We start from the raw sequence: 52,498 nt of genomic DNA, 5'->3' as shown, positions 1-52,498 counted from the left end.
TGATCTGACTGCCCCAATAAGCCCGAGGCCGAACGCAGGTATTGCGGAGCGGGTAAACCGGCAGGACGCCGGTTTAGCCGCGCCGGGCCATGGATGGCCCGTCGCGGCGGCCCGCGGAGTAATGCCGGAGTGAGGGAACGCCGAGCCACAGCGAGGCGCCGACAGGCGGGGCAGAGCGCTTTGGTTACTTTGCCGCTTTTGCAAAGTGACTCGCTGTAAGAGCGAAACCATAGGCCGCCGTTACCTAAATAACGGATATGTACTCTCAACTCACGCCGGAAACCGCAACGGCAAAGCAGCCTGAAGCAACGCCGCCGGATCCCGATAACGCGCCCCAAAGTGGTCCCCCGGCAACCGCGCCCGCCCAGCCCCAAACAACCGCTCCCGCAACGTCTCCCCCTCGTTGTACCGCTCACGAAACCGCCCCCGACGACGCAACTCCGGCACCACCAATTCAATAAAGTCCCGCGCCGTCTCAAACGACAAATACTGCCTCAGGTTAATCCCGTCGATCCCATCCTCATCCAGCCATTTCTCAATCGCGTCCGCCACCACCGTCGGCGTACCCGCGACAAAAAACCGCTCGCGATTAAACCCGCCCAACTGCGCCAATACCGCCCCAACAGTGGAGTCCGCCTTGTACCGGCTCAAACTCTCCCACCCCTTGACCTGCCGACTCACCAGATCACTGATCAACGTATCCCGCGGATACGCCGTCAAATCAATCGCCGACTGCCCGTGAGCCAGCGACGCCTCGACACTCACCAACTTGCGATAACTGTCGAGCTTGGCACTCACCTCCTCATCCGTCCGCCCAACGATCACCCCCGCCATCACAATAAACTTCAACCCCGCCGGATCGCGATCATGCTCAACCGCCTTCTGCCGCATCGCCTGGATATTCGCCCGCACCGCCGGCGCATCATTACCACCGGTAAACACCACTTCGGCATGCCGCCCGGCAAACTCGATCCCGGCCGGTGACCCCGTAGCCTGAAACAACACCGGCGTACGCTGCCGCGAAGGCTGGCACAAGTGTGGGCCGGCAACCTTGAAGTGCTCCCCCACGTGGTTGATATAGCGCACCTTGTCCGGATCGGTGTAGATCCGACGCTCACGGTCGACAATCACCGCGTCATCGTCCCAGGAACCTTCCCAAAGCTTGTACAGCACGTCGAGGTATTCATCGGCGATCTCGTAGCGGTGATCGTGAACCACCTCAGTGTCGTGCCCGAAGTTGCGCGCCGCATTCGGCAAATACGAGGTGACGATGTTCCAGCCCACCCGCCCCTTGGTCAGGTGATCGAGGGTACTCATGCGCCGCGCAAAGGCGAACGGCGGTTCGTAGGTGGTGGAAAAGGTCGCGCCGAAACCCAGGTTCTTGGTCACCCCGGCCATCGCCGGAATCACCAGCAGCGGGTCGTTGCTGGGAATCTGCATGCCCTCACGCAGCGAGGTCTCGGGGCCGTCGCGAAAGCGGTCATAGGTGCCAATCACATCGGCCAGGAACACGCCGTCAAAGGTGCCGTATTCCAGCAGCTGCGCCAGCTCGGTCCAATAGTCCAGGTCGTTGAAACGGTGCCGGTTGTTGTCCGGGTGCACCCACAAACCATGGACGATGTGGCTGACGCAGTTCATCTCAAACAAATTCACGTGCAGTTGCTTGGGCACCAGGAGCACTCCTTTCGTAGATACGTTTTCCAATACGTCAGATCGCGACATTCAGGTAGAACGGGATCGGCGTGTAGTCGGTTTCAAGGGTCGGAATCGCATCGATCAGCGCGCGGGTATAGGCATGGGCCGGACGGTCGAACACCGCGCGTGCCGAGCCGGACTCCACCACTTCACCGGCCTTCATCACCAGCACGCGCTCACTGACGTGGTTGATCACGCCGAGGTCATGGGAAATGAACAGGCAGGCCAGGCCGAGGCGGCGCTTAAGGTCGTCGAGCAGTTCGAGAATCTGTGCCTGTACCGACACGTCGAGCGCCGACACCGGTTCATCGCAGATCAGGATCTGCGGCTCGGACGCCAACGCTCGGGCAATCGCGATGCGCTGGCGCTGGCCACCGGAAAGTTCGATCGGCCGGCGCGACAAGGCGCTGGCATCAAGGCGTACCAGTTCCAGCAGTTCCAGGGCACGGTCGCGCCGGGCATGACGCGGTACGCCAGCCACCACCAGCGCTTCGAACAGCACACGCTGCACGGTGTAGCGTGGGTCGAAGGAGCTGAGCGGGTCCTGGAACACCACTTGCACCGCACGCCGGGCTTCGCGTTTTTGCCTGGCGTCGAGGTCGGACCAGCGCTGGCCCTTGATCCACACCTCGCCGGCATCGGCGGTTTCCAGGCCGAGTATCAGCCGGGTCAAGGTGGTCTTGCCGCAACCCGATTCGCCCACCACCCCCAGCGTCTCGCCGCGACGCAGCTGTAGCGACACCTGGTTCAGCACCGTGCGGGTTTTGCCGTCGGGGCCGATAAAGGTTTTGGACAGCTCGCGTGCTTCAAGCAGTATTTCGCCCTGGGGCGCCGGCTCGGGCTCCACCGCCGTGAGCAACCGGCGCGTAGGCTGGAAGTGCACGGCCTTGGCGGCCCGCAGCAGCAGTTGGGTATACGGATGACGCGGGTCTTGCAGGACCTGTTCGGTGCTGCCCTCCTCCACGATCACCCCGTGGCGCATCACGGCCACGCGATCGGCCAGGCGCGAGACCACCGACAGGTCGTGGCTGACCATCAGCAGTGCATTGTCTTCACCGCGCAGGCTCTCCAGCAGGGCGATGACCTGGGCCTGCACCGTGGCATCCAGTGCGGTGGTGGGTTCATCGGCAATGATCAGCCGCGGATTGCAGGCAATCGCCGAGGCGATCAGCGCCCGCTGGCGCAAGCCGCCGGAAAGTTGCCAGGGGTATTGGCTGGCGCGCAGTTCCGGTTCCGGCACACCGACATCCCGCAGCAGTTCCAGCACCCGCAGGCGGCGCGCTTCCAGGCCCAATGCGGTGTGCAGGTGCAACGGTTCTTCGATCTCGGCACCGACGCGGCGCAGCGGGTCCAGCGCGCCCAACGCGTCCTGCATCACAAAGCCGATGCTCGCGCCGCGCAGTTGCTGCCAGGCCCGCTCGTTGAGCTGGCGCAGGTCGACGCCCTGGAAGGCCAGCTTGGCAGCCTGGACATGGGCGTCCTTGCCGGTGAGGCCAGCCAGGGTGCGGGCGGTGACGCTTTTGCCGGACCCCGACTCCCCCACCAGCGCCAGGCATTCGCCCCGGTTCAACTGCAGACTGACACCGTGCAACACCGGCTCGGCCTGGCCGAAACGTACTGTCAGGTCGCGGATATCGACCAGCGGGCCGAGGGTATGGATGTTCATCGTCATAGAGGCTTTCCTTCGCTGCGGCGCAAGAGTTCGCGGCCGATGGCACTGATGGAAACAACGGTCAGGGTGATGATCAGGGCGGGCCAGGCCACCAGCCACGGCGCATTGGCCAGGAAGCTGCGCCCGATGGACATCATCCCGCCCCACTCCGGCGCAGGCGGCGGTGCGCCGAAGCCGAGGAAACTCAAGGCGGCACCGGCAGTGATCGCGCCGCCGATGCCGATGGTGGCGAGGATCAACACGGGCTTGAACGCATTGGGCAGGATGTGCCGCAGCACCACCGCCAGCTGCGATTGGCCGAGGGTGACGGCGGATTCGACGTAGCCGGCATTGCGTACGCTGAGGGTTTGCGCCCGCACCAGGCGCGCATAACGCGGCACGCCAGCGATGCCTATCGCGAGAATCAGATTGGCCGTGCCCTGGCCGAAAAACGTGATGATCACCAGCGCCAGCAACAGGTCGGGAAAGGACAGCAGCACGTCGATCCCGCGCATCAAGGCGCCGTCCAGCCAGCGCGGCCCAAGGCCTGCGATCAAGCCGAGCAAGGTGCCCCAGGCCAGTCCCAGCGCAGTGGCGGCGAGGCCCATGAACAGCGACGAACGCACGCCATAAATCAATCGGCTGAGCACATCGCGCCCGTTCTCATCAGTGCCCAGCCAATGCACATTGCTCGGCGCCTGGAACGCCATGCGCGCCGACGCCTCCAACGGGTCATACGGGGCCAGCCATTGCGGAACAACGGCGGCCAACAGCAACAGCCCGACAAATACCCCGGCGAGCAACAGACCCGGCCGCAGTTGGGTAAACCCGACAAGACGCAACGGGCGATTGCCGATCAACGTTTCAATGGTTTGCGTCATGCCAGGCTCCTGGTGCTAGGGCGCGGGGTTGGGGATGCGCTGGTGGATGGCCTGGATCTGCGCCTTGATCTCATCGCCAAGAGTCACGTCCAGCGCGCCGAGGTTGTCGCGCAATTGCGCCAGGCTGGTTTGCCCGGTCAGTGCGCTGGTGACGAAGGGTTTGTCGATGATGAAGGCCAGGGCCAGTTGGGCCGGGGTGAGGCCATGTTGCCGGGCAATCTCCACGTAGCCGGTGATGGCCTCCTGGGCCGAGGCACTGTCGTAGCGATTGAAAGTGCGGTACACCGCCGACAGCCGCGAGCCCTCGGGCCGTGCGCCGCCGAGGTACTTGCCGGTGAGCGTACCGAAGGCCAGCGGCGAGTACGCCAGCAGCCCGACGCCTTCGCGATGGGTGAACTCCGAGAGGCCGCCTTCGTACAGGCGGTTAAGCAGGCTGTAGGGGTTTTGCACGCTGGCAATGCGCGGCAGGCCGAGGCGTTCGCTTTGCTTGAGAAACTCGGCGACGCCCCACGGGGTTTCATTGGAAACCCCGATGTGGCGCACCTTGCCGGCCTTGACCTGATCGGCCAGCACCGCCAGGGTTTCCTCGATGGCGACGCTCTGGGTGTCTGCCTGATACGGGTATTCGCGCTGGCCGAAGATGTTGGTGGTGCGGTCGGGCCAGTGCAGTTGGTACAGGTCGAGGTAGTCGGTGTTCAGGCGTTTGAGGCTGCCGTCGAGGGCTTGGACGATGTTGCGCCGGTCGTGGCGGCTGAGGCCGTCGCGGATGTGCTGCTGGCTACTGGGGTCACGGGCCGGGCCGGCGATTTTGCTGGCCAGGATCACCTCGTCACGTCGACCACTGGCCGCCAGCCAGCTGCCGATGTAACGCTCGGTGGTGCGCCAGGTTTCAGCCTTGGTGGGCGTGGGGTACATCTCGGCGGTGTCGATGAAATTGATACCTTCGGCCAGTGCCAGGTCGATCTGTTGATGGGCATCGTTTTCGGTGTTCTGGTGGCCCCAGGTCATGGTGCCGAGGCCCAGCACGCTGACTTGGATGTCGCTGTTGCCCAGTTGGCGGTAACGCATGGGTGATCCTTTTTTCTTCAAGGGTTGATGGCTCATACCGCACTCGCTTCGTCGCGGGCGGCCTGCTGCTCGGCATCGGCGGCTTGCAGGCTGCGCCAGGCGGCGTTCGGGGTGACGTCATTGAGGTAGTAGTTGCCCAGTGCCCGTTCGCGAAAGATCGCCGGGTTGTGGGAGGCCAGGGTTCGCGCGTTGCGCCAATGCCGGTCGAAGCGACGCGACTCGCTGGTGGCGGAGGCGCCGCCGACTTCGAACAGCAGCGTGGTGGCTTCCAGTACCTGTTCCAGCACGATCTGTTGCGCCTGAAAAGCGCGAATCTCGGCCTCGGTGTAATGCTGTTCGGTTGCGTGCCCGCCCTGCTCCGCTTCGTGCACGTCCTGCAGCACCTCGGCGACGGCCAGCACCTGGGTGCGTGCGGCATAGGCCAGGCTCGACAAGCGGCCAATCACCCGCTGCACCAGCGGGTCATCCTTGGGGCTCGATTGCCCCGGCACACCAAACGCGCGGGTGCGGCCCTTGACGAATTCGGTGGCGTCACGCAGCACGGCGTTGGCGATGCCGGCCAGGGTCGCCAGGTGGAACAACTGGTAGAAAGCGCTCAGGTAGGACTCGGCGCGCAGTTCGTCTTTCTTGAAGCGCCGCACAATGTGCTGCTCCGGTACGTTCACCGCCTTGAAGCGGGTAGTGCCGCTACCGGTGAGTCGCTGGCCAAAGCCGTCCCAGTCATCTTCGACGGTGACACCCGGCGCGTCGGTGCGTACCGCCAGGCTGACAAAATCTTCGCCATCCAGGGCCACGGCGGCGATCCAGTTGGCGTACAGCGTGCCGGTGCAGTAGTACTTCTCGCCGTCCAGCTGCCAGCCGGAGTCGACCGCGCTGAGGGTCACCGAGTTGCGGGTGGTGTCGGTGCGCTCGGCCATCGCGGCGCCCCACAACTCGCCGTCGACGACTTTGGCGAACCAGTAATCCTGGGAAGCGCTGTCGCGACTGGAAAGCCGGCCTTCGACGAAACCGAAATGCGCGCGCACGATCTGCGGCAAGTTTGAATCGGCCTCTCCCAGTTCAATCAACAGGCGAAACAACTGCGGCAGGCTTGCACCCAGGCCGCCCAAGGCCTGCGGCACACGCAGTGCGCCAAAGCCGGCCTCGCGCAGCCATGCCACCGCGTCATGGGCCAGCTCGCGTTGCTGCTCGCGGGCGACGGCGGTGTCGGCTATCCGGGCAAATACGTCAGCGAAACGCTGGTGCAAGTCGGCATAACTCACTTCAGCGGGGATCGAAGCACTCATGGTTTTTCCTTCTTCAAAGGCACTCACGCTTGGTTGGTCCGAGGGTCAATCCAGCGGTTGATCAAATCGACGGCCAGGTTCACCAGCACATAGACGGTGGCGGCCAGCAAGGTCACGCCCAGCACCACCGGCACGTCTTTGTTGCTGGTGGCATCGAGCATCAAGCGCCCGATGCCCTGGCGTGCAAACAGCAATTCCACCACCACCGCGCCGCCCAGCAGGCTGGCGAACACGAACCCGGCCAGGGTCACCAACGACACCAGCGCATGGCGCAAGGCATGACGCAGGCGCACAGCGGTTTCGGACAAGCCACGGGCACGGGCCATGGCAATAAAGGGTTGTTCGAGGGTGTCTTCCAGGGACTGGCGCAGCAGCTGGGTCAGCACTGCCGCCACCGGCAACGACAGCGCGATCGAGGGCAGGATCAATGAGCGCCAGCCAACGGAACCGGAGGGCGGCAACCAGTGCCAATGAAACGAAAACACCAGCAACAACAGCATGCCGATCACAAACGAAGGTGCTGAAGACAGCACCAGCTCGCTGCCTGAAACGGCTGAACGCACCCAACGCGAACGGTTGGCGGTGAGGATCGCGCACACCAGGGCCAATACCACCGCCAGCAACGCCGCGCTCAGGGACAGTTGAATGGTTGCACCGATCTGCTCGGCAATCGCCTGCTGCACCGGGATGCGCAAGCGATAGGACTCGCCCAGGTCGCCATGGGCCAGGCGCACCAGGTAATTGCCGTATTGCACTATCAGGGGTTGGTCCAGGCCGTACTCGGCACGTACCCGGGCCAGCAGCTCCGGGGTGGGCATCGAATCCGGCCCGCCGAGGATTGCCAGCGCCGTGTCACCGCCGCTGAAATTGACCGCGAGGAACGTCAGCGTCGCCGCGCCCCACAGCACGCCAATGCCCGCCAGCAGGCGCCAGGCGATGGATTTGAACAGGCTCATGGTTGCCCCCGGTCCAGCCAGATGCTGGTGAAGAACGGTACGTTGTGGGAGGTATCGAAAATCACGCCCTGGACTTGTCGACCATAGGCGGTGAGTACCTGGGCTTCCACCGAAGGCACCGACGGCACGGTTTCGGTCAGGCGCTTTTGTGCCTCGCCATAGAGCGCCTGCAACTCAACCGGATCGCGGGATTGGCGAGCGGCGCTGAGCACGCGATCCAGTTCGGCATCACGGAAGCGTCCAACGTTCTGGCCGATCCTTTTATCGGTGCTGATGGACTCGCTGTGATAAAGCACGAACATGCCGTCGGGTGTGTTGGTGTGCCAGTAACCGTCCGCCATCGCCTGGAACTTACCGGCATAGCGCCTCTCGATCACCCGGGTCAGCGGCAGCATCTCGACGGTCATCTCAAAGCCGACTTTTTTCAGGTCGGCCTGGATGGCCACCGAAACGCTGCCGGGAAAGGCCGGGCTGCTATAGGCCAACAAGGTCGCCTTCAGGCGCTGCCCGGCCTTGGTCCGATAGCCCTGGGCGTCGCGCCCTGTCCAACCGGCATCATCGAGCAAGGTATTGGCCGCCTTGACGTCGTAGGCCAGGGCCTCTTTGTTGGGTTGATAAAACCGGGTATTCGCCGCCAGGAAATCGGCTTTGGCGATGTATTCGCCGAAGCCGGAAATCCACGCCAATCCTTCGCGGTCGACGGCTTTGGCCACGGCGCGACGTACTCGCACGTCGTCGAATGGCGCCTGCTCGACGTTGAACACGATGCCACGGCTCGGGTTGCCCTTGCGAATCCGGCTGCGCATCACCAGGTCGGGGTTGGCGCGGATGGCGGCGGCATTCTGGGCCGGTGCATCAAGCGCGAAATCCGACTGGCCGGACTCTAGCGCCGTGAAGCGGATCATGGCTTCGGGGACGTAGCTCAGTTCGATACGGTCCAGGTAGGCCTCGCCCGCGTGGCGCGTCACCGGTGGCGCCCAGTTATAGCCGGGGCGCTTGATGAACACCGCGCCCTGGTCACGGGTGTAGCTCTGCAACGTAAACGGCCCGCTGCCGATGGGGTGCTCGGCGATGGTCTTGGGCGCCTCGCGAATCTGCCTGGGGGAGATCATGCTCAGCCAGGACTGCGCCAGCACATCCAGGAAAGGCGTATAGGGTTCGCGCAAATGGGCTTCGAAGGTGTAGTCGTCGATGACCTTGCCATCCAGGTACGGCGCGATATAGGCCGCGGCCAGTGGGGACTTGGTCGCCGGGTCGCGCATGTGTTCCAGGTTGGTTTGCAGCGCCTGGGCATTGAATTTCTCGCCGTCGCTGAAGGTCACGTCGTCGCGCAGGTGAAAGGTGTAGGTCTTGCCGTCGTCGGAGATGTCCCAGGAGCGGGCCAGCCACGGGCTGATATTGCCCTGCTCGTCCTGGTACACCAGGCAATCGAAGAGAATCCGGCCCATCCACTGGATGTTGCCGTTAGACAGTGCATGAACATCGAAACTGCCGGCGTCGGAGGCGGCTGAGACGCGCAAAGTTCCGCCACTGCGCCCCGGTGACGACTCATGAAAGTCCGTCGCCGAATAAGTCACTACACCGTTGGTGACCGTGCCATCAGCCGCAGACGTTTCATGTTTCGGTGCCGCAGCCGGTGAGCAGGCATTGACTGCCAGGCACAGTGAAATAACCGCCGAAAGTTTCAGGATGGTTGTCAATGACACTTCCTTAGAGGAACTCGATGAACACTGAAAGTTTGCAATTACGGGATGTAATGCAGTGAGCATGCCAGTCTTCAAGAAACGCCATATTGACCATGAAACCGGCGCAAAACCCTTGTAAAACGCTGCGAACACTGCCAAACACTTATATGGTTATACCCGTTATACACCCCGGGATTGTTGGTAGCCTTACACACTGCTTATCAACTGTTGCGTTCGCGACAGCTGCGGTAATCCCAGGCATTAAAGTTGACTGTTGAGAATCAAACACCGATTCAAAACAAAGTATCCCGCAGAACACTTAACCTTAACTAAGCGCCCGTAATCCTTGGCCAATAGTCTTGGCATAGAAACTGCTCAGAGCGAAACAGGCATGACTATTCGAATAGAAAGCTGGGACTCTTTTATCTATTCACAAGGAACACGCTTAATGGATCCAATCTTTCGGGGAGAGTTGCAAAAGTTGACACTTGCCGTGCGGCAAGCAACTTGGCTGGCGATGGTGGGGCTGGGCTCAGCCCTGGTTTTTTCCGCCAGTGTGCAGGCAGATGATGAGGTCACACCGACGACCGGAACACGGCTAAAGACGGTGACAGTAGAGGCACAAAAAATCACGCCCGTTGAGGCAGCCAAAAGTCAGCTGTCCGAAGTGCCAGGCGGCACCAGCGTGGTCGACAGCGAACAGGTGGCCAAGGGACGCACCGCCACCTTGCAGGACACCCTCGCCTATCAGCCGGGGGTGTTCGTGCAGTCCACCGGCGGCAACGACGCGGCCAAGATCTCCATCCGTGGCTCGGGCGCCAACACCTCGCCGGGGTATTTCCGTGAGGGCATCAAGTTCCTGTTCGACGGCCTGCCGATCACCGGCCCGGGCGGCACACCCTATGAATTCCTCAACGGCTCGGGGGTGAACTACACCGAAATCCTGCGGGGTGCCAACGCCTTCCAGTACGGCGCACTGAGTCTTGGCGGCGCCATCAACTTCGTCAACCAGACCGGCTACACCGCACCCGGGCTGCGGGTGCGGGCGGAAACCGGGAGCTACGGCTACAACAAGCAAAGCCTGAGCGTCGGCGGCGTCGAGGGTGCGTTCGATTACTACCTGAATGCCGACAACTACCGCAGCGACGGTTACCGCGACTACAGCCTGTCGAAAAGCCAGGGCGTAGTGGCCAACTTTGGCTACCGCTTCAGCCCGCAACTCGAAACCCGGGTGATGCTGCGTTACCGCGACGAGTTCCACAACGACCCGAGCGCCACCACCCTGGATGCGGTCAAGCACCATTCCGACCGTGCCAGTGCCACCGCCGAAAGCAGTGGCGCCGGCAGCCGTCGCCCCGGCAGCGTATGGCTGGGCAGCAAGACCACCTACACCTTTGAGGACGACGCCACCCTGTCGGTGGGTTTCGTCTACTACCAGTACGCCCACAACAACAGCCCGAACAGCCCGAGCAACCCCAGCTACTGGGACTGGCATGACCTGAGCGCGGTGATCAACTACGACCGCCGCGACACCCTGTTCGGCCACGAAAGCCGCTCCAGCCTGGCCTTCACCTCCACCGAGCACCTCAAGGGCCAGGTCGACTCCACCTTCGCCAACAAACAGACGCGCAAGTTCGTCGACTACAGCTCCTCGTTCGATCACGTGTTCTCCGTGGGCAACGACCTGGAACTGGTGGACGGCTTGTGGCTGACCAGCGGCGTCTCGGCGATCAACGTGCGCCGCCATGCCGACGTCAAGGAAGCCCTGGTGGCCAACACCACCACCTACCCGAGCGATGTGACCTACGACAACTGGAGCCTGGCACCGCGAGTGGGCGTGCGTTACGAGTTCAACCCACAACTGCAAGTGTTTGCCAACGTCAGCCGCTCCGTCGATCCACCGGCGTCCTGGGAATACTCCGGCTCCGGGCCGACCACGCCGTACGTACGGCCGCTGGTGGAACAGAAAGCCAATACCGTGGAAGTCGGGATCAAGGGTTCATCGGGCATCTTCGACGGCAGCCTGGCGCTCTACCGCTCGTGGGTGAAAAATGAATTGCTCAACGTACAGATCATCCCGGCCACCTCCACGGCTGCTGCGGTCACCGGTGCATTCAACGCCACGCCGACGATCCACCAAGGGATCGAGGCCGGCTTGAATACACGCCTGTGGGAAAACACCTCGGGTGAAAAAATCACCCTGCGCCAGGTGTATACCTATAACGACTTCTACTACCGCCACGACCCGACCTTCGGCGACAACCAACTGCCGGGGATTCCGAAGCATATCTATCAGGGCGAAGTGCAGTATCAGCACCCGGCGGGCTTCTATACCGGGGTGAATGTGCAATCGGCTTCGCGTACGGCGGTGGACTATGCGAACAGCTTCTATGCGCCCTCCTACACAATCTTCGGGGCGAACGTGGGGTATGAAACGCCGAGCAAGGACTGGAAGGTGTCGCTGGATTTGAAGAACCTGACCAATCAGAAATACGTGACGGCGGTGCAGCCGTTGTATGACGCGAAGGGGCAGGATACGGCGTCGTTGTATCCAGGGGATGGGATTGGGGCTTATGTGGCGGTGGAAATGCGCTATTGAGTCAGCGCATAACCTTAGCTGTCGATGTTCTTATTCCTCACGCCCGGCGATGGGTAAATTGTTAGCCACGTATCTCATTGAGGAAGTGGCTAATGTCTGAGTCTCGATCCGAGCCTGTGGTGTGGATTGCCGGTGTAGGTGCCGTGGCCGGCCTGGGAGCGGCGCTGGCGCGACGCTTCGCGCGGGAGGGTTTGCAGGTGGCCGTCAGCGGCAGGAGCCCGGACAAGTTGCAGGCTGTGGTCGAGGGCATCCGTGCGCTCGGCGGGGAAGCGGTGGCTATCGTGGCGGACTCGGGAATCGAGTCCGAGGTGATCGCCGCCAGCCAGCAGATCAGCCAGTTGGGCCCCCTCAAGGCCGCGATCTTCAATGTCGGCAACTCCGTCGCAGCGCCGACCCTGGAGTTGAGCGCGCAGTTGTTCGAGCAGACCTGGCGGGCATCGACCCTGGGTGGCTTCCTGTTTGCCCGCGAGGCCACCCGCTTGCTGCTCGCCAGTGGTGGCGGCAGCCTATTGTTCACCGGGGCTACCGCTTCATTGCGAGGCAAGCCACCGTTCGCCGCCTTTGCTGCCGCGAAGGCGGGACTGCGCTCACTGAGCCAGTCATTTGCCCGCGAGTTCGGGCCACAAAACGTGCACGTCGCCCATGTGGTCATCGATGGCGCCATCGACGGTGAGCGCGTGCAAAGCCGTGCCCCGGATTACCTGGCGCGACTGGGGGAAGACGGTGCGCTGAAACTCGAAGACATCGCCGACGCCTATTGGTACCTGCACACCCAACCGCGCAGCGCCTGGACCCAGGAACTGGACCTGCGGCCCTTCAAGGAACCCTTCTGAAAACCGCCTCACGCCTGGAGGATTGTTCATGGGAACTCATCAGACTCATCTCGCCCCGCCATCGGTCATCGGCGAACTCAACTACCTGCTGGACACCGGCGAGCGACCGGTGAACTACACCTTCCCGCAGCCAGACGGCACACCCAAGCGCAGCGGCGTGCTGGACCCGACTCAGGTGAGTATTCATAACGCACGGTTGCTCGACGAACCGGCTTATCTGGATCGCAACGGTTTCGAAAGGATCGACCACACCAGCTCGGTGCCTGGCCTGGAAAACGATGATCAGGTCCGTGAACACTACTATCCGGAAACCGAAGCCTTGCTCAAGCAACAGACCGGTGCGGTGAAAGTGGTGATCTTCGACCACACCATCCGGGTAGACGAGCACGGACGCGAGGACCGCGGGCTGCGTGAGCCGGTGCGGTACGTGCATAACGACCAGACCGAGCGCTCGGCGATTCGCAGGGTACGTGATCATTTGCCTGCGGATGAGGCTGAACAGCGGCTGCTGGAACGGTTTGCGATTATTAACGTCTGGCGGCCGATTGGTGCGCCGGTCCTGAGTACCCCACTCGCCCTGTGCGATGCGCAAAGCATGGCCGAGAGCGACTTGCTGCCCAGCGACCTGGTGTATCGGGACAAGGTTGGCGAGACTTTTTCGGTCAAGGCCAATCCCGCACATCGCTGGTATTACTACCCGCAGTTGCGGCCGGATGAGGTGCTGCTGTTGAAGATCCATGACTCGCGTAGCGATGTTGCAAGGCGCAGCGCACATACGGCGTTTGATGACCCGACTACGCCGCTGGATGCACCGCCAAGGAGGAGTATCGAGGTGCGGGCGTTGGTGTTTTTTGGGAATGCAGGCAAATAAAAAGGCCGCGAGATAAATCTCGCGGCCTTTTTAAATTATATGGTCGGGACGGAGTGATTCGAACACTCGACCCCTAGCACCCCATGCTAGTGCGCTACCGGACTGCGCTACGCCCCGACTAGGCGTGTTACTGGGTTCGCTTCGCAACGAAGCGATCAGGAATATACCGCAAGCTTTTGAAATGTGGAAGTATTTTAAAAGCCGGAATTACTTCTTCAAAACCACCAGCACATCTTCGAGTTCGGAGATCATCTGGCGGATCATTTGCTTGTATTGGGTGGTGTCGTCTTTGGCTTCATCACCGGACATACGCTGGCGCGCGCCGCTGATGGTGAACCCCTGGTCGTACAGCAACGCACGGATCTGTCGGATCATCAGCACATCCTGGCGCTGATAATACCGACGGTTCCCGGTGCGTTTGACGGGGTTGAGTTGAGGAAACTCCTGCTCCCAATAGCGCAGCACGTGCGGCTTTACCGCACAGAGCTCGCTGACTTCACCAATGGTGAAGTAGCGTTTGCCTGGGATGACGGGCAGTTCGTCGTTATGACTTGGTTCCAGCATAAGCCTCAACTCGGGCCTTCAACTTCTGCCCTGGACGAAAGGTGACCACACGGCGAGCCGTGATCGGGATTTCTTCTCCCGTTTTTGGATTGCGGCCAGGCCGCTGGCGTTTGTCCCGCAGGTCAAAATTGCCGAAACCGGACAATTTGACCTGTTCGTTGTCTTCAAGTGCGTGCCTGATTTCTTCAAAGAACAGCTCGACCAATTCCTTGGCCTCGCGCTTGTTCAGGCCCAGCTCTTCATACAGACGTTCCGCCATCTCAGCTTTCGTCAAAGCCCCCATACGTCACTTCCTTAACGTGGCGTTCAACCTTTGTTCGAGCGAGGTGAGGATATTTTGCGTCGTCGTATTCACCTCATCGTCATTAAGAGTGCGCGATGGATGCTGCCAGGTCAAGCCAACTGCAAGGCTTTTTCTATGCGGATCAATGCCTTTACCCTGATAGACGTCAAATAGCCTGAGGTCTGTCAGCCATTCCCCTGCATTTTCACGGATTACGTCCAGAACAGCACTGGCCGCAACACCTTGATCGGCAATCAGCGCCAGATCACGTCGTACTTCAGGGAAACGCGACAACTCGCTGAATTTAGGCATTTTGCCCGAGGCCACTTCAGCCAAGACTAGCTCAAAAACGAAGACTGGACGGTCCAGCCCCAAGGTTTTCGACAGTTCCGGGTGAATCGCGCCAACGAAGCCCACCAGGCGACCTTCACGTTCGATACGGGCGGTCTGGCCCGGGTGCAACGCCGGGTGTTTGCCAGGGGTGAAAGTGAAGGCATCCAGCGCACCGGCAAAGCCCAGCACCGCTTCCACATCGGCCTTGACGTCGAAGAAGTCGACGGTGTCGCGACCTTGTGCCCAGCCTTCCGGCAGACGGCTGCCGCAAACCACACCAGCCAGCATCGGCTCTTGCTTCAGGCCATCCAGCTGACCGACGAAACGCAGGCCGCTTTCGAACATGCGCACGCGGTCTTGCTGACGGTTCAGGTTGTGGGACAGCGCCTTAACCAGCCCCGGCCACAGCGACGAGCGCATGGCGGCCATGTCGTTGGAGATCGGGTTAGCCAGCAACAGCGGCTCGACACCCGGGTTGAACAGTTCGAATTGCTTTGGATCGATGAAGCTGTAGGTCACCGCTTCCTGATAACCACGGGCAACCAGCAGGCGACGCAGTTCCGGCAGGTGTGCACGGGCTTCGGCTTTCGGCTGCGGCGCCAGGCGCGCTTGCGGGTAACGAACCGGCAGGCGGTTGTAGCCGTACAGGCGGGCCAGTTCTTCGATCAGGTCGACTTCCAGGCTGATATCGAAGCGATGGCTTGGCACTTCTACGTGCCACTGCCCTGCTTCACCGGCCGAGATGCCGAGGCCGAGTGCCGACAGCAGGCGCTCGATTTCAACCGGCTCGATCACCAGGCCGAGCATTTGCTCAACGGCCTTGGCGCGCAGGATGATCGGTGCAACCGACGGCAGGTGCTGTTCGCTGACGGTTTCGATGATCGGGCCGGCTTCGCCGCCAGTAATTTCCAGCAGCAGGCCAGTGGCGCGCTCCATGGCTTCACGGGCCAGCTGCCAGTCCACGCCACGCTCGTAGCGGTGCGAGGCGTCGGTGTGCAGGCCGTAGGAACGGGCCTTGCCAGCGATGGCGATCTGATCGAAGAAAGCGCTTTCGAGAAAGATGTCGCGAGTGGTTGCGGACACGCCGCTGTGCTCCCCCCCCATCACGCCGGCAATCGCCAGGGCGCGGGAATGGTCAGCGATCACCAGGGTGTCGGCACGCAGGCTGACTTCCTGGCCGTCGAGCAGTACCAGCTTCTCGCCTTCCTCGGCCATGCGCACGCGGATGCCGCCGTTGATTTCGGCGAGATCGAAGGCGTGCAGCGGTTGGCCCAGTTCCAGCATCACGTAGTTGGTGATGTCGACGGCAGCGTCGATGCTGCGCACTTCTGAACGGCGCAGGCGCTCAACCATCCACAGCGGGGTTGGCTTGGACAGGTCAACGTTACGGATCACGCGACCCAGGTAACGTGGGCAGGCGTTGGGGGCCAGCACTTCGATCGAACGCACTTCGTCGTGCACGGCAGGTACCGCTACAACCACCGGGCGGGCCACGGTCGCGGCGTACAGTGCGCCGACTTCACGCGCCAGGCCCGCCAGCGACAGGCAGTCGCCGCGGTTCGGGGTCAGGTCGACCTCGATGCTGGCGTCTTCCAGTTCCAGGTAGACACGGATGTCCTGGCCCACTGGCGCATCGGCCGGCAGTTCCATCAGGCCATCGTTGCCTTCACCGACCTGCAGTTCCGCCTGGGAGCACAGCATGCCGTTGGACTCAACGCCACGCAGCTTGGCCTTCTTGATCTTGAAGTCGCCTGGCAGCTCGGCACCGATCATGGCGAACGGGATTTTCAGGCCCGGGCGCACGTTTGGCGCTCCGCACACGACCTGGAAGGTTTCCGCGCCGTTGCTGACCTGGCACACACGCAACTTGTCAGCGTCCGGGTGTTGCTCGGTGCTCAGCACCTCACCCACAACCACACCACTGAAAACACCGGCGGCCGGCGTAACGCTATCGACCTCAAGGCCGGCCATCGACAGACGAGCAACCAGCTCGTCGCGACTTACCTGCGGGCTTACCCAGCCACGCAGCCATTGTTCACTGAATTTCATCCTGCTCTCCTAAAGATCCGTTACGACTAGCGAAATTGCGCGAGGAACCGCAAGTCGTTGTCGAAGAACAGACGCAAGTCGTTCACGCCGTAACGCAGCATGGCCAGACGTTCAACGCCCATGCCGAAGGCAAAGCCCGAGAATTCTTCCGGGTCGATCCCGGACATGCGCAGCACGTTGGGGTGAACCATGCCGCAACCCATCACTTCCAGCCAGCCGGTCTGTTTGCAGACGCGGCAGCCTTTACCGCTGCACATCACGCATTCCATATCGACTTCAGCGGATGGCTCGGTGAACGGGAAGAATGAAGGACGGAAACGTACCGCCAGCTCCTTCTCGAAGAACACCCGCAGGAATTCTTCGATGGTGCCTTTGAGGTCGGCGAAGTTGATGTCGCGATCAACCAGCAGGCCTTCGACCTGGTGGAACATCGGCGAGTGGGTGATATCGGAGTCGCTGCGATACACACGGCCTGGGCAGACGATGCGGATCGGCGGCTTCTGCGATTCCATGGTGCGGACCTGTACCGGCGAGGTATGGGTGCGCAGCAGCATGTTCGCGTTGAAATAGAAGGTGTCATGCATCGACCGGGCCGGGTGGTGGCCTGGGATGTTGAGCGCCTCGAAGTTGTGATAGTCGTCTTCGACCTCAGGGCCTTCGGCAATGCCGTAGCCGATGTGGGTGAAGAACTGCTCGATACGTTCCAGAGTCCGGGTAATCGGATGCAGGCCGCCCGAGGTCTGGCCACGGCCAGGCAGGGTCACGTCAATGGATTCGGCGGCGAGCTTGGCCGCAAGATCAGCCTCCTCGAGCGACGCCTTGCGCGCATTGAGAACCTCTGTAACACGCTCCTTGGCCACGTTGATCAGCGCACCGACTTGCGGACGCTCTTCAGCCGGCAAATTCCCCAGGGTCTTCATCACCTGAGTCAATTCACCCTTTTTGCCAAGGTAGTGAACCCGGATTTGCTCCAGGGCATTGATATCTTCTGCGCTTTGCACAGCCTCTAGTGCTTGAGAGACCAGCGCATCCAGGTTTTCCATGTACAGACTCCAGATACAAAATAGGGGAAGAGCTTGAAGGCTCTTCCCCTATTTAAGACGTTTAACACCGTGGGCCGCGGAAGCGACCCAGGGTGACTGTCGGGGGTACTTAAGCCAAGGTGGCTTTAGCTTTCTCGACAATCGCAGCAAACGCCGCTTTTTCGTTCACTGCCAGATCAGCCAGAACCTTACGGTCGATCTCGATGGACGCTTTTTTCAGGCCAGCGATGAAACGGCTGTAGGACAGACCGTTAACACGTGCACCAGCGTTGATACGAGCGATCCACAGAGCGCGGAACTGACGTTTTTTCTGACGACGGTCACGGTAGGCGTATTGGCCAGCCTTGATAACCGCTTGCTTGGCAACACGGAATACGCGTGAACGCGCGCCGTAGTAGCCTTTAGCAAGTTTCAGAATTTTCTTGTGGCGCTTACGCGCCATGACGCCACGCTTTACACGAGCCATGAGTTACTTCCTCTATTCTTGACTAAAATTAACGAAGGCGCAGCATGCGCTCGACTTTTGCCACGTCAGACGGATGCAGCAAGCTGCTACCGCGCAGTTGACGCTTACGCTTGGTCGACATTTTAGTCAGGATGTGGCTCTTGAAAGCGTGCTTGTGCTTGATACCGTTAGCAGTTTTCAGAAACCGCTTAGCAGCACCACTTTTAGTTTTCATCTTTGGCATGTTCGGTACTCCGCATTCAGTTGATAAACATAATCAGAAGGCCTGCCGTGCCCTATTGATTACTTCTTCTTTTTCGGGGCGATGACCATAATAAGCTGGCGTCCTTCCATCTTAGGATGCTGTTCGACCGAACCGTACTCGAGCAGGTCAGCTTCAACCCGCTTGAGGAGTTCCATCCCCAGCTCCTGGTGGGCCATCTCACGGCCGCGGAATCGCAAGGATACCTTGGCCCTGTCCCCATCACTCAGGAAACGTACCAGGTTGCGCAGTTTTACCTGGTAATCCCCTTCCTCCGTCCCTGGACGAAACTTGATTTCTTTTACTTGAATCTGCTTCTGGTTCTTCTTCGCCGCGGCAATCTGCTTCTTCTTCTCGAAGATCGACTTGCCGTAGTCCATCACCCGGCAAACGGGTGGGATTGCGTCGGCGGAGATTTCCACCAGGTCCAATTTGGACTCTTCAGCAATACGAAGCGCTTCATCAATCGAGACGATGCCAATCTGCTCGCCGTCAGCGCCAATTAACCGAACCTCGCGTGCCGAGATATTCTCGTTGATCGGGGCTTTCGGTGCAGCTCGTTTATCTTGTCTCATTTCACGCTTAATAATAATTACTCCGAATCTGGGCGACCACGCCGGGAAACCGCTTGCGCGAGGAACTCAGCGAACTGGGCGACGGGCATCGAGCCCAGGTCAGCACCTTCACGAGTACGCACAGCGACAGTCTGCATCTCGACTTCCCGATCTCCGATAACCAAAAGATAGGGAACCTTGAGCAAAGTATGCTCGCGGATTTTAAAGCCGATCTTTTCATTTCTCAAGTCGGACTTGGCACGAAATCCGCTTTCATTGAGAGTTTTTTCAACTTCAGCGGCAAAATCTGCCTGTTTATCAGTGATATTCATGATCACTGCCTGGGTCGGAGCCAGCCACGCAGGGAATGCACCCTCGTAGTGCTCGATCAGGATCCCGACGAACCGTTCGAACGAGCCGAGGATCGCCCGGTGCAGCATAACCGGGTGTTTACGGCTGTTGTCTTCGGAGACGTATTCGGCTCCCAGACGGATCGGCAGGTTAAAATCGAGCTGCAGGGTACCACACTGCCAGACGCGACCAAGGCAATCTTTCAGCGAGAACTCGATCTTCGGACCGTAGAACGCGCCCTCGCCCGGCTGCAAGTCGTATGCAAGCCCCGCACTGTCCAGCGCTGCGGCCAGTGCAGCTTCGGCGCGATCCCACAGTTCGTCGGAACCGACGCGCTTTTCCGGACGAGTGGACAGCTTCATCTCGACTTCGGTGAAACCGAAATCGCGGTACACGTCCATGGTCAGCTTGATGAATGCAGCGGATTCGGCCTGCATCTGCTCTTCGGTGCAGAAGATGTGGGCGTCATCCTGAGTGAAGCCCCGTACGCGCATGATGCCGTGCAGTGCACCCGATGGCTCGTTACGGTGGCAGGCACCGAACTCGGCCAGGCGCATCGGCAACTCGCGGTAGCTCTTCAGGCCCTGGTTGAACACCTGTACGTGGCACGGGCAGTTCATCGGCTTGATGGCGTAGTCGCGGTTTTCCGACTGGGTGGTGAACATGTTGTCGGCGTAGTTGGCCCAGTGCCCGGATTTCTCCCACAGGCTGCGGTCAACGACTTGCGGCGTCTTGATCTCCAGGTAGCCGTTGTCGCGCTGAACCTTGCGCATGTACTGCTCGAGCACCTGGTACAGGGTCCAGCCGTTCGGGTGCCAGAACACCATGCCCGGCGCTTCTTCCTGGAGGTGGAACAGGTTCAGGCGCTTGCCGATCTTGCGATGGTCGCGTTTTTCGGCTTCTTCGATGCGCTGGATGTAGGCCGCCAGCTGCTTCTTGTCAGCCCAGGCAGTGCCGTAGATCCGCTGTAGTTGTTCGTTCTTCGCGTCACCGCGCCAGTAGGCACCGGACAGCTTGGTCAGCTTGAATGACTTGAGGAAGCGTGTGTTCGGCACGTGCGGGCCACGGCACATGTCGACATATTCTTCGTGGTAATACAGGCCCATGGCCTGCTCGTCCGGCATGTCTTCCACCAGGCGCAGCTTGTAGTCTTCGCCGCGGGCGGTGAACACGTCGATCACTTCGGCACGCGGAGTGACTTTCTTAATGACGTCGTAATCTTTTTCGATCAGCGCGTGCATGCGCTGTTCGATAGCCGCCAGGTCGTCCGGGGTGAAAGGACGCTCGTAGGCGATGTCGTAATAGAAGCCTTCGTCGATGACCGGGCCGATGACCATCTTCGCGGTTGGATACAGCTGCTTGACCGCATGGCCAATCAGGTGCGCGCAAGAGTGGCGAATGATCTCCAGCCCCTCTTGATCCTTGGGCGTGATGATTTGCAGGCTGGCATCGCCGGTGATCAGGTCGCTGGCGTCGACCAGCTTGCCGTCGACCTTGCCGGCCACGGTGGCCTTGGCCAGGCCGGCACCAATGGATGCGGCGACCTCGGCTACGGAAACCGAATGATCGAATGAACGTTGACTGCCGTCGGGAAGAGTAATAGTTGGCATGGCGCCTCCTCTCCTAGTGGTGACCCCTACCAAAGGTCACGTGGGTTGGGATGAGCCAGTACAAGATCCAATACCAGGCCGTTCAGTGATGAACGCCTGCCTTACAGCGGCAGGAGCCTTTCGGCCAACCGATAATCGAACCAGAGTGACTGGAGTTAAACAAAAAAGACCTTGGCAAGGCGGCATAGGGCGCGCCGGAAAATAGCCAAGCGGAAGATGCTAGCACAGATGAACGGTCATGGCGCCGAAGCCGCTTCACGAAACGAAAATTCCCGACTTTTAAGGGCAAAAGTGAACTTGAACTGTACGGCAGCCCTCAAACACACCGAGAATCGCCGTTCGTCCACGACTCCAGGAGCATTTGATTATGCGTTTTACCTCGACTTTCGCCCTTGCTGCATCCCTGACCCTCATGTCCCTGGGTGCGCACGCCGCAGCCCCGTCGAACTGGCCTGCCGGTGCGCGGGACAGCTTCATCAAGGATTGCAGCGCAGCCGCCCAGCAAAGTGTTGATGCCAAAACCGCCAAAGACCACTGTGAATGTGGCGCGGACAAAATCAATGCCGAATTGAGCAGTGCCGAAATCAAGGAACTCATGACCAACCAGAACGCAGATCCCGCGCTCAAGACCAAAGCTGTGACGGCTATTTCGTCCTGCAAAGTCGTGAAGAAAAAGTAATTTTTACACCCTGCCAGACCGGCTGAAGGACCAGAAATCGCCATGAAAACTGCCATTTCTCACAAATTACGCAGCTTTTACGGCTTTTTTTAACAGCTGATATTTCGCCTGAAAGCCCCGTAGATCGGGGCTTTCAGCCAACCAAGGCATGAAACACAACGCGATTGATTAGCAAACAATGCCTTGGGGGGGCTCCCAAGCCGAACATTTCGACTATGATAGCTCGGTGTGCCCAGTTGGCCTGAGCAGCACAGCACTACTGAAAATATATGTTTCTTGGAGATACACCATGTCTAATCGCCAAACCGGCACCGTTAAATGGTTCAACGATGAAAAAGGCTTCGGCTTCATCACTCCTCAAGGTGGCGGTGACGACCTGTTCGTACACTTCAAAGCTATCGAAAGCGACGGTTTCAAAAGCCTGAAAGAAGGCCAAACCGTTTCCTTCGTGGCTGAGAAAGGCCAAAAGGGTATGCAAGCTGCACAGGTTCGCCCAGAGTAATTCTGCGCCGAACTAAAAAAACCCCGTCCATGTGACGGGGTTTTTTATGGCCTGGAGAAAAGCGCTGGAGCAATCAGCCGCAATTGACCCGATTGATCACAAGGTTGTCATCGGTATTGAGGTTCAGGCGATCGGAGCGGTATTCCAGCGTGACCATGTCATCTGGCTTGAGAATGCGTGCGTTCTGCGCTCCGGCGCGGCTACGGGCCTGTTCCAGCAATTGTGGCGAAGCTTTCTGGCCGATTGCGAACTCGGCAGCCTTCGCCTCACAGCGGCTATGACCAGCATCGGTCACGGCAGTGTCTTTGGCTGGCTCAGAGGTACCCGGGGTGCTGCAACCCGACAAGGCGAGCGCAGCCAACAAAGTACCGAATGATGCGAGCTTCCAAGGCATGAAGCCTCCTTTGAGAAAAAATGGACAGAGATCGTGCGACCGTGGTTTGGCCGATTGGTTTCAGAATTGTCACAATTGGCTGTGGGCCAGTCTGCCTGAGTCGACACCGGGCGCTGGCGAATCAATCGTCACCAGATATGAACGCACTCAGTAGATGTCGATGTAATCAAACGGCGGCGTTGGCCAGTTCTGCTTGAGCGCGTTGAAAATCTGCATCACCCACACCTCGTCGCTGGCTGCGACGTTGCCGACATAACCCGAACCCGCCGCCCAGGTCTCCAGGCGGAACAGAAGGCCGTCGATATCGACGCCACCCACCACGCCCGAAGAAATGTAGGCAATACCGGCCTTGGTAACGCGCAATTGGGTGTGAACGTTGTCACTGGCGGACGCAAGCAGCTGCCGCACAGCATCCAGCGTCAGGTTGTCGGGGTTGTTCAAGTCGATCTGCACGCGGTTTGCCCTGGCAATTAAACAGGCGGACAGTGTCGCACAGCCCTCCCCTCATGCCTAAGTAGCAGTGCCAAACACGGCGCAAAATGGTTAACTCCACACGCAGAACGCACTAACCGCCTTTCAGCCTCGCGAGACACCCATGACCATCGTCACGATCCACGCCGACATCAAAGCCAAGTGGCCCCACGGGCAAAGCTCCTACAGCCCGGGCAGCCCAGAGGAGTTGGCAATCATCGGTATCGACCTGCTGGTCAAGGAACTGGGCACACAGGCCGCGCAGGCATTCATCGGCCAGGTATTCGAGAAATACCCGGCCGATCACATGGGGGCGCCAGACCCCGAGCGCGAATAAGACCCGGCCGACGAACGTCGACCGGCAGGCTGTTTACTTCAGGCGACCAAGGCGTTCGGTCAGCAGATCGAAGAAGCCCTGGGCATCGCCATTTTCAACCCAGAACGCGTTCTTCGGTTGTTTCAGGCCATCGTACCAGTCGACGATGGTCTGGCCGAAGGTCGGGCCTTCACGGCTGTCCACCACCACGTTGACCTCACGGCCGCTGAACAGCGCAGGCTTGAGCAGGTAGGCAATGACGGTAGCGTCATGCACCGGGCCGCCCGGGATGCCGTAGTGCTCCATGTCGCCCTTGACGTATTCATTGAGAATATCGCCCACCACCTTGCTCGCGTTGTTGTTCAGCGCAGCGATTTGCTTCAGGCGTGCGTCGCTGGTCAGGACCTTGTGGGTCACGTCCAACGGCAGGTAGGTCAGCTTGACGCCGCTCTTGAGCACGATCTCGGCCGCGATCGGGTCGGCGAACAGGTTGAACTCGGCCACCGGCGTGATATTGCCGCCGTTGAAGTGCGCGCCGCCCATCACCACCACTTCCTTGATGCCTTGAGTGATCTCCGGCGCCTGGGTCAATGCCAGCGCCAGGTTGGTCTGCGGACCGAGCATGGCGATGGTGATGCTGTGGGGCTTGGCGGTGCTGAGGGTCTTGATCAGGTAATCAACGGCATTGCCTTCGGCCAGGCCTTTTTTCGGCTCATGCACGGTGACGCCGGAGATGCCTTCCTTGCCATGGATGTTTTCAGCGTAGATCGGCGTGCGCAGCATCGGTTTCGGTGCACCGGCATATACCGGGATGTCCTCGCGCCCTGCCCATTCGCGGGCCAGGCGTGCGTTGCGGGAGGTCTTGTCGAGGCGCACGTTACCGGCAACGGTGGTCAGCGCGCGGATCTGCAGTTCATCGGGCGAAGCCATGGCGAACAGCAAGGCAACCACGTCGTCGGCACCGGGGTCGGTGTCGATGATCAGGTCGATTTTTTCCGCCGCGTGGGCGCTTGCAGCAGTTAGCACGGACAAAAGCAGCACACTCCGGAACAGGTGTCGCAGGGTTTGGGTACCACGTTGCATGACGCACTCCTTGTCGTTGGGGAATTCTAGAACGTTACGCCGGAAACCAGCGCGATATTGCAGTAGGGCTGGCACTCGCCGGTGCGCACCACCGCCCTCGCCTTGCGGCTGAGCTGCTTGAACTCTTCATGGCTGACCAGGCGGCGCTCGCCGAGGGCGGCCTGTTCGGTCAGGGTATTGAGATCCGCCAGGGCCGGCGGTTGCTTGAGCAGGATTTCTTCCGCGAGCACGTGGCTTTCCACCTGCATCTCGCTGAGGACGATGCGCAAGGTACTGACGAAATCCGGAATGCCTTTGGTCAGCGCCAGGTCGATCAGCTCGACACCCGGCGGCACCGGCAAGCCGGCATCACCGATCACCAGAATGTCGCCATGGCCAAGGGATGCGATCACCCGCGACAGCGCGATATTGAGCAAGGGAGTCTTTTTCATGAGGGCACAAAACCTTGGACGTCATGCAATGTGGGAATAGAGGGTTGCGCACCCGCGCGGGTCACGGACAGCGCGGCGGCTACCTGGCCGAAACGAATGGCCTCGGCCTCGCTCCTGCCGTTGGCCAGCGCGGCTGCGAAACCGCCGACGAAGGTGTCACCGGCAGCCGTGGTATCGACCGCCTTGACCTTGGGCGCGACCAGGTGCTCGAAGCCTTGGCCATCGACAAACAACGCGCCTTCGGAGCCGAGGGTAATGATCACTTTGCCAGCACCGGCCTTGATCAGGCGTGTCGCGGCGGCCTTGGCGCTGTCCAGCGAGTCGACCACCACGCCGCTCAAGGCCGAGGCTTCGCTTTCATTGGGAATCAGGTAGTCGATGGCGGCGTACCAATCCTCGGGCAGCGGACCACTGGCCGGCGCCGGGTTCAGGATTACCGTCTTGCCCAGCTCGCGACCGCGCTTGAGGGCATGGCCGACAGTCTCCATCGGCGTTTCCAGCTGGCAGACAATCACGTCGGCAGCCTGCAGCACACTGTCAAATGCCTGTAATTTGGCTGGGGTCAGCTCGCCATTGCTACCGGCGACAATAACGATCGCATTCTGGCTGCTGTCATCCACCACGATCAGCGCCACGCCGCTGGAACCGTCGACGGTGCTGACGGCCTGGCAATCAATGCCCTCCACCAGCAACGCGTCGCGCAATTGCGCGCCATAGGCATCGGTGCCCACGCAGCCGACCATGGCGACCTCAGCCCCGAGGCGCGCCGAAGCGACCGCCTGGTTCGCGCCCTTGCCGCCGGGAACGGTGGAAAACGATTGGCCGATCAGGGTTTCACCGGCGCGGGGCAGCCGACTGGCCCGGGTGACCAGGTCCATGTTCAGGCTGCCTATTACCACTACTTTTGCTGGCATACATCAGTACTCATCAATTCGGTTCAGCGGTATTGGGCAAACACACCGGCCAACGGCGCCGTCGACTCGCGCAGGACAATACTCGGCGTCACGATGCGTTGATCGATCGGCAATTGGGGTGTCGCAATTCGTCGCAGTAAAAGCTCGGCCGCCATCTCTCCCAACTGCAGGATCGACTGGCCCACGGTGGTCAGCGCCGGGTACACGTACTGGCTCATCTGGATATCATCAAACCCGATCACCGACAGCTCACCGGGCACCCGGATATTACGTTCGGCAGCGGCGCGCAAGACGCCGAAGCCAATCATGTCGTTGCCGGCAAAAATCGCGCTGGGGGGATTATCCGCCAGCAATTGCGCCGCGGCCGCGTAACCACCGGTACTGGTGAAATCACTTTCCAGCACACGGCCGGCCGGCACTTCGAGCCCCGCCTCGGCCAGGGCGCGGTAGTAGCCCGCCATCCGCATTTGCGCCACGCGGGTATGACTCGGGCCACCAATGCAGGCAATGTCGCGATGACCCAGATCGAGCAAGTGCCGGGTCGCCAGGTAAGCGCCCTGTTCATGGTCGATGCGCACCAGGTCGACATCGATCCCGTCCAATGCACGGTCGACGATGACCATCGGCGTGCGCACCGCCTTGAGGCCTGTCGCCAGGCCGCTGTCGTCGCCGCCCACCGAGGTCACGATCAAGCCGTCGATGCGTTTTTCCAGCAGCACCCTCAGGTAGCTGCGCTGCTTTTCAGCATTATCGTCGGAGTTGCAGAGGATCACGCAATAGCCGTTACGCTCGCAGTAATCCTCGATGCCCCGGGCCAGTTCCGCAAAATACGGGTTGAGGCTGTTGGGCACCAACAGGCCGATGGTGGCTGTGGTCTTGGCCTTCAGCGAGCGCGCGACCGCACTGGGCACATAGTCGAGCTGCTTGATGGCCGCCTCGACCTTGATCCGTACCGGCTCGCTGACCGGGCGCGTCTTGTTCACCACATGAGACACCGTGGTGTAGGAAATCCCCGCCAGCGCGGCCACATCCTTGATCGTTGCCATGGCTCAGGCTCGCCGACTGGCGCGCTGGCTGCGGTAAGTATCGAGCACCACCGCGATCACGATCACGGCACCGGTGATGATACGTTTGGTCGGCTCGGTGGCGCCAATCTGCGCCAGCCCTGCCGCCAGTACCGAGATGATCAGCACGCCGAAGAAAGTACTGATGACCGAGCCACGCCCGCCCATCAGGCTGGTGCCGCCGATCACTACCGCAGCGATCACTTGCAGCTCCAGGCCGGAACCGGCGTTGGGATCGGCCGCTTCCAGGCGCGAAATCTGGAACAGCGCCGCCACACCCGCCAGCAGGCCCATCAGGCTGAACACCAGGATCTTGTAGGGCTTGGGATTGATACCCGCCAGGCGCACGGCCTCTTCGTTGGTGCCAATGCCGATCAGGTAGCGACCGAACACGGTACGGGTCAGCACCAGCTGCGCGGCGATGATCACCAGCAACGCGATGATGAACGAAGGTGAAATGCCGAAGGCCACCGGGTTGGACAGCCAGGCAAACGAATCACCGATGTATGCGGTACGCGAGCCGGTCATCTGGTACGCCACGCCGCGCGCCATTTCCAGCACGCCGAGGGACACGATGAACGACGGGATCCGCCAGGCCACTGTGATGGAACCGGTAATGGTCCCGGCCAACGCGGCGCAGCCCATGCCCAGCACGGCTGCCGGCAACACACTCCAGCCCCAGCCGAGAATCGCCACGCTGACGGCCGATGCGGCCAGGGCCAGCACGGAGCCTACCGACAGGTCGATGCCGCCGATGATCAGCACGAAGGTCATGCCGACTGCCAACACCATCAGGTCGGGAATCTGGTTGGCCAGGGTGCTGAAGGTGTCGTACGAGAGGAAGTGGTCGCTCAGGAACGAGAACAGCGCAATCATCGCCAGCAAGGCGCCGGCCAGGCCCAGGTAGGTGCCCAGGCCATAGAAGTTGCCGCCACGTTTTGCGGGGGAGGAAGTGGTTTTCATGGGGTATTCCTAGGCGCTGCGTCGTTGAGCAGCGCATCACGTTTCTGATAGCCGGCAAAAGCAGCGGCAAGCAATTCGTCCTGGGTCCAGCTGTCGCGCTCGAAGGTCTCGATCAGGCGCCCGGCGGAAAGTACGCCGATGCGGTCGCAGATCAGCATCAACTCACGCAGGTCGCTGGACACCACCACCAGCGCCTTGCCCTGGCGGGTCAGGTCGCCGAGCAACGCATAGATATCGAATTTGGCGCCGACGTCGATGCCTCGGGTCGGTTCATCGAACAGCATCACCGCGCAATCGCGCTCCAGCCAGCGGCCAATCACCACCTTCTGCTGGTTGCCACCCGACAGCTCGGACACCAGCTGCGCTGGACTGGAACTGCGGATACGCATGGCGTCGACCTGGCGCTTGGCCAAGGCCGTTTCGTCACGACTGTTCACCAGGCCACCGCTGGACACCTTCGGCATGTTGCCCAAGGCAATGTTGGCGCCGATGGATTGGGTCAGCAGCAGGCCTTCGCCCTTGCGGTCTTCGGTGATCAGGGCGATGCCATGGCCAACCGCGTCGACGGGCGAGCGAATGCTGACGACTTGCGCAGGTGTGCCCAGGGCAACGGTGCCGCTGTCGGCCAGGTCGGCGCCGAAGATCAGGCGCAGCAACTCCGTACGGCCCGCACCGATCAGGCCGGAGATGCCGTAGATTTCGCCGGCACGCACTTCAAACGACACGTCGCGGACCTTGTCCGAGCGGGTCAGGCCTTTTACCGTCAACAGCGGCGCGCCGATGGTGCGCGGGCCCAGGTCGATTTTCTCGCCCAGTTCGCGGCCCACCATCAGCGTGACCAGTTGCTCACTGTTGTAGTTGGCCATCGGCTCGACACACACCAGCTTGCCGTCACGCAGCACCGCAATGCGCTGGGCAACCCGGGCCAGTTCTTCGAGCCGGTGGGAAATATAGATAATCGCCACGCCCCGGGTCTGCAGGCGGGTGATTTGTTCGAACAGCATCTCGACTTCACGGGCGGTCAGCATCGCCGTAGGTTCATCAAGGATCAGTACGTGGCAGTCGCCAATCAGGTTGCGGGCGATCTCGACCATCTGTTGGTGGCCGATGCCAAGGCTGCCGACCAGGGTGTCCGGGTCGATAGCGTCCAGGCCGACCTGGGCCATGGCTTCAATGGCGGCCTTGCGCAGTTGCTTGCGGCTGATCCAGCCACCGTGGCTGGGCAGGTTATCGAGGAACAGGTTTTCAGCGACCGTCAGGGTTGGCAGCAGGTTAAGCTCCTGCATGACCATGCGGATGCCCTGCTCTTCAGCCTGGGTCCGGCTGCCTGGCGTGTAGGCCTGGCCATTGAACTGCATCTGGCCGTCGGTCGGGGTGACCAGCCCGCCGATGATTTTCGACAGGGTGCTTTTCCCCGCGCCATTCTCACCGGTAAGCGCCAACACTTCCCCACGATTGAGCGTCAGGGTGATGTCGGACAGAACCGGTTGGGCATAGGTCTTGCCGATACCGCTGACCGAGAGGACAGCGTTCGGTGCGGAAGATGACATAGGAACGTCTCCAGGCGTCCGCTCGGGTGAGCGGACGCTGTTTTGTGCTGCCGGGGAATTACTTCTTGAGGATGAGTTCGACCGGGGTTTCGATCATGCCATCCACGGCATCGACTTTTTCACCCTTGACCAGCTTCAGAGCGTTCTGGATACCGAAAACGGCTTGCTGGGCAGCAGCCTGGTCGGCGGTGGCCAGGACACGGCCGTCCTGCAGCATCGGCTTGATGGCCTCGATGTTGTCGTAGCCTACGACCAGCACCTTGCCAGCCTTGCCGGCGCCACGTACGGCGGATACTGCGCCCAGTGCCATGTTGTCGTTACCGGCCAGCAGTGCCTTGATGTTCGGGTTTGCCTGGAGCATGGCAGCGGCAATCGCGTTGCCCTTGTCGATTTCCCACTCACCGGATTGGGTGGAGACGATCTTCATGCCGGCGGCATCCATCGCGTCCTTGAAGCCAGCGGTACGCTGCTGGGCGTTGGTGGTGGTGGACACACCTTCGATGATGCCAACCTGGTCACCCTTGGTGAGGTGCTTGGCCAGTTCTTCACCGACCAGGCGCGCGCCCTTGCGGTTGTCTGGACCTACGAACGGGATATCAAGGTTTTTGCTTTTCAGTACATCCACATCAAGACGGTTGTCGATGTTGACGATCTTGATGCCTTTGTCGGAGGCCTTTTTCAGCACGGTGACCAGGGCTTTCGAATCGGCGGGAGCAATGACGATCGCGTCAACCTTGGACAGGATCATCTGATTGACGATATCGATCTGTGCACTGGTATCGGTTTCGTTCTTGATCCCGTTGGTGATCATGTCGAAGTCGGCGGCGTGGGCTTTCTGGTATTCCTTGGCACCGTCCTGCATGGTGACGAAGAATTCGTTGGCGAGGGATTTCATGACCAGGCCGACCTTGGGTTTGGCGGCGGTCTCGGCAGCAAATGCAGAGGAAAGAGGCAGGGCAGCGGATGCGGCAGCAAGCACAGCGACAGCAAGAAGACGTCCAGCAAATGGCAGCTTCATGGGTTCACTCCGATCTTATGATTATTGTGAGCAACGCTTGCACCGAAGAACGCTTCGGCAGCCAACCCACCCGGGCGGCTGATACGAGCTTTCACGACACTCGAGGAGCACCCCGTGAAACATCTCGCAAACGTTTGCGTTAGGTCAAACTATGAGAAGCTTGTCGAGATTTGTCAACGGGAGAAAACAGCCTTTTGTTGAATCCGCTTTACGCCCTGCCCTCGAAGCCATCCGGTACCCCCTTTAAACATCCGCGTTGCTGGATCGTTCTCTGAAACGACAGGTCGCGGCGTGCCTCCTGCGTTTAAAACCAAACTTTTCCGTCATCCTTTTCGGACAACCGAACACCCGTGCACCGCTTTGTTCGGAAAGCCGGACAGAAGACCAAGCCATTTACTTACAAATCAAACAAATATAGATATAAATCAATAGGTTAAATTCTATTGCCAAACAAAATCCCGCTGGTACAAATCCTGCTCTTACTCAGCACCTCGTGGCGTTCAGAACCGCCCGGGTGTTTCTAGATGAACCTGCATCAGCACTCATCAAAACTAGAGAGAAGAATAATGAAATCTGCGTTGAAAACTTTCGTACCGGGCGCGTTAGCCCTCCTGCTGTTGTTCCCCGTTGCCGCTCAGGCAAAAGAAGCTGAAACCCAGCAAAAACTGTCCAACGTGGTGATCCTTGCCACCGGCGGCACCATCGCCGGCGCCGGCGCCAGCGCGGCCAACAGTGCGACCTACCAGGCCGCCAAGGTCGGCATCGAACAATTGATCGCCGGTGTTCCTGAGCTTAGCCAGATCGCCAATGTCCGCGGCGAACAAGTATTGCAAATTGCCTCCGAAAGCATCACCAACGAAAACCTCCTGCAACTGGGTCGTCGTGTCGCCGAACTGGCCGACAGCAAGGACGTCGACGGCATCGTGATCACCCACGGTACCGACACCCTGGAAGAGACTGCCTACTTCCTCAACCTGGTGGAAAAGACCGACAAGCCAATCGTCGTGGTCGGCTCGATGCGCCCAGGCACCGCCATGTCGGCTGACGGCATGCTCAACCTGTACAACGCCGTTGCCGTCGCCGGCAGCAAGGACGCCCGCGGCAAAGGCGTACTGGTGACCATGAACGACGAGATCCAGTCGGGTCGCGACGTCAGCAAGATGATCAACATCAAGACTGAAGCGTTCAAGAGCCCATGGGGCCCGCTGGGCATGGTGGTTGAAGGCAAATCCTACTGGTTCCGCCTGCCAGCCAAGCGTCACACCATGAACTCGGAATTCGACATCAAGACCATCAAAAGCCTGCCGGACGTCGAAATCGCCTATTCCTATGGCAACGTAAGCGACACCGCCTACAAGGCCCTGGCCCAGGCCGGCGCGAAAGCCATCATCCACGCCGGTACCGGCAATGGTTCGGTGTCGTCCAAGGTGGTGCCTGCCCTGCAGGAACTGCGCAAGCAAGGCGTACAGATCATTCGCTCTTCCCACGTGAATGCCGGTGGTTTCGTTCTGCGTAACGCCGAACAACCAGACGACAAATACGACTGGGTAGTTGCCCATGACCTGAACCCGCAGAAAGCCCGCATCCTGGCCATGGTCGCCCTGACCAAGACCCAGGACAGCAAGGAACTGCAACGGATGTTCTGGGAATATTGATCGCTCCCGGGCCCGGCCGGCAACGGTTGGGCCATCCCGCTCGTGGCGTACCGCGAGCGGGTCTGATTTCCTCCGCTTTACCCCCGCGCAAAAAACCTTTGAAAAACAAAGCGTTCCTACACCAAATCGGCAAAACCACTGTCAGAAGAAATTCTTGAATTTTAAGCAGTTGCGAAATTGCCCACAGTTAAATACTGTATGCACGTACAGCCTAATAAGGAATACTCCGTGGCAAAGCCCTCTTCCGCAGCACCAACACCTCCTGATGCCTACCAACGACTGGCCGTTCGAGTGCAGAAAATCATCAACTCCACCAATGCCCAAAAAAACAAGGCGGCGTTGATTTTTCGTTTGCCGGAGGAACCGGAAGACGAGTGGGCACGACTACTGGAAGAGATAGCAGAAAACGATAACGTCACCCTCGCTTATCGCGATGACGGCGGCGTGCAGATTTTCTGGGTTGTGCCGAAGGAAGATTGAGTCAATGAGTGTCCGTTTTATCAGTGTGTTGTTCGTGTTTTTTGCTGTCACCGCTCACGCCCAAGCCCCCAGGACGTTCAGCGAAGCCAAGAAAATCGCCTGGAAGCTGTATGAACCGCAATCCACGGAGTTCTATTGCGGCTGCAAATACAACGGCAACCGGGTAGACCTGAAAGCCTGCGGCTATATCCCGCGCAAAAACGCCAACCGGGCGGCACGTATTGAATGGGAACACATTGTTCCGGCCTGGCAGATCGGCCATCAGCGCCAGTGCTGGCAGGATGGCGGGCGCAAGAACTGCACCCGCAAGGACGCGGTCTACAAGCGGGCCGAAGCCGACCTGCACAACCTGGTGCCGAGCATCGGCGAGGTGAATGGCGACCGAAACAATTTCAGTTTTGGCTGGCTGCCGGTACAAAGCGGCCAATATGGATCATGCCTGACCCAGGTGGACTTCAAGGCCAAGAAGGTCATGCCCCGCCCTTCCATTCGCGGCATGATCGCCCGAACCTATTTCTATATGAGCAAGCAGTATGGCCTGCGCCTGTCGAAACAGGATCGCCAGCTGTATGAAGCCTGGAACAAGACCTACCCGGTACAGCCCTGGGAACGCCAGCGCAATCAAACCGTGGCGTGCGTGATGGGGCGCGGCAATGAATTTGTCGGCCCGGTGAACTTGAAAGCCTGCGGCTGAACGAAAAAAGCGGGAGCGCCATGGCCTCCCGCTTGTCGACTCTTTACTGCGCAACCTTGTGTTCGATGACCTCGGACACCGTGTCATTCTTCTTCGCAGTCGCCAGTTTCTCGGTCAACTGCGCTTGTTTCGCCTCGGCCTCGGCCCTGGTGCTGAATGGGCCCAGCAGCACCTGGTCCTTACCGTCTTCCTTCGCCAGATAGAAACTGAAACCGTGTTCCAGCAACCACGCGGTCAGGTCAGTCATCGCCTGCAGCTTGTGATCCGGCGGCCCCACCCATACATCCCATTCTTGAGAGGCGATCGCGCCGACCGCAGGTTGCGCCTGGGCGGGCGCCTCGGCAACGGCAGGCCTGGCCTTGGGGGCGTCGACACTTTTACCTTCACCGCAACCGGCCAATGCCAACACCGCAATTGCCATCGCTACTTTACGCACTACCCTGCTCCTTAGAGGATCAAAGAGGCGACTTTATCATTCACTGTCTATTCTGGCCGTCATAAACGTTGGCTTAAACAATGCGAATGATGTATCGCAGACCTGTATGATGGCGGCATGGGAATTAATGCCGCCTCTATGCGTCCTAAAAGAGGCAGCCACAGGGAAGCGCTTCGCAGTAAGCTACACACATCCGACATCTGCCCTGTCTGAAACATGTGTCCTTCAAAGCAATCAAGGAGAAGTCCATGCTGATACTCACCCGCAAAGTCGGTGAAAGCATAAACATCGGTGATGACATCACGATCACCATCCTGGGCGTTAGCGGCCAGCAAGTAAGAATCGGCATCAATGCTCCAAAGGACGTTGCCGTGCATCGCGAGGAGATCTACCAACGTATCCAGGCGGGCCTGACGGCTCCGGATAAAAACCAGACACCTTGAAGCGCCTCCAGTAGCCAGCCCTTTCGTTCACTGTAACGGCTGGCGAAAACCTCTTTCAGCCTGTTCGCGGCTTCCCGCGGCCAGCGCGCCCTATTCCCTTGTTCCAGCGTCAGGCCAGCGTCATCCCAGGCCGACACCGCGTGCCATGCCACTCGCTGCAATCATCATCAGCACCAGCAGTAACGCCTGCACATGGCTGATGCGCGCAAAAAGACCTGCCTTGTGCAAATCGAGGCGCGTGCCACGCGCCAACGCGATGCGCCATTTGATAAAGCGAATCATCGGCGCGAGCTCCAGTAACAAAATTAATACAAGCAGCGTCATCTTCACGTGAAACAACGGCTGGTGCAGGTAATAATCACTGCCCTTTTCGTAGCCGCCGAAGGCCCGCAGGCCACCGGTTACCAATAACACCAGGGCACTGATTCCCCAGATGTTGTCCGCGATCAATACGCGGCGCAGGGTGGATGGGTCACTATCAGATACACCGCGCAATGCCTTGCCACGCGCAAGCACGGCCGACAATGCCATGGCGAATGCCAGTAAATGGACTGCTGCAAGAAACCACTGAACCAACATAAGGCGTACTCCCTTTTGTATGACACATGGCAGGAACACTTCTCAGTAATAGTCGCTGGCTGCGTTCTACGCATGAACCAGCCTGCAAACAAAGGGAACTTGTGGAGTTTTCCAGGGCCGAATCTCGTGACAAATCCCCTACAGTCTGCAGCGCGCCAAGGAGCACGTTGATGAGGCGTACCGTTAAACAGCCTTACTTATCCAAGTCTTGGTTGATTGTCACGCTGATCAGCGTGGCGTTTGTGGCGCTGGAGTATGGCCTCAAGTTCGAAATCGAAGGCTCCTCCGACAAAGCCTACTCATGGCTGGACCTGACGCTGTTCCTGAGCGCGTACTTGTTTTTCTTCTGCCTCAAGCCCATTCAGGTCGCCGTCCATCGCAGACTGTGCCGGCGCGCGCCTCACAGTGATCGCCGCAAAGCCTCATCCTGACGGCTTTGGGTTTCATCTTGAAGTTCGTTGCCCCAGCGCGGTGTATCCCGCAAGCGGGTTGAAACCGTCGCCGCAGTTGCTATCAGATCGCCGGTATTTACAGCTGCGCGACACAACCTATGCTTGGGCATGCACGGTCGGTGAAAGGTTGTAGCGCTGATGGACACACTGAGTAAAAGCGAAATCGAATCAGCACTGGCAGCGCGCCTGCCGAGCTACAAAATCGTCTGCACCCTGCATGCCGATGGCACGCTTTCCGCGATTCTCAGCGGCCCGGAAGCTGATCACTTTGCGGTGACCGGCATCGTCCGCGCACACCATCGAGGGCCGGAGGCGATTGCCAGGCTTGCCAGCGAAATCCTCAAGGAAATGGTCTTGTCCCGCCAGGGGCTCAAGGGCAACCGCCTGCAGACGCTCACTGGAAACAGCTCCAACGTTGAACCGCCCCTTTACGAAGAAGGCCGATCCGGGTAACCGGGTCGGCCTTTTTTTACGCCAGGCGCTGTAGATGCAACAGCCCGGCTTCGTCCCGCTGAACCTGTAGACGCTCATACCCGTCAATCGACGGATGCTCGGTGACCATGGGCACAAGGTGGGTCGACGTCACCACCATCACATCGGCCCCCGCCGCCTCGCCGGCGCGAATCCCGACGCTGGCATCCTCAAACACCAGGCAGTCCTGTACCGGTACTCCCAGCCGTTGCGCACCGAGCACATAACAGGCCGGATCCGGCTTGCCGCTGGCGACATCCTCCGCGGTGACCAGCACCGCCGGCGGGTTGATCCCGGCCGCCTGCATACGGCGCAGAGCCAGTGCCTTGGGGGCAGACGTAACCAGCGCCCATTGATCGCCGGGCAATGCGTTGAGGAATTCCACCGCGCCCGCAATCGCCACCACCCCTTCCACATCCTCAAGTTCAGCCTCGGTAATCCACTGCGCCTCAGCCTGCGCGTCCACACCGGGCAACGCCTGGCGGGTGATGGTATCGATGGCCCGGGCACCATGGATGGTCTTCAGAAAAGCCTCGACATCCAGCCCATGGCGTTCAGCCCAGGTGGCCCAGACGCGCTCGGCGGCGGCAATGGAGTTCAGGAGTGTGCCATCCATATCGAACAGGAAGGCGCGGTAACGGTGGGCGAATACAGCTGAATCGCGGGTGGACACTGCTCGGCTTCCTCTTGCTTTCGTCACCCGGTCTTGGGCGCTGACGAACCACTTGCCTGGTGCAATCTACGGATCGGCCCAAACGCTGTAAACCTTCCCTTGGTTTGTACCGGACTGTATGGGAACCCCGCCTGGATACGCGAACCCGCATTTCGCCACGCCTGGGCACACATGGCAGATACACCCCGGCGATTAACTACGACCACCAGCCAATCCGGCTGACTCACGCGTAGGAGCCTCATCATGTTCAATCTCTCGAAAGCTTCGTCCCTGGTACTCGGCCTGACTGTCATCGCGGGCCTCGGGCTGTCATCCATGGCGTCGGCCGACACCCACGCTGGCGCGGTCAAAGACCAGTCATCCCACCTGCTCGCCGAGGGCGGCGCAGATCGCCTGCACGAACGCGGCCTGGCGGAAGGCGGCGCTGAACGCCTGCAAGCAGCCCGTACTGTCTGATGGGTCACCGTCCAACCAGGGCAGCCTTCCGGCTGCCCATTGCATTACAAACTTGTCATCAAGCTGTCAGTGTTGCCCGCACCCTCACTTCATACAGTGAAGTCGTCAGTCACCCACAGCGGGTGACCCAACTTCCCACTGAAAATGAAGCGAGCCCGCCCATGAAACCTGCAAGCAAACTCTGCCTGATCGCCGCCAGCCTGTTGATGCTGGGGACCGGCGCCGCCGTGGCCGGCCCGATTGCACCGGTGAAAGCCAATAACGTAGTGCTGGTACACGGCTCCTGGGCCGACGGTTCCAGTTGGTCCGAAGTGATTACCCGCCTGCAGGCCGCCGGCTTGCATGTAACCGCCGTGCAAAACCCGTTGACCTCGGTGGCGGATGACGTCGCTGCCACCAATCGCGTACTCGATCAACAGGACGGTCCTACCGTGTTGGTCGGCCATTCCTACGCCGGCACCGTGGTCAGCGACGCCGGGGTCAACCCCAAGGTCAGCTCCCTGGTATACGTCGCCGCCCGCGCTCCGGACGCCAACGAAGACTTCGTCGCCCTGTCCGCCAAGTACCCAAGCACACCCGTGCGGGCCGGTGTGGTGGAGCACGACGGTTACCTGACCCTGAATCAGGACGCCTTTCTCAAGTACTTTGCCGCCGACGTACCCCACGCCAAGGCCATGGAGCTGTACGCCGTGCAACAACCGATCGCCAAGACCCTGTTCAGCGGTCGCACCGTCAACGCCGCGTGGCACACCAAGCCGTCCTGGTATGCGGTGTCCAGCAATGACCAGACCATCAACCCGGACCTGGAACGCTTTCTCGCCAAGCGCATGAACGCCACCACCATCGAGGTGCCATCGAGCCACTTGTCCCTGGTTTCCCACGCCAAGGAAATCACCGACCTGATCCTCGAAGCGTCCGGCCGCCAGCCTTAAGCCCTTCATTACGATCTTGTCATCATCCTGTTGGCTGGCTGTTTGTGTCGCCTGGTTACTGTGAACTCACTGCCGGATACCGGCAGCCAACCCTTAAAGAGAGATACCGCCATGAAACTGTTTATCCTCGGCTTTGCTGCCCTCCTCGCCACCGGCTCGGCCTTTGCCGATACCACCGCCACCACCTCGGTGATCCATGACACCCCCGGCTTCTTCATGCACATGGACGTGGCCAAAGTACTGTCGAGCACCGATACCTACGGCCAGTGCGGCATTGTCCCTGCGCGCCTCGACTACCTCGACAGCCAGGGCCGCGAACACGTGCTGGACTATCAAGTACAGGGCATCGGCTGCCCCAATGACAATTGATCGGGCTACACTTGCGCCACGCAAGAACTGCACATCACCAGGGCGAATCCCATGAATATCCTCGTAGTCGAAGACGAGCCCAAGGCGGGCAACTACCTGCTTAACGGCCTGCAGGAACTGGGTTACTCCGTGAGCCTTGCCCGCGATGGCGTGGACGGTTTGCACCAGGCCCTGGAAACCCCGTTCGACGTGATCGTGCTGGATGTGATGATGCCGAAGATGGACGGCTGGGAAGTGCTGCGTCGCCTGCGCAAGGAAGCCGACACGCCGGTGCTGTTCCTGACCGCCCGGGACGATATTGCCGACCGCATCAAGGGCCTGGAACTGGGCGCCGACGATTACCTGATCAAGCCGTTTTCCTTCGCCGAACTGGTGGCGCGCCTGCGCACCCTGACCCGGCGCGGGCCAAGCCGTGAAGAAGAACACTTGCAGATCGCCGACCTGCAGATCGACGTGCTCAAGCGCCGCGTCAGCCGTGGCGGCGTGCGCATCACCCTGACCAACAAGGAGTTCGCCTTGTTGCACTTGTTCGCCACCCATCAGGACCAGGTACTCTCGCGCTCGCTGATTGCCTCAAGGGTGTGGGACATGAATTTCGACAGCGACACCAATGTGGTCGACGTGGCCGTGCGCCGCCTGCGCCTGAAAATCGACGACCCGTTCCAGCTCAAGCTGATCCATAGCGTGCGCGGCATCGGCTATCGCTTCGATACGCAACCATGAGCAAGCCCCGGCATTACTCCCTGACGCTGCGCCTGGCGCTGATCTTCGCCCTGCTGGCGTTCGCCCTGCTGGCAACCCTCGGCGTGGCGCTGTACCGCGACCTTGAGCGCGAACTGATCCACCGCGACGACGCTGCGCTGATCTACCGCGTCGACCAACTGCGCAACCTGCTGAACGACAGCAACACCCTGGACCTGATCAAGACCAAGCCCGAACTGTTCCAGAACATGCTGGGCAACCGCGAATCGGTGCTGAGCATCGCCGCACCCGGGCAGAAACCGCTGCTGGAAGTGAACCCCGGCAACATCGACATGCCCGACGTTGCACCGGTGCCCCGGGACCACGCCCTGGAATTCGCCGACGTGCAGCATTTACCCGGCGTCAATGGCGTCCCCTTCTCCACCCTCGCCGCGACCATCGATTCAGGCGACCTGGGCAGCCTGCAAGTCACTACCGGGCGGTTGATGACCGAGCGCACCGCAGTGCTCGCCAGCTACCGGCTGAGTGTCTATATCCTCGCCAGCATCGCGGCATTGGTACTGGCGGTGGTCGGTTACCTGATGGTGCATCGCGGCCTGCTGCCATTGCGGCGCCTGGCCGTGCATGCCCAGGGCATCGGCGTCGGCAACCTCGCCGCGCGCCTCGACAGCCACGGCGCCCCCAAAGAACTGCTGCCGATGATTGATTCGTTCAACACCATGCTCGAACGCCTGGCCAAGGGTTTTGTGCAACTGGGCCAGGTCTCCACCGACATGGCCCACGAACTGCGCACGCCGATCAATAACTTGCTCGGGGAAACCCAGGTGGCGCTGCAGCAACACCGTAGCATCGAGGCCTACCAGCAACTGCTGGCCTCCAACGTCGAAGAACTCGAACGCCTGGCGCGCATGCTCGACAACATGCTGTTCCTGGCCCGCACCGACCCGGCCAGTGCGCTGCGCCAGCGCCAGGAACTGGACGCGGCCGATGAAGTGGAACGCATGGCCGACTACTTCGAAGGCCTGGCGGGCGATGTCGATATCAGCATCCTCGCCCAGGGCGCCGGTGTGATCTGGGCCGAACCGATGCTGCTGCGCCGTGCCCTGGCCAACCTGTGCGCCAACGCCATTAAATATGGTGCGCCCGCCTCTGAACTGCTGATCCAGGCCACACCCTGCGCCGAAGGCATCAACCTGACAGTGACCAACCACGGCGCGACCATCCCGGCGGAGCACTTGCCCAGGTTGTTCGAGCGGTTTTATCGCGTGGATGAATCACGGGAGCGTTCGGCGCATTCCAATGGATTGGGGCTGTCGATTGTCGCGACCATCATGCAGTTGCATAACGGCCGATACAGCGTGAGCAGCGAGAACGGTGTGACATGCTTCGCGTTGTTTTTCCCGGGACGCGAAGCCGAAAACCTCAGCTGACTTGCCCACCCGTTTCACTGATATCCACCAAGGTATTCCAGGCCGTCAGCAACGCAATCCGCAAGCCCTCGACCTGCATCGGCAATGCCATCGAGGCCGGCTCGGGTATTCGGCCCACCACCTGTTCGGGCAGCCACGGCACATGGATGAAACCGCTGCGTACCCCTGACCCGGCGAGCGCGTGCTGCAACAGATAGAACACCTGGTTGCACACGAAAGTGCCGGCGGTTTGCGACACGCTGGCCCCAATGCCGGCCTCGCGCACGGCCCTCACCATGGCCTTGCTCGGCAAGGTGCCGAAGTAGGCCGCAGGGCCGCCGGGCAGCACTTCCGTGTCGACAGGTTGCTCACCCAGGTTGTCCGGGATCCGCGCGTCGTTGAGGTTGATCGCGACCCGCTCGATGGAAATATCACTGCGCCCGGGGCCCAGCCCGACAGCAATGACCATCTGCGGGCGGTGTTCGGCCAACAGCTGAGCCAGGCGCTCGCCCGCCGTGGCAAAGGCACAGGGTAACTGCCGCGCGACAATCCGCACATCAGCGCCCAGCTGCACACCCTCCAACAGGCGTACCGCCTCCCAGGACGGGTTGACAAGGTCTTGGTCAAACGGTTCGAAACCCGTCAGCAATACAGTGCGCATTACAGCCTCACATCAGCAGGTAGAGCAGGACAATATTGACCACCAGCATCATCAACGCGGTCGGCATCTGTGCCTTGATGACCGCGTTTTTATCCGGCAGCTCCAGCAACGCCGCCGGGACAATATTGAAGTTGGCCGCCATGGGTGTCATCAGCGTACCGCAGTAACCGGAGAACATGCCGATGGCAGCCATCACCGCCGGGTTGCCGCCGTAGATGCCTACCAGCACCGGTACGCCAACGCCGCCGGTCATCACCGGGAAGGCGGCAAAGCCATTGCCCATGATCACGGTAAACAGTGCCATGCCCAACACATACACCATCACCGCTACCAGCTTGTAATCCAGGTTGATATAGGTGGTGGTGATGTGCGCCACCGCTGTGCCCACGCCCGCTTCGTTGAACAACAGCCCGAGCATCGCCAGCATCTGCGGCAGCACCATCGCCCAGCCCAGCGCTTCGGTGAGGCGCCGGGATTCGCGAAGGGCTTGCACCGGGGTGTCCCGCGTCAGCCAGCAGGCCAGCGCCAGTGCAATCAGGCAGCCGATACCCAGGGAAACAAAGGTGGTGTTCTTCGGGTCCAGCAGCGGCACGCCGCCGATCTCGGTGTGTTTGAGCAATACCGAGCCGATCACCGTGGTCAACGGAATGGCCAATGCCGGGATAAACAGTTTATGCCCCAGGCGACCAGCGCTGGCCCGTGCGGCCTTGTCATGCAACTGGGCATGCGCGCCGCGACCTACGCCGCCCAGGCCCGCGATGAGTGCCATCACCACCACGCCCACGCCGACCACCACCGAGGGCAGGCGCTCCCCCACCAGGAACGGAATGGCAAACAGCAGCCAGAACAACGAACTCGACCAGCGCTTGGGGTGGGTGCGATCCATCAGGATCATCCCGGCGGTAATCACCAGCAGAACGCCGGCCAGCCAGTACAGGTATTGAATGGAAATGATCATTGCGCCGCCTCCGCTGTGTTGGCCGGTAACAGCTCTCGGGTCAGCATTCGGTCAAAGCGGTGCAAGCGAATGGCGTGAATGATGAAGGCGCAGATCGCCGTCGGGATGCCCCAGACCGCAATGTGCAGAGGCTCCACATCAATCCCCGAACCCAGCAGGAAGGTGTGCATCAGCGCAATCGCACCAAAGGCGACGAAGATATCCTCGCCAAAAAACAGCCCCACGTTGTCGGTCGCGGCACACATGGCCAGGACCTTGTGGCGAAGCTTGTCGGGGAGTTTGCCATAGCGTTTTTCCGCCGCGCCTTCCGCCATCGGCGCCAGCAACGGGCGCACCATCTGCGGGTGCCCGCCCAGGCTCGTCAGGCCCATGGCCGCTGTGGATTCACGCACAAACAGATAGATGATCAGCAAGCGCCCAACCGTGGCCCGCTCAAAGCGCGCGATCCAGTTTTGCGCATGCAGGCGCAAGCCATGACGCTCCAGCAAGCCAATGACAGCCAGTGGCAACAACAGGATCAATTGCAAGGCGCGGGTCTGGAGGAAGCCGTCGCCCATGGTGGCGAGGATCTTTTCCAGCGGGAAGTGGGCGGCAAACCCGGTGGCAATCGCTGCCGCCGTGACGACCAGCAGCGGATTGAAGCGCAACACAAAGCCGACCACGATGACGAGTACGCCAATCAGCGGCCATAGGTTCACAACAGTTTGCATGGTGGTGAGGTCCTTAAGTGCGCGCTGCGGCGCCAGTAAAGCAGGTAGTGAACAAAGGGTTCACTGCAAGAAAACGGCGTGCAGCCCGGCTCGATTTTTTATTGTTGACCTGGAAGGTCGAGCGTCAGTGGCCGCATCTTTGCTGCTTGGGGAGGTAGGTGTCCAACAAGAAAAATTGTTGCTGCAATCCAATAAAGTTTGTGGGTGTTTGAAGCGTTAGAGGGCATTTGTCGGCCCGTTTGAAGAGAAGGCCCAGGCGCAGAACGTGCTCAGGTACTTGAAGTCCGATCAGGGCCTCGACGGCTTGGTCACGTGGTGAACGGTGACCCGCTAGCCCTCAGCCCAGGTGCTTCTGGAAAAAGTGGCGCGTGTGTCCTGGCGGGTACTCGGCAATATGCCCGAACTCGCTGAAACCCAGCTTCCGGTAGAACCCGGGCGCCTGGAAGCTGAAGGTGTCCAGCCAGATCCCCGCACACCCTTTCTCCCGTGCCAGCTCCTCAGCCGCGAGCATCAACCGCGAGCCCATGCCTTGAGTGCGCATTGACTCAGGCACGCTCAACAGCTCAATGAACATCCAGCCATAGGAAATTTTCCCGTAGAGGCCGCCTACCACTTCCTGGCTCACGGGATCGCGCAACAACAACCCGAAGGTTTCGAACGGGTTCTCACCGCACTGGCTGATGTTGTACGTCCGCAGCGGCTGGAGGATGGCCTGGCGCTCTTGCTCCGTCACCTCAAACGACAGTTCCATTGCCACGTCCATCTTGATCGTCCTGTGTTGAATTCCAGATCAGCCCACAAAAACACCACCCCTTCAAGGATTGAGTTTTTCCAGGGCCGCTCGCAACTCGGTGTTGTTGCCCCCCAACGCGCTGGTGGCGATCGCCGCGTTGCGCAGCAGGATCGATGCGGCGTGGGGGATGTGTTCTTTCAGCAATCGGTCGGAGGGGCCCGACAGCGTCAACGCGCCCTTGAGCTCACCGCCCATTGCAAACACGGGGACGGAGACGGCGGTGGTTTCCGGGTCGCGTTCGCCGAACGAGCAGGCCCAGCAGCGTTCACGCTCCTGAGTCAGTGTGGCGTCACCCTGGCGTGAGAACGCGCGCAGGACCTTGCCGGAAGCCCCGGCATGCAGCGGGAACCGCGCGCCTTCCAGCACCGAGACCCGCACCGCGCGCTTGGGCTCGACACGGAACAACACCACCCGGCTGCCGTTTTCATAGACGTAGAAAGACGAGGTCTCGCCGCTCTCTTCGGTGATGGATTCCAGCAGCGGCAGGATCACATCCCGCAAGCGGAACGAGGCTTGATATAGCTGGGACAGGCGCAGAGGTTCAGGCCCGACGGCGTATTGGCCGTCACTCAAGCGCCGCACAAACCCGGCTTTTTCCAGCGAGGTGATCAGGCGCAGGATGGTGCTTTTATACAAGCCGGTGCGCCGGGCGATCTCCGCCAGGCTCAAGCTCTCCTGGTCGATATTGAAGGCCGCGAGAATGGAAAACGCGCGATCGACTGCAGCAACGCCGCCTTCCGGACTGCCGGCTTGATCAGCAAGACTGTTGTTGGGTTCGGTACTCATGGCCACTCATTGGGTATTCATCGCCGGCGCAAGCGGCGGCATCATTGCCGTCCCGGTCGCGCCAGACACTTTCAGTCGCCGTAACATACCCTTTTGCGCCGGGGTGCAGCCACCGCATTATGCGTCCCGCAGGAAAAGCCGCAGCGACATAACCATCGCGGCCGCGACGAACATGATGCACCCCATCACCATCAGGCCCGCCGTGAACGAGCCGGTGTAGTCCTTGAGAAAGCCCATCAGGTAGGGCCCGACAAAACCGCCAAAGGCACCAATCGAGTTAATCAGCGCAATACCACCGGCAGCGGCCTGGCCACGCAGGAACTTGCCCGGCAAGGTGTAGAAAATGGTCTTGCCGGCAATCGTCCCCACCAGCGCCAGGGTGATCCCGGCCAGGGCGGCCACCAATGTGTCCATCTGCAAGGCGACCAATAGCGCCAGGCCAGCCAGCAGCATGGCCACGGTCAGGTTGAAAATCCCCTTGCCGGTGCGGTCCACGTGTTTCGCCCAAACCAACAGGCCGATGGTTGCAAAAAAGTAGGGAATCGCCGCCGCCCAGCCAATCATGCTGATCTCGACACCGTGGGCCTTGAGCATCTGCGGCAGCCAGATTCCAATGCCGTAGGAGCCCAGGGTAAAACTGAAGGTAATCGAGCTGAGGATCCACACCCGAGGGTCTTTCAGGGCAGCCTTGAAGCCGTGGCGGTGCTGGCCCTGGCTTTGCTCTTCAGCCAGCAAGCCGGTGAGCACGGCACGTTCCTGTGCCGACAGCCATTTGGCTTCGGAAGGCTGGTTGGTCAGCACTTTCAACGTGATCAGCCCGAGGATGCACGCCGGGACGCCCTCGATCAGAAACATCCATTGCCAGCCTGCCAAACCCCAGATGCCGTGCATTTGCAGGAGCCACACCGACAGCGGGCCGCCCACCAGGAACGAAATCGGCGTGGCCGCGGTAAACCATGCCAGCACCCGCGTGCGGTACTGCGCAGGAAACCACAGGGTCAGGAAAAAGATCACGCCGGGAAAGAACCCGGCCTCGGCCACACCCAGCACCAGGCGCATGGCGTAGAAGCTGTAGGGGCCGACGACCCAGGCGGTGGCAGCCGCCGCAATCCCCCAGGTAATCATGATGCGCGCCATCCACCGCCGGGCGCCAAAGCGGTACATCGCCAGGTTGCTCGGCACCTCACACAGGCAGTAGCCAACGAACATAATCCCCGCACCCAGGCCGAATTGCGTGGCGGTCAAACCCAGCTGTTCGGTCATTTGCAAGGCGGCGTAGCCAACGCTGGTGCGGTCCAGGTAGTTGAAAAAGTAAGCCAGGGCGAGCAGCGGGATCAGACGCCAGGCGGCCTTGTGCAGGACGCGGGTTTGCTCTGCATCCAGCACCACGGCGGTGATGGCTGGGGCGCCTGATGCAGGTGTCGTGACAATTGCCATGACGGGTTTCCTCGACATTATTGTTATTGGAATGGCGACAAAAGGACCTAGCGGACCACGCCACGAGCGCGCAAGGCGTCGACATCCCTGGCGGCATAACCCAGTTCTTCAAGCAACGCCTGCGAATGGCTGCCCAGTTGTGGCACGTTCAGGCGCGTATCGAAACGCCGGCCATTCATTTCAAACGGCAGCATCGGCACCTTCACTTCCTCGCCGTTATCCAGCGTCAGGTGCGCCAGGCCGCCGGAGGCATTCAGGTGCACATCGTCAAACAGATCCTGAGGCCGCTGGATCGGCGAGAACGGCAAGCCGGCCTGCTCGCACATGTCCATGATTTGCTGCTTGGGCAGCGTGGCCAGCCGCTCCCGCACCAGCGGCAGGATTCGCGAACGGGCATGCACACGCTGGGTGTTGCGCGCCAGTTCGGGGTCGCTGCCCAGTTGTTCAAAACCAAACGCCTGGCAGAAGCTCAGCCATTGGCTGTCACTCACCACGCCCATGAACACCTGCTCGTCATCCCGGGCGTTGAACACGTCATAGATCGCCCACGCTGAAAGACGGCTGGGCATCGGCGCTGCCGGCTGGCCGGTGGTCGCCATCTGCATCATGTGCTGGCCGACCAGGAACGCGGAGTTCTCGAACAGGCCGGTCTGCACAAACTGGCCCTCCCCGGTCGCCTTGCGTTGCCACAGTGCGGCCAGGATCGAGATGGCGCTGAACATCCCGCCCATCACGTCATTCACCGAGGCACCAGCGCGTAGCGGGCGGCCTTCGGGGCCGGTCATGTACGCGAGCCCGGACATCATCTGCACCACCTCATCCAGTGCAGTGCGGTGTTCGTAAGGGCCCGGCAAAAAGCCTTTCATGGAGCTGTAGATAACGTCGGGCTTGATCGCCTTGACCTGCTCAAAGCCCAGGCCGAGTTTTTCCATGGCGCCTGGACGAAAGTTTTCGGTGACCACGTCGGCGCTTTCGATCAGCTTGCGCACCGCCGCCATCCCTTCCTCGGTCTTGATGTCGACGGCGAAGCTTTTCTTGTTGCGGTTGTAGGTCATCCAGTAGCCGGCGCCCGAACCGGTCAACCGCCGGGTGTTGTCGCCAGCCGGCGTCGGTTCGACCTTGATCACTTCGGCACCAAGATCGGCCAGCACCAGCCCGCAGGTCGGGCCCATGACCATGTGCACAAACTCGACCACGCGGATGCCCGCCAATGGCAGCGCCTGGATCTTGTGATTCTGCGTGTTCATCGTACAGCCCCTGCGTAGTGGAAGTTCTTGCCCACGCCGGCATCCGGAATGAACCCGTAGAGCGGCTCGCCTGGCAGGCCTTTTTGCAGCCATTCACGTGCCGCCACCAGCTTGTCGATATCGACGCCGGTACGCAGGCCCATGGATTCGAGCAGGTAAACCAGGTCTTCGGTCACGATGTTGCCCGACGCGCCCGGCGCATATGGGCAGCCGCCAATCCCGCCCTGTGAGGCGTCGAACGTGGTGACCCCCACATCGAGCGCCGCCAGCACATTCGCCAGCCCCTGGCCGCGGGTGTTATGGAAATGGGCACTGCCAGCCTTGGCGCCGATTTCGCTGTGCAAGCGGATAAACGCCCGGCGCACCTGAGCCGGGTTGGCGTAGCCGACGGTGTCCGCCAGCCCTACCTCATCCACGCCCAGCTCGGCCATGCGCAGCGCCATGCGAATCACATCGTCCTCAGGCACTTCGCCCTGGATCGTGCAACCGAATACCGTCGACAACCCAGCCTCCACTTGCACCTTCGGGAAGTGTTCGTTGCGCAGGGCAATGACCTGGCGAACCTCCTCGAACACCTGTTGATGAGTCTTGCGGATATTGGCCAGGGAATGCGGCTCGCTGACGGAGATCGGCAGGGTGATTTTCTGCACGCCGGCGTCGAAAGCGGCCTGGGCGCCCTTGAGGTTCGGCACCAGCGCCGTGACAAACACGTCCCGGCGTTGACGCATATGCACCACTAAGTGCGCCGCATCGGCCATCTGCGGCAGCAGCTTGGGGGAGACGAATGAGCCAATCTCGATTTCCTTGAGGCCGGCGTCGGCCAAAGCCGTTAGCCACTGCAATTTCAGCGCGGTAGGCATCGTCGCGGCGACGCTTTGCAGGCCATCACGCGGGCCTACCTCGCTGATCAGAATGTCGATGTTTTTATTAGGGGTCATCACCAGGCCTTTAAAGGTCAATTCATGCTTGTTCTATCTGACAGAACGATGTTCTGAAATAAATAATGAGCGCGTTAATTTTCACTGTCAACGTCCGAAAAGCGCCCAGCGCTTTTTACTTATATTTGGTTGATCAGCGGGCAAGCCAATTCATTGCATTGGTCTGATATGGCAAAAGACAGGGTTGACAGCCCAAGAAATAACCTCGACATTTGTTCTATTAGAAAGCACATCGTTCTATCCAACAGAACAAAACAATAATGAGACAAGGCTTACCTCCTTTTCAGAGGTGCCTTGCCCGTTCCGTAGGAGTTGATCCTGTGAGCCTGTATGCCCCGCCTCGTGATTTGCCCACTCGCGTCTTCAGCACATTGCCGCAGGTTTTCTGCAAGGACGGAGACTCCGAGTGGGTGCACGCCAACAAACCCGGCCAGCGAGTGAAAAGCTTCCTCGAAGGACCGTCCTTCGATGTGCAGGGCAATCTCTATGTCACGGACATTCCCTACGGCCGGATCTTTCGCATCGACCCGCACGGCAACTGGACCCTGGTGGTGCAATACGACGGCTGGCCCAACGGCCTGAAGATCCATCGCGACGGGCGTATTTTCATTGCCGACTACAAGCACGGCATCCTGACCCTGGACCCAGCCAGTGGCGTCATCACACCGTTTCTGACTCACCACCGCAGCGAAGGCTTCAAGGGTGTGAACGACCTGTTCTTCGACGCTGGCGGCAAGCTCTACTTCACCGACCAGGGGCAGACCGGCCAACAGGATCCCACCGGTCGTGTATTCGCCTACGACCTGGAAAATCAGACGCTCACCTGCCTGATCAACAACGGCCCGAGCCCCAACGGCCTGGTCATGGACCTGGCGCAAAACGCGCTGTTCGTCGCCATGACCCGGGGCAACGCGGTGTGGCGCCTGCCGATCCAGCGCGACGGCGGCACAAGCAAAGTCGGGATCTTCACCGCACTGGCGGGCGGCGTGAGTGGCGCCGACGGCATGGCCCTCGACGCGCTCGGCAACCTCTACGTGTGCGATGCCGGCAATGCCTGCGTCTGGGTATTCGATCCCCACGCCGTACCGCTCTATCGCATCCGCAGCTGCACCGAGGGCCGCACCCTGACCAACCTGGCGTTCGGCGGCGAGGGCAACCGGCAACTGTTCATCACCGATTCGTCGACCGGCTCGATCCTGGTCGCCGACCTGGAGCACGCCGGCCAACCGATGTTTTCCCACCGCTGAATCCACCGGCACTGAACGCTGCGCGCAGCACGCAGGGACTTCGTTCGCCCTGAAAAAAGCCGGCAGTCACTTGCCTGGCGCCCTATAAGACCAACAAGAAGGCACACCCATGTTGATATTCCTGAGCTACGCCATGATCGTCTGCTTCATGTACCTGATCATGAGCAAGCGCCTGTCACCGCTGGTGGCGCTGCTGCTGGTACCGATCGTCTTCGGCTGCCTGGCCGGCTTCGCCCCGCAACTGGGCGGCATGATGTACGACGGCCTGAAGATGCTCGCCCCCACCGGCATCATGCTGACGTTCGCGATCCTGTATTTCTGCCTGATGACCGACGCAGGACTGTTCAACCCGCTGATCAAAGTGATCCTGCGCCTGGTCAAGGGCGACCCGCGCAAGATCGTGGTCGGTACCGCCGTACTTGGCCTGTGTGTAGGCCTGGATGGCGACGGCGCCACCACTTACATCATTGCGACCGCTGCGTTTTTGCCGCTGTACCGGCTGACCGGCATCCGCCTGCAAGTCATGGCCACCGTGCTGCTGATGTCGATTGGCGTGATGAATATCCTGCCGTGGGGCGGGCCGTTTTCCCGGGCGGCCAGTGCGATGCATGTGGACATCACCGAGCTGTTCGTGAGCATGGTACCGATCATGCTGGCCGGTGCAGTGTGGGTGTTGTTCGCCGCCTGGTGGCTGGGGCGCATGGAGTTCCGCCGCCTGGGCAAAGTGAGCATCAGCGAGGAAGAAGTGCTCAAGGGCTATGCGCATATTCGCCTGAGCGATCCGCGTTTTCTGTTCAACGTGGTGCTGACCATCGCCCTGATCACCTGCATGATGATCAGCCTGATGCCCTTGCCGATCCTGTTCATGATCGCCTTCGGCCTGGCCTGCCTGGTCAACTTCCCGTCCATCAAGCAGCAAAAGGAAGTCATCGCGCGGCATGCCGACAACGTGATGGCGGTGACCTTGCTGATCTTTGCCGCGGGGATTTTTGTCGGGATCATGGGCGGCACCGGCATGGTCAAGGCGATCTCCGACAACCTGATCGCGCTGCTGCCGCAACAGTCCGGGCCTTACCTGTCGGTGATCACCGCGCTGCTGAGCATGCCGTTCACCTATGTGCTGTCCAACGATGCATTCTATTTCGGCGTACTGCCCATCTGGGCACAGACCGCTGCCCACTACGGAATTGATGCGAAGGAAATGGCGATTGCCTCGCTGATCGGTCAGCCGGTGCACTTGCTCAGCCCGTTGGTGGCCTCGACGTACCTGCTGTGCGGCCTGCTGGACATCGACTACGGCGACAACCAGCGCGTCTCGCTGAAATGGACCGTGGGCACGGTGATGGTGATGTTGCTGGCGGCGATTGCGATAGGTGCAATCACCGTCATCAACTGAGGAACGACTGTCGCGGGCGGGACAGTCGCCTTTGCCGCCCGACGCGCTGGGCGCATGCCCTGGCCGCCGAGGCGATGTTTGAAACGTTGAAGGCTCGCCAGGGTATTTGAACAAGGCCACACAGCCCTATTAAATCAAGGCGAACACCCACCCGTGACAACTTCCCTCCTGAAAGAATCAGGCGAGTGTCAGGTGCTTTGTCGGTGATCTCCACCACGCAGCCACTCACGGGGACCGCCTGGCTGATTTGAAAGGTTGCGCTACCGGCAGGGATAAAACTGGCCACGTTGGCGCAGCTGCGAAATCAGACATCACTGCCCACTCGTCGCCTGCCGATACTGGCGCGGCGTAAACCCGGTCAACGCCTTGAACTGCCGGGTAAACGCACTGTGGTCGGTGTACCCGCACTGCAACGCCACCTCAGTGATCGGCAGCTCGGTATGCAGCAGCCGGTGCGCATGTTCCAGGCGTACCTTCTGGATCATCTGGCGCGGTGTCAGGTGGAACACGCGCTTGCAGTAGCGCTCCAGTTGCGCCACGGAAATCCCGGCGATCCGCGTCAGTTCACCCAACGTGACCCGCCGATTGAAATGCGCCCGGATGTGCTCGTCCACCGCCGCCAGCCGTTGATAGGCCGGGTGGGTTTCGCTGGCGGTTTGCAGGTCGACCGAGATGCCCGCCAGGCCGATGATTGCAGCGTCGCGGCTGTACAGCGGCCATTTGTGGGTCAGGCACCAACCCGGCTCGCGGGTACCGTAGAGGTGCAGTTCCAACTGGTCTTCGAGGACAAATCCCTGCTCCAGCACCCGCCGATCCTGCTCGGTATAGCCGGGCCCCAACTGCGCGGGAAATACCTCGGCGCTGGTTTTTCCCAACAGCGGTTGCAAGTCCTTCAAGCCGCACCGCTGCACCAGGGTGCGGTTGGCCAATACGTAGCGCGCCTGCACGTCCTTGATAAAGATCGCGGCATTGGGAATCACGTCCAGCATCGGCAACAGCAACCCCACGCCGGCCAGTAATTCTTCGATGGTCTGTGGACGATTCGACTCGCTCCCTTGGCATAGGGTCGCGAACGCGCTCTGCATCATGACGCTCTCTCCTGCATTTTGCGGACAGGCCAGGCGCCCGGCGGGCGGTGCCTGGCGAGCAGATTGCCGCATGGCGGTAGCCCTGTCGAGCACTCGCAATTGTGCTGATTTCGTCATCGCAGCCTGCGCAAAACATCAATCGCGGCGCCGTTGATGGGTTCACTGTATGGCCACTGCATGCCTATCCAATAACCCACAAGAAGGCGCCGCCATGTCAGCCCAAGGCAAGTTCAAGAAACAGCTTTCATTGATCGACCTCACCTTTATCGGACTGGGAGCGATCTTCGGTTCGGGCTGGCTGTTCGCGGCCAGTCACGTCTCCGCCATCGCCGGACCGGCGGGGATTTTTTCCTGGTTGCTGGGCGGCTTCGCCGTGTTGCTGCTGGGCATTGTGTATTGCGAACTGGGGGCGGCATTGCCCCGCGCCGGCGGCGTGGTGCGCTACCCGGTCTATTCCCACGGCCCGCTGCTGGGCTACCTGATGGGCTTTATCACGCTGATCGCGTTTTCAAGCCTGGTGGCAATTGAAGTGGTCGCCTCGCGCCAATACGCCGCGGCGTGGTTTCCCGAGTTGACGCAGGCGGGTTCCAGCAACCCCACCGTCCTCGGCTGGTTCGTGCAGTTTGCGCTGCTCTCGCTGTTTTTCGCCCTCAACTACCGCAGCGTGAAGACCTTCGCCATGGCCAATAACCTGGTCAGCGTGTTCAAGTTCATCGTGCCGCTGCTGGTGATCGGCGTGCTGTTCACCTTTTTTAAGCCGGAGAATTTCCACGCCCAGGGCTTCGCGCCGTTCGGCCTGTCGGGGATTGAAATGGCCGTGTCTGCCGGCGGGGTGATTTTCGCCTACCTGGGTCTGACGCCAATCATCTCGGTGGCCAGCGAAGTGAAGAACCCGCAACGCACCATTCCGATTGCACTGATCCTGTCGGTGCTGCTCTCCACTGCAATCTACGTGCTGTTGCAGACCGCTTTCCTCGGCGGCATCCCCACCGAAATGCTCGCCAACGGCTGGGCCGGCGTCGCCAAGGAACTGGCCCTGCCGTACCGCGACATCGCGCTCGCCCTGGGCGTGGGCTGGCTGG

At 60.5% G+C, this 52,498-nt stretch carries 56 protein-coding genes, 1 tRNA gene and 1 pseudogene (1 of these 58 only partly in view); 21 read left to right on the top strand and 37 right to left on the bottom strand.

The window, feature by feature from the left end:
• Positions 1 to 270 precede the first annotated feature (270 nt).
• From HX818_RS24520 to HX818_RS24490, 7 genes are read right to left on the bottom strand one after another with little or no spacing between them, the layout of a single operon-like run.
• Entirely contained in the window at positions 271 to 1,671 is a 1,401-nt protein-coding gene (locus tag HX818_RS24520; RefSeq protein ID WP_102368598.1) for an LLM class flavin-dependent oxidoreductase, read from the bottom strand.
• Positions 1,672 to 1,708: 37 nt separating this feature from the next.
• Positions 1,709 to 3,367, bottom strand: coding sequence for an ABC transporter ATP-binding protein (locus HX818_RS24515; RefSeq protein WP_177020899.1), 1,659 nt, complete (start codon positions 3,365 to 3,367; stop codon positions 1,709 to 1,711).
• Entirely contained in the window at positions 3,364 to 4,227 is an 864-nt protein-coding gene (locus HX818_RS24510) for an ABC transporter permease (protein WP_003219920.1), read from the bottom strand. Before HX818_RS24510 ends, HX818_RS24515 begins: the two co-directional genes overlap by 4 nt.
• Positions 4,228 to 4,242: 15 nt before the next feature.
• Positions 4,243 to 5,295 carry an NADP(H)-dependent aldo-keto reductase gene (locus HX818_RS24505; RefSeq protein WP_177020898.1) on the bottom strand — a complete coding sequence of 351 codons (1,053 nt, stop codon included), beginning with the start codon at positions 5,293 to 5,295 and terminating at the stop codon, positions 4,243 to 4,245.
• A gap of 32 nt (positions 5,296 to 5,327) precedes the next feature.
• Entirely contained in the window at positions 5,328 to 6,581 is a 1,254-nt protein-coding gene (locus HX818_RS24500; RefSeq protein WP_003219924.1) for an acyl-CoA dehydrogenase family protein, read from the bottom strand.
• 23 nt (positions 6,582 to 6,604) lie between these two features.
• Positions 6,605 to 7,537 carry an ABC transporter permease gene (locus tag HX818_RS24495; RefSeq protein ID WP_177020897.1) on the bottom strand — a complete coding sequence of 311 codons (933 nt, stop codon included), beginning with the start codon at positions 7,535 to 7,537 and terminating at the stop codon, positions 6,605 to 6,607.
• Positions 7,534 to 9,237, bottom strand: a complete 1,704-nt coding sequence (locus tag HX818_RS24490; RefSeq protein WP_177020896.1) for an ABC transporter substrate-binding protein — start codon at positions 9,235 to 9,237, stop codon at positions 7,534 to 7,536. The genes HX818_RS24495 and HX818_RS24490 overlap by 4 nt, the downstream gene beginning before the upstream one ends.
• A gap of 433 nt (positions 9,238 to 9,670) precedes the next feature.
• Here HX818_RS24490 and HX818_RS24485 point away from each other — a divergent pair, with 433 nt between their 5' ends.
• The 3 genes from HX818_RS24485 to HX818_RS24475 all read left to right on the top strand — a co-directional run bounded on the left by HX818_RS24485 (position 9,671) and on the right by HX818_RS24475 (position 13,525).
• The gene (locus HX818_RS24485) at positions 9,671 to 11,821 is read left to right on the top strand and encodes a TonB-dependent receptor (RefSeq protein ID WP_008431769.1); all 2,151 of its coding nucleotides are present in this window, start codon (positions 9,671 to 9,673) and stop codon (positions 11,819 to 11,821) included.
• Between the two features lie 92 nt (positions 11,822 to 11,913).
• On the top strand, positions 11,914 to 12,654 hold the full coding sequence (locus HX818_RS24480) for an SDR family NAD(P)-dependent oxidoreductase (RefSeq protein WP_008431768.1): 741 nt from the start codon (positions 11,914 to 11,916) through the stop codon (positions 12,652 to 12,654).
• A gap of 28 nt (positions 12,655 to 12,682) precedes the next feature.
• Positions 12,683 to 13,525 carry a CmcJ/NvfI family oxidoreductase gene (locus HX818_RS24475; protein WP_177020895.1) on the top strand — a complete coding sequence of 281 codons (843 nt, stop codon included), beginning with the start codon at positions 12,683 to 12,685 and terminating at the stop codon, positions 13,523 to 13,525.
• A 40-nt stretch (positions 13,526 to 13,565) separates the two neighbouring features.
• On the opposite strand, the gene HX818_RS24470 is transcribed toward HX818_RS24475, so the two are convergent.
• From HX818_RS24470 to thrS, 9 genes are all read right to left on the bottom strand, one after another.
• Positions 13,566 to 13,642, bottom strand: a tRNA-Pro gene (locus tag HX818_RS24470).
• Positions 13,643 to 13,732: 90 nt separating this feature from the next.
• Positions 13,733 to 14,089: a MerR family transcriptional regulator gene (locus HX818_RS24465; RefSeq protein ID WP_003219935.1), complete on the bottom strand. Its 357-nt coding sequence runs from the start codon at positions 14,087 to 14,089 to the stop codon at positions 13,733 to 13,735.
• Positions 14,070 to 14,372: an integration host factor subunit alpha gene (gene ihfA / locus HX818_RS24460; protein ID WP_002553164.1), complete on the bottom strand. Its 303-nt coding sequence runs from the start codon at positions 14,370 to 14,372 to the stop codon at positions 14,070 to 14,072. The genes HX818_RS24465 and ihfA overlap by 20 nt, the downstream gene beginning before the upstream one ends.
• Positions 14,373 to 14,375: 3 nt before the next feature.
• Positions 14,376 to 16,754, bottom strand: coding sequence for a phenylalanine--tRNA ligase subunit beta (pheT, locus tag HX818_RS24455; RefSeq protein WP_177020894.1), 2,379 nt, complete (start codon positions 16,752 to 16,754; stop codon positions 14,376 to 14,378).
• A gap of 26 nt (positions 16,755 to 16,780) precedes the next feature.
• A complete protein-coding gene (gene pheS / locus HX818_RS24450) occupies positions 16,781 to 17,797 on the bottom strand; it encodes a phenylalanine--tRNA ligase subunit alpha (RefSeq protein WP_003219939.1) in 1,017 nt (338 codons plus the stop codon).
• A gap of 109 nt (positions 17,798 to 17,906) precedes the next feature.
• Positions 17,907 to 18,263, bottom strand: a complete 357-nt coding sequence (rplT, locus tag HX818_RS24445; RefSeq protein WP_003219940.1) for a 50S ribosomal protein L20 — start codon at positions 18,261 to 18,263, stop codon at positions 17,907 to 17,909.
• Positions 18,264 to 18,291: 28 nt separating this feature from the next.
• Positions 18,292 to 18,486: a 50S ribosomal protein L35 gene (gene rpmI, locus HX818_RS24440; RefSeq protein WP_002553160.1), complete on the bottom strand. Its 195-nt coding sequence runs from the start codon at positions 18,484 to 18,486 to the stop codon at positions 18,292 to 18,294.
• Positions 18,487 to 18,545: 59 nt separating this feature from the next.
• Positions 18,546 to 19,097 carry a translation initiation factor IF-3 gene (gene infC, locus HX818_RS24435; RefSeq protein WP_169875357.1) on the bottom strand — a complete coding sequence of 184 codons (552 nt, stop codon included), beginning with the start codon at positions 19,095 to 19,097 and terminating at the stop codon, positions 18,546 to 18,548.
• Positions 19,097 to 21,019 carry a threonine--tRNA ligase gene (thrS, locus tag HX818_RS24430; RefSeq protein ID WP_003219944.1) on the bottom strand — a complete coding sequence of 641 codons (1,923 nt, stop codon included), beginning with the start codon at positions 21,017 to 21,019 and terminating at the stop codon, positions 19,097 to 19,099. The genes infC and thrS overlap by 1 nt, the downstream gene beginning before the upstream one ends.
• Before the next feature lie 364 nt (positions 21,020 to 21,383).
• Between thrS and HX818_RS24425 the strand changes: the two genes are divergently transcribed.
• Positions 21,384 to 21,698 (top strand): hypothetical protein, encoded by a 315-nt coding sequence (locus tag HX818_RS24425; protein ID WP_080673250.1) that lies wholly within the window; start codon positions 21,384 to 21,386, stop codon positions 21,696 to 21,698.
• Between the two features lie 289 nt (positions 21,699 to 21,987).
• Positions 21,988 to 22,200, top strand: a complete 213-nt coding sequence (locus tag HX818_RS24420; protein ID WP_003179963.1) for a cold-shock protein — start codon at positions 21,988 to 21,990, stop codon at positions 22,198 to 22,200.
• Positions 22,201 to 22,273: 73 nt separating this feature from the next.
• On the opposite strand, the gene HX818_RS24415 is transcribed toward HX818_RS24420, so the two are convergent.
• Both HX818_RS24415 and HX818_RS24410 read right to left on the bottom strand, forming a co-directional pair.
• Entirely contained in the window at positions 22,274 to 22,594 is a 321-nt protein-coding gene (locus tag HX818_RS24415) for an I78 family peptidase inhibitor (RefSeq protein WP_008438688.1), read from the bottom strand.
• A 147-nt stretch (positions 22,595 to 22,741) separates the two neighbouring features.
• A complete protein-coding gene (locus HX818_RS24410; protein ID WP_008438689.1) occupies positions 22,742 to 23,047 on the bottom strand; it encodes a hypothetical protein in 306 nt (101 codons plus the stop codon).
• Between the two features lie 142 nt (positions 23,048 to 23,189).
• Here HX818_RS24410 and HX818_RS24405 point away from each other — a divergent pair, with 142 nt between their 5' ends.
• Positions 23,190 to 23,402, top strand: a complete 213-nt coding sequence (locus HX818_RS24405) for a hypothetical protein (RefSeq protein WP_003219951.1) — start codon at positions 23,190 to 23,192, stop codon at positions 23,400 to 23,402.
• 33 nt (positions 23,403 to 23,435) lie between these two features.
• Here the strand turns inward: HX818_RS24405 and HX818_RS24400 are convergent, their stop codons facing one another.
• Genes HX818_RS24400 through HX818_RS24370 form a run of 7 tightly spaced genes read right to left on the bottom strand, consistent with a single transcriptional unit; the run spans position 23,436 to position 30,404 of the window.
• The gene (locus HX818_RS24400) at positions 23,436 to 24,464 is read right to left on the bottom strand and encodes a nucleoside hydrolase (protein ID WP_003219953.1); all 1,029 of its coding nucleotides are present in this window, start codon (positions 24,462 to 24,464) and stop codon (positions 23,436 to 23,438) included.
• Positions 24,465 to 24,490: 26 nt separating this feature from the next.
• Positions 24,491 to 24,895 carry a D-ribose pyranase gene (gene rbsD, locus HX818_RS24395; protein ID WP_008438690.1) on the bottom strand — a complete coding sequence of 135 codons (405 nt, stop codon included), beginning with the start codon at positions 24,893 to 24,895 and terminating at the stop codon, positions 24,491 to 24,493.
• The gene (gene rbsK / locus HX818_RS24390; RefSeq protein ID WP_177020893.1) at positions 24,892 to 25,809 is read right to left on the bottom strand and encodes a ribokinase; all 918 of its coding nucleotides are present in this window, start codon (positions 25,807 to 25,809) and stop codon (positions 24,892 to 24,894) included. Before rbsK ends, rbsD begins: the two co-directional genes overlap by 4 nt.
• Positions 25,810 to 25,832: 23 nt before the next feature.
• Positions 25,833 to 26,855 (bottom strand): LacI family DNA-binding transcriptional regulator, encoded by a 1,023-nt coding sequence (locus HX818_RS24385; RefSeq protein WP_003219958.1) that lies wholly within the window; start codon positions 26,853 to 26,855, stop codon positions 25,833 to 25,835.
• 3 nt (positions 26,856 to 26,858) lie between these two features.
• The gene (locus tag HX818_RS24380) at positions 26,859 to 27,836 is read right to left on the bottom strand and encodes an ABC transporter permease (RefSeq protein ID WP_003219960.1); all 978 of its coding nucleotides are present in this window, start codon (positions 27,834 to 27,836) and stop codon (positions 26,859 to 26,861) included.
• A complete protein-coding gene (locus tag HX818_RS24375) occupies positions 27,833 to 29,386 on the bottom strand; it encodes a sugar ABC transporter ATP-binding protein (protein ID WP_177020892.1) in 1,554 nt (517 codons plus the stop codon). Before HX818_RS24375 ends, HX818_RS24380 begins: the two co-directional genes overlap by 4 nt.
• 58 nt (positions 29,387 to 29,444) lie before the next feature.
• The gene (locus tag HX818_RS24370) at positions 29,445 to 30,404 is read right to left on the bottom strand and encodes a sugar ABC transporter substrate-binding protein (protein WP_003219963.1); all 960 of its coding nucleotides are present in this window, start codon (positions 30,402 to 30,404) and stop codon (positions 29,445 to 29,447) included.
• Positions 30,405 to 30,970: 566 nt separating this feature from the next.
• Here HX818_RS24370 and HX818_RS24365 point away from each other — a divergent pair.
• The 3 genes from HX818_RS24365 to HX818_RS24355 all read left to right on the top strand — a co-directional run bounded on the left by HX818_RS24365 (position 30,971) and on the right by HX818_RS24355 (position 33,233).
• Positions 30,971 to 32,059 (top strand): asparaginase, encoded by a 1,089-nt coding sequence (locus HX818_RS24365; RefSeq protein ID WP_003219965.1) that lies wholly within the window; start codon positions 30,971 to 30,973, stop codon positions 32,057 to 32,059.
• A gap of 228 nt (positions 32,060 to 32,287) precedes the next feature.
• Positions 32,288 to 32,539: a DUF1654 domain-containing protein gene (locus tag HX818_RS24360; protein ID WP_023659007.1), complete on the top strand. Its 252-nt coding sequence runs from the start codon at positions 32,288 to 32,290 to the stop codon at positions 32,537 to 32,539.
• 4 nt (positions 32,540 to 32,543) lie between these two features.
• On the top strand, positions 32,544 to 33,233 hold the full coding sequence (locus HX818_RS24355) for an endonuclease (RefSeq protein WP_003219970.1): 690 nt from the start codon (positions 32,544 to 32,546) through the stop codon (positions 33,231 to 33,233).
• A 43-nt stretch (positions 33,234 to 33,276) separates the two neighbouring features.
• Here HX818_RS24355 and HX818_RS24350 read toward each other — a convergent pair whose 3' ends face one another.
• On the bottom strand, positions 33,277 to 33,654 hold the full coding sequence (locus HX818_RS24350; RefSeq protein WP_003219972.1) for a hypothetical protein: 378 nt from the start codon (positions 33,652 to 33,654) through the stop codon (positions 33,277 to 33,279).
• Between the two features lie 263 nt (positions 33,655 to 33,917).
• On the opposite strand from HX818_RS24350, the gene csrA reads away from it, so the two are divergent.
• Complete coding sequence (csrA, locus tag HX818_RS24345) at positions 33,918 to 34,112, top strand: carbon storage regulator CsrA (RefSeq protein WP_003192511.1); 195 nt, start codon at positions 33,918 to 33,920, stop codon at positions 34,110 to 34,112.
• A 120-nt stretch (positions 34,113 to 34,232) separates the two neighbouring features.
• Here the strand turns inward: csrA and HX818_RS24340 are convergent, their stop codons facing one another.
• Positions 34,233 to 34,691: a DUF2214 family protein gene (locus HX818_RS24340; protein ID WP_003219974.1), complete on the bottom strand. Its 459-nt coding sequence runs from the start codon at positions 34,689 to 34,691 to the stop codon at positions 34,233 to 34,235.
• 170 nt (positions 34,692 to 34,861) lie between these two features.
• On the opposite strand from HX818_RS24340, the gene HX818_RS24335 reads away from it, so the two are divergent.
• Entirely contained in the window at positions 34,862 to 35,122 is a 261-nt protein-coding gene (locus HX818_RS24335) for a hypothetical protein (RefSeq protein ID WP_003219977.1), read from the top strand.
• 159 nt (positions 35,123 to 35,281) lie between these two features.
• Positions 35,282 to 35,596 carry a hypothetical protein gene (locus tag HX818_RS24330; protein ID WP_003219980.1) on the top strand — a complete coding sequence of 105 codons (315 nt, stop codon included), beginning with the start codon at positions 35,282 to 35,284 and terminating at the stop codon, positions 35,594 to 35,596.
• Positions 35,597 to 35,612: 16 nt separating this feature from the next.
• Here the strand turns inward: HX818_RS24330 and HX818_RS24325 are convergent, their stop codons facing one another.
• Complete coding sequence (locus tag HX818_RS24325; RefSeq protein ID WP_177020891.1) at positions 35,613 to 36,287, bottom strand: HAD-IA family hydrolase; 675 nt, start codon at positions 36,285 to 36,287, stop codon at positions 35,613 to 35,615.
• 243 nt (positions 36,288 to 36,530) lie between these two features.
• Here HX818_RS24325 and HX818_RS24320 point away from each other — a divergent pair, with 243 nt between their 5' ends.
• From HX818_RS24320 to HX818_RS24300, 5 genes are all read left to right on the top strand, one after another.
• Positions 36,531 to 36,743 carry a phage infection protein gene (locus tag HX818_RS24320; RefSeq protein ID WP_102368534.1) on the top strand — a complete coding sequence of 71 codons (213 nt, stop codon included), beginning with the start codon at positions 36,531 to 36,533 and terminating at the stop codon, positions 36,741 to 36,743.
• Positions 36,744 to 36,904: 161 nt separating this feature from the next.
• Positions 36,905 to 37,675 (top strand): alpha/beta fold hydrolase, encoded by a 771-nt coding sequence (locus HX818_RS24315; protein ID WP_102368533.1) that lies wholly within the window; start codon positions 36,905 to 36,907, stop codon positions 37,673 to 37,675.
• 111 nt (positions 37,676 to 37,786) lie between these two features.
• Complete coding sequence (locus HX818_RS24310; protein ID WP_003219985.1) at positions 37,787 to 38,044, top strand: DUF2790 domain-containing protein; 258 nt, start codon at positions 37,787 to 37,789, stop codon at positions 38,042 to 38,044.
• Between the two features lie 51 nt (positions 38,045 to 38,095).
• Positions 38,096 to 38,767 carry a heavy metal response regulator transcription factor gene (locus HX818_RS24305; RefSeq protein ID WP_003219986.1) on the top strand — a complete coding sequence of 224 codons (672 nt, stop codon included), beginning with the start codon at positions 38,096 to 38,098 and terminating at the stop codon, positions 38,765 to 38,767.
• Complete coding sequence (locus HX818_RS24300) at positions 38,764 to 40,176, top strand: heavy metal sensor histidine kinase (RefSeq protein ID WP_003219987.1); 1,413 nt, start codon at positions 38,764 to 38,766, stop codon at positions 40,174 to 40,176. The genes HX818_RS24305 and HX818_RS24300 overlap by 4 nt, the downstream gene beginning before the upstream one ends.
• Here HX818_RS24300 and pcp read toward each other — a convergent pair.
• Genes pcp through HX818_RS24285 form a run of 3 tightly spaced genes read right to left on the bottom strand, consistent with a single transcriptional unit; the run spans position 40,169 to position 42,484 of the window.
• Positions 40,169 to 40,816: a pyroglutamyl-peptidase I gene (gene pcp, locus HX818_RS24295; RefSeq protein WP_177020890.1), complete on the bottom strand. Its 648-nt coding sequence runs from the start codon at positions 40,814 to 40,816 to the stop codon at positions 40,169 to 40,171. The two genes, HX818_RS24300 and pcp, sit on opposite strands and share 8 nt — an antisense overlap.
• Before the next feature lie 7 nt (positions 40,817 to 40,823).
• Positions 40,824 to 41,774 (bottom strand): DUF979 domain-containing protein, encoded by a 951-nt coding sequence (locus HX818_RS24290; protein ID WP_003219989.1) that lies wholly within the window; start codon positions 41,772 to 41,774, stop codon positions 40,824 to 40,826.
• Positions 41,771 to 42,484, bottom strand: coding sequence for a DUF969 domain-containing protein (locus HX818_RS24285; protein ID WP_003219990.1), 714 nt, complete (start codon positions 42,482 to 42,484; stop codon positions 41,771 to 41,773). The genes HX818_RS24290 and HX818_RS24285 overlap by 4 nt, the downstream gene beginning before the upstream one ends.
• A gap of 232 nt (positions 42,485 to 42,716) precedes the next feature.
• On the opposite strand from HX818_RS24285, the pseudogene HX818_RS31550 reads away from it, so the two are divergent.
• Positions 42,717 to 42,803 (top strand): annotated as a pseudogene (locus HX818_RS31550) (SPOR domain-containing protein); the annotation flags it as partial.
• An 18-nt stretch (positions 42,804 to 42,821) separates the two neighbouring features.
• On the opposite strand, the gene HX818_RS24280 reads toward HX818_RS31550, so the two are convergent.
• The 5 genes from HX818_RS24280 to HX818_RS24260 all read right to left on the bottom strand — a co-directional run bounded on the left by HX818_RS24280 (position 42,822) and on the right by HX818_RS24260 (position 47,685).
• A complete protein-coding gene (locus tag HX818_RS24280; protein WP_177020889.1) occupies positions 42,822 to 43,247 on the bottom strand; it encodes a GNAT family N-acetyltransferase in 426 nt (141 codons plus the stop codon).
• A gap of 51 nt (positions 43,248 to 43,298) precedes the next feature.
• Positions 43,299 to 44,063 carry an IclR family transcriptional regulator gene (locus HX818_RS24275; RefSeq protein WP_102605119.1) on the bottom strand — a complete coding sequence of 255 codons (765 nt, stop codon included), beginning with the start codon at positions 44,061 to 44,063 and terminating at the stop codon, positions 43,299 to 43,301.
• Between the two features lie 117 nt (positions 44,064 to 44,180).
• Complete coding sequence (locus tag HX818_RS24270; RefSeq protein WP_256346361.1) at positions 44,181 to 45,500, bottom strand: MFS transporter; 1,320 nt, start codon at positions 45,498 to 45,500, stop codon at positions 44,181 to 44,183.
• Positions 45,501 to 45,547: 47 nt separating this feature from the next.
• Positions 45,548 to 46,747, bottom strand: a complete 1,200-nt coding sequence (locus HX818_RS24265; RefSeq protein ID WP_134326085.1) for a CaiB/BaiF CoA-transferase family protein — start codon at positions 46,745 to 46,747, stop codon at positions 45,548 to 45,550.
• On the bottom strand, positions 46,744 to 47,685 hold the full coding sequence (locus HX818_RS24260) for a hydroxymethylglutaryl-CoA lyase (protein WP_023659009.1): 942 nt from the start codon (positions 47,683 to 47,685) through the stop codon (positions 46,744 to 46,746). The genes HX818_RS24265 and HX818_RS24260 overlap by 4 nt, the downstream gene beginning before the upstream one ends.
• Positions 47,686 to 48,005: 320 nt before the next feature.
• On the opposite strand from HX818_RS24260, the gene HX818_RS24255 reads away from it, so the two are divergent.
• Together HX818_RS24255 and HX818_RS24250 are read left to right on the top strand one after the other, a co-directional pair.
• The gene (locus HX818_RS24255) at positions 48,006 to 48,932 is read left to right on the top strand and encodes an SMP-30/gluconolactonase/LRE family protein (RefSeq protein WP_003219997.1); all 927 of its coding nucleotides are present in this window, start codon (positions 48,006 to 48,008) and stop codon (positions 48,930 to 48,932) included.
• A gap of 109 nt (positions 48,933 to 49,041) precedes the next feature.
• Positions 49,042 to 50,328, top strand: coding sequence for a CitMHS family transporter (locus HX818_RS24250; RefSeq protein ID WP_177020888.1), 1,287 nt, complete (start codon positions 49,042 to 49,044; stop codon positions 50,326 to 50,328).
• Positions 50,329 to 50,639: 311 nt separating this feature from the next.
• Here the strand turns inward: HX818_RS24250 and HX818_RS24245 are convergent, their stop codons facing one another.
• Positions 50,640 to 51,416: an AraC family transcriptional regulator gene (locus HX818_RS24245; protein WP_003220000.1), complete on the bottom strand. Its 777-nt coding sequence runs from the start codon at positions 51,414 to 51,416 to the stop codon at positions 50,640 to 50,642.
• Positions 51,417 to 51,627: 211 nt separating this feature from the next.
• Between HX818_RS24245 and HX818_RS24240 the strand changes: the two genes are divergently transcribed.
• Positions 51,628 to 52,498, top strand: the 5' portion of a protein-coding gene (locus HX818_RS24240; RefSeq protein ID WP_177020887.1) for an APC family permease. Its footprint extends 746 nt past the window's final position; only the first 871 of its 1,617 coding nucleotides appear in the window; its start codon is at positions 51,628 to 51,630; its stop codon lies beyond the right edge, outside the window.

The sequence above is a fragment of the Pseudomonas sp. F9001 genome (assembly GCF_013385435.1).
GTDB lineage: Bacteria > Pseudomonadota > Gammaproteobacteria > Pseudomonadales > Pseudomonadaceae > Aquipseudomonas.
Note: the sequence above shows the minus strand (reverse complement) of the source record. Positions and strands in the feature narration are given on the sequence as shown.

Coding starts and splice junctions, on each gene's coding strand:
- HX818_RS24515 (WP_177020899.1), bottom strand. CDS start 3,367: ATGACGATGAACATCCATACCCTCGGCCCGCTGGTCGATATCCGCGAC.
- HX818_RS24510 (WP_003219920.1), bottom strand. CDS start 4,227: ATGACGCAAACCATTGAAACGTTGATCGGCAATCGCCCGTTGCGTCTT.
- HX818_RS24505 (WP_177020898.1), bottom strand. CDS start 5,295: ATGCGTTACCGCCAACTGGGCAACAGCGACATCCAAGTCAGCGTGCTG.
- HX818_RS24500 (WP_003219924.1), bottom strand. CDS start 6,581: ATGAGTGCTTCGATCCCCGCTGAAGTGAGTTATGCCGACTTGCACCAG.
- HX818_RS24495 (WP_177020897.1), bottom strand. CDS start 7,537: ATGAGCCTGTTCAAATCCATCGCCTGGCGCCTGCTGGCGGGCATTGGC.
- HX818_RS24485 (WP_008431769.1), top strand. CDS start 9,671: ATGGATCCAATCTTTCGGGGAGAGTTGCAAAAGTTGACACTTGCCGTG.
- HX818_RS24480 (WP_008431768.1), top strand. CDS start 11,914: ATGTCTGAGTCTCGATCCGAGCCTGTGGTGTGGATTGCCGGTGTAGGT.
- HX818_RS24475 (WP_177020895.1), top strand. CDS start 12,683: ATGGGAACTCATCAGACTCATCTCGCCCCGCCATCGGTCATCGGCGAA.
- HX818_RS24465 (WP_003219935.1), bottom strand. CDS start 14,089: ATGCTGGAACCAAGTCATAACGACGAACTGCCCGTCATCCCAGGCAAA.
- ihfA (WP_002553164.1), bottom strand. CDS start 14,372: ATGGGGGCTTTGACGAAAGCTGAGATGGCGGAACGTCTGTATGAAGAG.
- pheT (WP_177020894.1), bottom strand. CDS start 16,754: ATGAAATTCAGTGAACAATGGCTGCGTGGCTGGGTAAGCCCGCAGGTA.
- pheS (WP_003219939.1), bottom strand. CDS start 17,797: ATGGAAAACCTGGATGCGCTGGTCTCTCAAGCACTAGAGGCTGTGCAA.
- rplT (WP_003219940.1), bottom strand. CDS start 18,263: ATGGCTCGTGTAAAGCGTGGCGTCATGGCGCGTAAGCGCCACAAGAAA.
- rpmI (WP_002553160.1), bottom strand. CDS start 18,486: ATGCCAAAGATGAAAACTAAAAGTGGTGCTGCTAAGCGGTTTCTGAAA.
- thrS (WP_003219944.1), bottom strand. CDS start 21,019: ATGCCAACTATTACTCTTCCCGACGGCAGTCAACGTTCATTCGATCAT.
- HX818_RS24420 (WP_003179963.1), top strand. CDS start 21,988: ATGTCTAATCGCCAAACCGGCACCGTTAAATGGTTCAACGATGAAAAA.
- HX818_RS24415 (WP_008438688.1), bottom strand. CDS start 22,594: ATGCCTTGGAAGCTCGCATCATTCGGTACTTTGTTGGCTGCGCTCGCC.
- HX818_RS24405 (WP_003219951.1), top strand. CDS start 23,190: ATGACCATCGTCACGATCCACGCCGACATCAAAGCCAAGTGGCCCCAC.
- HX818_RS24400 (WP_003219953.1), bottom strand. CDS start 24,464: ATGCAACGTGGTACCCAAACCCTGCGACACCTGTTCCGGAGTGTGCTG.
- rbsD (WP_008438690.1), bottom strand. CDS start 24,895: ATGAAAAAGACTCCCTTGCTCAATATCGCGCTGTCGCGGGTGATCGCA.
- rbsK (WP_177020893.1), bottom strand. CDS start 25,809: ATGCCAGCAAAAGTAGTGGTAATAGGCAGCCTGAACATGGACCTGGTC.
- HX818_RS24385 (WP_003219958.1), bottom strand. CDS start 26,855: ATGGCAACGATCAAGGATGTGGCCGCGCTGGCGGGGATTTCCTACACC.
- HX818_RS24380 (WP_003219960.1), bottom strand. CDS start 27,836: ATGAAAACCACTTCCTCCCCCGCAAAACGTGGCGGCAACTTCTATGGC.
- HX818_RS24375 (WP_177020892.1), bottom strand. CDS start 29,386: ATGTCATCTTCCGCACCGAACGCTGTCCTCTCGGTCAGCGGTATCGGC.
- HX818_RS24370 (WP_003219963.1), bottom strand. CDS start 30,404: ATGAAGCTGCCATTTGCTGGACGTCTTCTTGCTGTCGCTGTGCTTGCT.
- HX818_RS24365 (WP_003219965.1), top strand. CDS start 30,971: ATGAAATCTGCGTTGAAAACTTTCGTACCGGGCGCGTTAGCCCTCCTG.
- HX818_RS24355 (WP_003219970.1), top strand. CDS start 32,544: ATGAGTGTCCGTTTTATCAGTGTGTTGTTCGTGTTTTTTGCTGTCACC.
- HX818_RS24350 (WP_003219972.1), bottom strand. CDS start 33,654: ATGGCAATTGCGGTGTTGGCATTGGCCGGTTGCGGTGAAGGTAAAAGT.
- csrA (WP_003192511.1), top strand. CDS start 33,918: ATGCTGATACTCACCCGCAAAGTCGGTGAAAGCATAAACATCGGTGAT.
- HX818_RS24340 (WP_003219974.1), bottom strand. CDS start 34,691: ATGTTGGTTCAGTGGTTTCTTGCAGCAGTCCATTTACTGGCATTCGCC.
- HX818_RS24335 (WP_003219977.1), top strand. CDS start 34,862: ATGAGGCGTACCGTTAAACAGCCTTACTTATCCAAGTCTTGGTTGATT.
- HX818_RS24330 (WP_003219980.1), top strand. CDS start 35,282: ATGGACACACTGAGTAAAAGCGAAATCGAATCAGCACTGGCAGCGCGC.
- HX818_RS24320 (WP_102368534.1), top strand. CDS start 36,531: ATGTTCAATCTCTCGAAAGCTTCGTCCCTGGTACTCGGCCTGACTGTC.
- HX818_RS24315 (WP_102368533.1), top strand. CDS start 36,905: ATGAAACCTGCAAGCAAACTCTGCCTGATCGCCGCCAGCCTGTTGATG.
- HX818_RS24310 (WP_003219985.1), top strand. CDS start 37,787: ATGAAACTGTTTATCCTCGGCTTTGCTGCCCTCCTCGCCACCGGCTCG.
- HX818_RS24305 (WP_003219986.1), top strand. CDS start 38,096: ATGAATATCCTCGTAGTCGAAGACGAGCCCAAGGCGGGCAACTACCTG.
- HX818_RS24300 (WP_003219987.1), top strand. CDS start 38,764: ATGAGCAAGCCCCGGCATTACTCCCTGACGCTGCGCCTGGCGCTGATC.
- pcp (WP_177020890.1), bottom strand. CDS start 40,816: ATGCGCACTGTATTGCTGACGGGTTTCGAACCGTTTGACCAAGACCTT.
- HX818_RS24290 (WP_003219989.1), bottom strand. CDS start 41,774: ATGATCATTTCCATTCAATACCTGTACTGGCTGGCCGGCGTTCTGCTG.
- HX818_RS24285 (WP_003219990.1), bottom strand. CDS start 42,484: ATGCAAACTGTTGTGAACCTATGGCCGCTGATTGGCGTACTCGTCATC.
- HX818_RS24280 (WP_177020889.1), bottom strand. CDS start 43,247: ATGGACGTGGCAATGGAACTGTCGTTTGAGGTGACGGAGCAAGAGCGC.
- HX818_RS24275 (WP_102605119.1), bottom strand. CDS start 44,063: ATGAGTACCGAACCCAACAACAGTCTTGCTGATCAAGCCGGCAGTCCG.
- HX818_RS24270 (WP_256346361.1), bottom strand. CDS start 45,500: ATGGCAATTGTCACGACACCTGCATCAGGCGCCCCAGCCATCACCGCC.
- HX818_RS24265 (WP_134326085.1), bottom strand. CDS start 46,747: ATGAACACGCAGAATCACAAGATCCAGGCGCTGCCATTGGCGGGCATC.
- HX818_RS24260 (WP_023659009.1), bottom strand. CDS start 47,685: ATGACCCCTAATAAAAACATCGACATTCTGATCAGCGAGGTAGGCCCG.
- HX818_RS24250 (WP_177020888.1), top strand. CDS start 49,042: ATGTTGATATTCCTGAGCTACGCCATGATCGTCTGCTTCATGTACCTG.
- HX818_RS24245 (WP_003220000.1), bottom strand. CDS start 51,416: ATGATGCAGAGCGCGTTCGCGACCCTATGCCAAGGGAGCGAGTCGAAT.